Here is a 40613-nt window from a genome sequence, read left to right as displayed (position 1 = left end):
GCCCTTCCGCACGGTCGACACTGTAGATCATCGTCTACAAAGGACGGAAGTCCCTAGATCATTCTGTTAGGAGTTGTAAGCCGTCAGCTCCACCGCCACCTCATGGTGGGTGACGTGCTCGTCCCACCGGGTCAGCACCCGCTGCGCCGCCTCCTCGACCACCGCACGGTCGAACGCGGAGCCGGCGGTGCCGGTCACCACCGCCTGGATGCGCTCCAGGTCCGCCAGGGGCATACCGTAGTTGACCCGCGCGTAGTCGTCGAGGACCCGCCGGCATGCGGCCACGTCCGTGTCGACGCGCACGGTGCTGAGCAGCTCGCCGTGGAACTCCGCCGCGCCGTCCCACAGGGCCCGCCAGAGGGCAACCGTCTCGTCGAGCCGGGTGAAGCGGCGCTCCCACGGTACCTCCGACAGATCGTAGAAGGGCGCCTGCGCCGCCTGCACCGGCCGGCGCAGGAACGGCAGCAGCGCGGCCGTGCCGAGGGTCACCCGATCGGTCGCCGGGGCCAGCGCGGCGAGCATGGTCAGCGCCTCGATGCGCGGGCTGATGAGCGAGTCGTTGACCCACAGCGAGGCGAAGCCCGCCCGTTCCGCGGCGCGAGCGAAGCCGACGAGGTCGCGCGGGTCGCCGCCGGGGACCCACTGGGCGTTTCCGGTCGGCAGCAGTACACCGGAATCCATGGCGGAATGCTCGGCGAGGCCCGGCCGGGGCGGCAATTCCGCCGAGGGAATGCCGAGGGAACATGGACCCGTGGACTTCCCGACCGCCCTGCGCGAACGCCGGACCCGCCTGCGGCTCAGCCAGCTCGACCTCGCACTGCGCGCGGGGACGACACAGCGGCACGTGAGCTTCATCGAGTCGGGCCGGTCGGTGCCCGGGCGCAACATGGTGGTGCGGCTGGCCGAGTCCCTCGACCTGCCGCTGCGGGAGCGCAACGCGCTGCTGCTCGCGGCCGGGTATGCGCCGGCCTACCCGGAGTCCGGCCTCGGCGACGCGGCGCTCGCCCCGGTCCGCGAGGCGATCGGGCACATCCTGCGCGGGCACCTGCCGTATCCGGCGATCGTGGTGGACGGCGGCGGCGGGCTGGTCGCCGCCAACGATGCCTACGGGCTGGTCACCGAGGGCGCGGCGGCGGAGCTGGTCGGGCCGGGCCGCAACGTGTACCGCCTGGCGCTGCACCCGCACGGCCTGGCGCCGCGCATCCGCAACCTGGCCGAATGGGCCCGGCACATCGTGGCGCGGCTCGACCACCAGACGGAGCTGCGCGACGAGCTCGCCGCGTGCGTGCCGGAGCTCGGGCCCGACGACGCCCCGCTGGGCTTCGCCGTCCCGCTGCACCTGGCCTCGTCCCGCGGCGAGCTGCACCTGATGACCACGATCACGACGTTCGCCACGGCCGTCGACGTGACCCTCGCCGAGCTGAAACTGGAGGCGTTCCTGCCCGTCGACGCGCAGACGGCCGCGGCGCTCGCCGCCTACTCCGGGAACATGTAGTCGGTGCGGATCCGGCCGTCGGGGGCGAGCACGAGCAGGTCCTCCCCGCCGCCGTGGACCTCGCCGCCGACGAGCGCGTCCCAGCCGATCCGCACGACACCGTCGAGGCGGACCGCGCCGCCGCGGGCCCGGAAGGTGAACCCCTGGCCGACGATGAAGTGGTCGTAGCTGCCGGTGATCCGCCGCTCGATCGCGTCGTGGCCCTCGGCCCGCAGCGTCTGGTGCGCGAAGCCGAGCCGGTCGGCGGCCTCCCGGATCTCGACCGGCGGCTGCAGCACGTGCGTGGCATCGTCGGCCCAGAGCCGTTCGATCGCGTCCCGCCGCTTCGCGGGGTCGGGCTCGATCCACTGTGCGACGTATCGTTCGGCGAGTTCCTGCGGGTCGATGTCAGTCATGCGGGAATCCTCGGATCGCCCCGCCGGCCGGGCAATTCCCTGCACGGAATGCTGATACATTCACGGACGTGCTGCTGAGATCCGGCGGGCCGGACCGCTCCCTGTCGGCGCAACTGGCCGCCGTCGAGCGCAAGCTCGACCTGATCATCGCTCACCTCGGCATCGAGGTCCCCGAGCCACCCGCACCCGCAGGCGTCCTCGAGGAGCTGCAGGCGGGGCGGAAGATCCAGGCCATCAAGGTGTACCGGGAGGCGACCGGCGCCGGCCTGAACGAGGCCAAGGACGCCGTGGAGGCCCTGGCCGCCCGCTACGGCCTCGGCCGCTGACCCTCCGGCGGCTCCCGCCGGGCCCGCGCGGCTGGTGACCGGCTGGCGAAGGCCTGTGCACGATCATGTCGCGGCGGGTCGCGCCCGGGGCCGGGTTGACCAGGGTGATCCGGAAGTCGCCGCGGCGTCGCGGCATGACCGCGCTCACCCGGTGGTCGGGGCCGACCGTCAGGCCGGGTGAGCGCAGGTGCGACATCGAACGGGCTCTCGTCCACGCCGTCGCGGTATCGACCCCGGTCAACGCTCGAACTGGGTCTCCACGGTGGTGTCGACGGCGTCGCCGAGGCCGTAGACCCAGGCCCGGCCGACCGGGTCGCCGAGCTGCGCGCGCAGCCACAGCGCCGACCAGCGGGCCACGACCTCCACGCCGGTGGCCTGGTCGAGGGTCTGCGGGGACAGGTCGGGGCGGGCCCCGGCCGGGTTCTGGACGTCGGTGATGCCGTAGTGGTTGGCGCCGGCGACGCTCACGTACAGCTTGGGCGTGCCCGCCAGGACCGCGTACGTGCCGAGGCCGCTGGCCGGACTGGCGACGCCGTCGGCGCTGCCCTGCACGAGCGCGACCGGGATCGTGCTGGCCACCGGCGGGATGACCGACGTGCCGGGCGCGGCGTTGTTCGTGCCGTAGAACGCGGCCGCCTTGAGCTGGGCCGGCGCCGGGATCGGCACGTCGGTGAACGGGGGCGTGGACAGGCCGGTGGACAGCCCCAGCCCGGCGGCGCCGCCGAACGAGTGTCCGGTGAGCAGCAGCGTGCCGGTGTCGATCTGGCCGCGCAGCGGGGAGCCGGTGCGGGCGTTCTCGGCCGCGGCCCAGGCGACGGTCCAGGTCGCCTCGGCGCCGTCGGCGTAGAGGCCGGGCACGCCGAACAGGACGCGGGTGTGGTCGGGGACGACCACGACGAAGCCGTAGGAGGCGACCTTGCGCGCGAACCCGGCGTAGTTGGCCCGCCCGACGGCGGCACCCTGCAGGAGCAGCACGACCGGCCACGGCGCGTGCGGCGAGGAGGTGTGCGGGTGGTACACGTCCGCGGCGTCGCCGTTGACGCTGGTCGCGTAGGTGTCGACGGACGAGTAGGCGGCACTGGCCGGCGCGGGCCGGGCGAACGCCCCGGCGATGACCGCGCCACCGGCCGCGAGCAGCACGCCACGGCGGCTGAAACGACGTCCCATCCGAACTCCGTTTCGATAGACGAAACACTGTTCCCGCAGACGATACGGGATGGGTGGGTACCGCCGTCAATGCCTTCGGGGTGGCATGATCGTCGCCATGGGACTGTTCTCACGTCGGCCGCCGACTCCGGTCGAGCGCCTCATGAAGGCCGCCAAGCTGCCGACCGCGGGCGGTGAGCTGCCGCTCGACGAGATCGCGGCGGACGTCCTGCGCCGGCCGGGCAAGCAGGCGGCGGCGGTCCTGGCCGTGGTCGAGGAGCTGTGCGCCGACGAGCCGAAGGTCGCGATGTCCTTCCTCGAGGACCTGCAGAACATCGCCTCGCACGGCGCCGGCGAGCTGCTCACCGCCGAAGAGCTGCTGCCGCTGCGCGGGCCCCGCACGGTCGAGGCCTGGGAGACCGTGGACCGGTTCTGGGCCAAGGTCGTGGCCTGGTGCGACGAGACCGGGGTGACGCTGGAGTCCAGCGACTCACTGCGGCGCGTCGAGGATCCGCGGCTGCTCGCGATCCTTCGCGGGACCTACCGGAGCCTGCCGGACGGCCGCCGCGTGGGCCTCACCGACGTGCTGCACTTCGAGAAGGTCGTCGGCGAGGGGATGCCGGTCGTCGGGTTCCACCCTCAGGCGTGAGCCCGGGTGGTGCGCAGCCGGTCGGGCACGCACCACCACTGGTCCGGCCGGTCGGGGACCGGCGCGTCGAGGCCCGACGCCAGCACCCGGTCCAGGCGCAGCAGGAACGCCGCGATGCCGGCCGCGCCCTGCATCCAGGAGACGCCGGGCGGCAGCAGCGGCGGGTCCTGCCGGTGCTCGATGAACCGCCAGCGCGCCCCGTCGGCGTCGCGGATCGCCCGCTCGGCCAGGGCGTCGCCCATCAGCCGGGCGCCGTCGAGCAGCCATTTCTCGCCGGTGTCCTGGTAGGCGTCGAGCAGGACGTCGCCGACGCCCGCGGTGCCGCAGCACCGACCGTCGTTGTCCCAGAATCCGGGGCGCAGGCGGGCCGGCACACCCGACGCGAGGACCGTGCGCAGGCAGCGACGGCGCAGGTCGGCGACGTCCTGGCCGCCGGCCGTGGGCGCGCCGGCCCGGGCGAGCGCGGCGAACAGCTGCGAGGTGCCGGTGGGGCCGTGGCACCAGGTGTAGGTGACGGGCTCGACGTCGCGCGTGGAGTACGGAAGGGTGTGCGGCACGACGAACCCGCCGTCGGCCTGATCGGCCACGGTGAGCAGGTGCTCGGCGCCGCGGACGGCGGCCTCGACGAAGTCGGCCCGGTCCAGGGCGCGGCCGGCGACGGCGAGCGCGGAGGCGACGCCGGCGGTGCCGTGGGAGAAGTTGGGGTTGCTGGAGCGATACCCCGGCCACATCCGCCAGTCGAGCCCGCCCTCGGTCTCCTCGGCGGTCGCGAGCAGCGCCTCTCCCCCGCGCTCGGCGGTCTCGGCGGCTGCGGCGTCGCCGGCCCAGACGGCGGTCAGCACGATGCCGGCGGTACCCATGATGATGTCGGTGATCGCGCCCTCGTACCCGAGCCCGTCGATCGTGGTGTCCCACCCGCGGTCGGTGCGCAGCTCGGCGATGCGCCGCAGCGCGACGTCCTCCCGTCCGCTGTCGAGCAGCCGCAGCGCGGTGACGTCCCCGGCGAGCCCGTCATACAGCGACGCCTCGCGCCGGGTCGGTGCCTGCGTCGCGAGCCGCTCGGTGATCTGCTCCGCCAGCCGCCGCTCACCGCCGGTCAGCTCCCGGCTGAGCCCGACCTCGGCCAGCACCGGCGCGAGCCCGGCCAGCCCCGCGTACAGCGAGTCCCGGTCGCCCGGCGGCCCCTCGGCGCCGTCCTCCCGCAGCCAGGGCCCGTCGTCGTCGCCGATCCGCCCCCGCACCCAGCCCCAGGCGGCCTCGCCCAACTCGCGATACTCGGTCACCGGGGCACGTTACCCGCAAACCGGATGCGGTGTCGGCCCGCGGTCGGCCAGAATCGGCGGATGATCCAGAGGTTCAACCCGCCGGACGTCCACGAGCCGTCCGGCTACAGCCACGTGACGATCTCCTCGGCCGGCCGCCTGGCCCACCTGGCCGGCCAGTGCCCCCTCGACCTGGCGGGCACGGTGGTGGGTGCCGAGGGCGACTACGCCGCACAGACGGACCAGGTGGTCACCAACTGCCTGGCGGTGCTGGACGCGGCGGGCGCGGCCCCGTCGGACGTGGTCCGCTCGATCGTCTACGTGGTCAGCCCCGACAGCACGGTGCTGTCCGCGGTCTGGGACCAGCTGATGGCGTCGCCGCTGGCCCCGGCCTTCACGACGGCGAGCACCCTGCTGGGCGTGGCGTCGCTGGGGTACCGGGGCCAGCTGATCGAGATCGACCTGACGGCCGCCCTCCCGGACTGAGCGTCAGTCGCGGTCGTCCTCGCGGGCCGGGAGCTCGGCGTACAGGGTGAACTCGAACTCGGTCTGGGTCGCCTCCGGGGCGTCCTCCGCCGTGACGAGGTAGGACTCGACGCGGAAGCCCAGGTTGAGCACGTCGGCGGCGCGGATGTGCTCGACGAGCTCGTCCGCGCTCGACAGGTACACGGTGTAGAGGATCGACGGCTCGGCCTGCGGCTCCTGCGCCTCGGGCGTCGCTTCGGCAAGGTCAACGGTCATGAGCGGCGAGCCTACAGGGGCGGCCCGGTCAGGCCTGCGCCGCCGCGCGGATCGAGGTCGCCGCGTCTTTCGCGACGGGCGCCCAGGCGGTACCGAAGACGCTCCTCGACGCCGCGTCGGGCGTGGCGCGCCGGTGGACGACCTGGGTGAAGAACGCGAGCATCTTGTCCTCGCCGAAGCGGTCGGCGAGGTACCGCACGGTGAGGAAGGCGATGCCGTAGCGCGCGTTCGCGTCGGCCAGCGACGTGTCCAGCGGCGGCGGGCCCAGCGTCACCGTGCCGTCCCACTTGCCCGCGGCCACGTACGGGCGCACCGAGCGCAGGTCCGCGTCGAGCACCGAGCCGTCGGCGTCGGCGATGTACTCGGCGATACCCTCGGTCAGCCACCAGGTGTGGTACGGGGGCGACCCGCCGCCGAGGGTCACCACGTGCGCGAACTCGTGGGTGAGCAGGGTCGTGGCCCAGCCGTCCGAGGTGACGGTGCGGCGGTCGACGACCACGTCGCTGACGCCGGGGGCGAGCGGGATCGTGAACGCGGCCGCGTTCTCGGAGGCGCCGCCGTACCACTCCGCCCACTCCTCGTCACCGGCGATGTACACGTGGTATCGCTGGGGAGGCCCACCGAACGCGGCGGCGAACCGGTCGTCGGTCGCGGCCGCGGTCTCGGCCGCGCGCAGCACCCGGTCGATGATCTCCGGGTCGGCGACGGCGCTGGCCACGGTGACGCGGGCGCCGTCCCGCACGATGAGGGCCGTGCCGCCGTCCCACGGCCGGTCGGAGCCCTCGTAGGCGACGAGCTGCAGCCGCCCGTTCGGCACCGCCCACCGGGTCTCGACCCGCGCGTCGACCGGCGTGCAGTCGTCGCGGTCGAAGCAGTACGAGACGTCGACCGGGAGCTTCCAGATGTCGTCGACCCGCGACGGGATGCCGATGGTCGTCATCGTCCACTTGCGCACCCGCAGCGCGGTGAGCGCGCCGAACCGCGCAGTGGCCTGGGCCCGCAGCTCGCCCTGCGCGGCCGGGATCGACCGCAGGTAGCCGCCGCGGTCGCCGCGCAGGAGCGCCACCGACTGCCGCTCCAGGACCTCCTGGATGGCGTACAGCGGGTTCTCCCCCTCCGGCACCACCGGCCCGGCGGGAAGGCCGGCGGCGGCGTACCCCCGGTCGCCGGGCACCACCGCGACGAGCTGCGTGGCGAGCACGGCCACCGCGGTCACGACGGCGACGGACAGCGCCAGCACGACGGCGTGGCCGGCGCCGAACCGCCGCACGGGGGCACCTGACGGGTTCATGCCGCAGACCGTATGCGCGCCTTCGCCGGCCGCGGCCGCGCCGGAGCAGCCTTGGCATCATTCCGGGAGCTACCCGCGCCGAGCTCCGCGGGCACTGGATCACGGGGCCGCCTGGACCCGGACCTCGGCCACGTCCGACCCGCGGCGCACGCAGCGGCAGCGGTCAGGACGTGAGGGCGTTGAGCGCCGCGTCGACGTCGGCCTCGGTCGTGTAGGCGTGGAACGACGCCCGGACGCGGCCCGCGCGCACGGCGGCGCGGATGCCCGCGCGGGACAGGCGCTCCTCGGCGCCCGGCACGTCGACCGTGACGATCGCGCTGTCGCCCGGCGGCCGGTCCAGGCCGGCCAGGAAGCGGTTGGCCAACGCGACGTCGTGCGCGCCGATCGCGGCCACGCCCAGCTCCTCGACCAGCTCCAGGGCCGGGGCCGCGCCCACGTACGCCGGCCAGGACGGGGAGATGTCGAAGCGGCGGGCGTCGGCGGCCAGGCGCAGCGGCGGGCCGTAGTAGGAGGCGTGGACGTCCTCGCCCGCATACCAGCCGGCCGCGTATGGGGTCATCCGCTCCCGCAGCGACGGGGCCAGGTAGGCGAACGCGGCGCCGCGCGGGGCCATCAGCCACTTGTAGCCGCCGGTGACGACCACGTCGGCGAGCATGCCGTCGAACGGGAGCCAGCCGCAGGCCTGGGTCGCGTCGACGATGACCAGGGCGCCGTGGGCCCGGGCGGCGGCGACCACCCCGGCGTAGTCGGCGACGGCGCCGGTCGCGGACTGGACCAGGCTGAAGGCGACCGCGTCGACCGAGCGGTCCACCCGCTCGGCGAGCGCGGCGGCGGGCGCCGTGCGGACCTCGCCCGCGACCAGCCACGGGAACAGGTTCGAGGTGAACTCCTCCTCGGGGACCAGGAACCGGCGCCCGGCCAGGGCGACCGCGACCGGGGCGAGCACCTGCGACACCTGCGCCCCGACGCAGACGTCGGCCGGCGCGACGCCGATCAGCCGGGCGTAGGCGTCCCGCGCCCGCCCGGTCGACCCGTCCCAGCCCTCCCACGACGTGCGGCCGACCCGCCAGTCGGACAGCATCGCCTGCAGCGCCTCGAACGCACGGCGGGGCGGCAGCCCGTAACTCGCGGTGTTGAGCCAGCCCGGCGAGGCGTCCCACAGCGTCGCATCCACAGGGCAAACCCTAGCCACAGCGCCAGTCGATCGGGCGGTACCGCGAATCCTCGAACACGCCGCCCACGACGGTGCGGGCAGCGGCTGACGTGCGCGTCCCTGTTCGCCGTGCCCGCTACAGGCCGCGGTGCCGTGCCCAGCGGCGCGCGGCGTCGAAGACTTCCAGCTTCCAGGGCTTGGGGTCGGCCGTGCTGATCTCGTCCCAGAGCACGACGTTGCCGGCCACCAGCACGGACACGGCTTCGTCATCGGCCGCCGCGTAGGCAGGCAGCGCCCCGAACTGATGCACGTTGATCACCTCTCGGCTCTCAGTCGACGTTGGATCTAGCCTGGATCGCGCCGAGCGCGGCTTTTCGGACGAACACCGTGCGCTCGCAACCGCCTCACCAGTGATGTAGACGGTATGAGCTGGGCCGATCACTCCGGAACGATGTTTCTCGAAGTTGCCGCCGATCAGGTGTCGAGCGCCGCAATCGCGTCGGTGATGATCCGTCGGGCCGGATACCCAACGACGGCCATCAACGACAGTTCCGCAAACCAGCGAGCGTAAATGGTGACCTCGCGTGGCTGTGTGATCGTGAGCTGTGCTGACGGCGTCTCCACAATGACTCGCTCGTCGTCGTAGATCCAGAAGCCGGGGCTGGCCCACATCGTCCGGTCGATGTGGCGGGGAATGATGCCGAGGCTCACGTTTGGCCGCATGCGTTCCCACAGCGGTACAAAGGAGTCTTGAAAGCGGCGCAGGCCCGTGCGCTGAAGCCGTCTGAGCTCCACCCACATGCCCTCAACGGCGTGTCGAGTAGCGATGAGATCGGCCGCCTGGTCGTCGGCGCCGATGTGCCGACACCACACGCGGATGTCGTCGGCCGTTGGTGTCTGGCGGGCGTGCTCAATCTTGCTCACCTTCGAGCGCGGCCACCCCGCGCGCCTGGCGAGATCGATTGCCGATACGTCGGCGTCGACTCTGATCTCGCGCAAGCGCGCGGCGAGTGCGGCGCGTGCTTCGCCGATCGCGGGAGTCGGCTCGATGGACAAAGTGCAGGCTCAGGCGGGACGGTAGTTGCTGTGGTCGACCGCGCGAGCCCACGCCGTTTCGAACGAGTCGGCGCAGAAGGCGATCACGTCTGGGTCGTCGTTCGGCTGCACGCCGAGCCAGTCGCCGTCACCGCCGGACAGGTTGAACAGCAGGGCATCGTCGACAAGCCAGAAGTCATTTCCCGGCAGCCTGAGATCGGATGCTCGATCGCGTGGCAGCCATCGCACAACCTCGCCCGCGGCCAGGTTGGCAAGTTGGGTGACTTCGAACTCGTATCGAACATACTCCGTAATGGGCTCGGAGACGATGCGCAGCCGTCGGATGTCCGCTCCGTGCTCCACCAGAGGCGCAAGCAGCGCACGCCATTCCGCGTCGGCCTCGCCCCGGTCTGACATGCGGCCGGCCTTCCACGCGTCGAACCGGGCGGTGCGAGCGTAGGTGTCACGCATCTCCAGATGCAGCGCACGACGCTTGCCCGCCAGCAGCAGGTCAGCCAGTTGCGGCAACGCCATGACCACCGCTTACCTCCGGAAAGACGGGCATCAGCCGCTTGGGGATGCGAATCAGGGTCTCATGCGGCGGGATGTCGCCGACCTCGGCAAGTGTCGCGGGGTCATCGACTCGCCACCCTTGGACGACGTAGGTGTCCCCGTCCTCCCAGACAGTCGGCGATTGCCCGCCATCAGAAGCCGGGTCTTTTCCGAGGTAGCGCAGTCCCATGGTGCGCAACCCGTCCGACGATTGAGCAGCCGAAAGGTTGCGGCGGGGAGCACAATCGGCGTCATGAGTGCGCTCTCCGACCGGCTCGCCGCGGTCCTTGCCGAGCATGCGATGTCGGCCGCCGACCACCACGACCTCGACGGATACGGTCGGTCGGTCGAGGAGTCGGGCCACGGCGGCGTCTGGGGCTGGACCGTCGAGGCCAACTCCCGGTATGTGCGGGTCAGCGCCCAGGCCGGGCCGGTCGCGCGCACCCGGGCCGACGCGGTGGCCGCCGCCGAGCACCTCTACGGCCGGCTCAAGGCGGTGCTCCCGCCGGTCTCGCACGTCTCGGTCGGCGCCCGCAGCGTCTACGACCGGGTCAACCAGGCCGTCGTCGGCTGGGTCGGCGACGTGCGGATCCGGGCCGACCACCCCGCCGACCACCCCGAGGAGTAGCCGCCGCGCGGCCGGGTAGCCGGGAGGGCCATGGGGACCTTCTTCGGCCAGCCGCGCGTGCTCGGGAACCTCTTCGGCGTCGAGCTGTGGGAACGGTTCTCGTTCTACGGCATGCAGGGCATCCTGCTCATCTACCTCTACTACGAGGCGGCGCGCGGCGGGCTCGGCATCGACCGGGGGGTCGCCACCAGCATCGTCGGGGCCTACGGCGGCGCCGTCTACCTGTCGACGATCCTCGGCGCCTGGATCGCCGACCGGCTGTTCGGCCCGGAGCGGGTGCTGTTCGGCAGCGCGGTCGTGGTCATGGCGGGTCATGTGGCCTTGGCGGTACTGCAGGGACTCGCGGGCGTCGCCGCCGGACTGGTGCTCGTGGCGGTCGGCAGCGGCGGCGTCAAGGCGAACGCGACCTCCCTCGTCGGCACGCTGTACGCGCCGGACGACCCGCGCCGCGACGCGGGCTTCTCGCTGTTCTACCTCGGCGTCAACCTCGGGGCGCTGGCCGGCCCGCTGCTGACCGGACTGGCGCAACAGCGGCTCGGGTTCCACTACGGCTTCGCGCTCGCGGCGGCCGGGATGGCCGTCGGGCTCACGCAGTACGCGTTCGGGCGGCGGCGGCTGGGCGGCGCGGCCCGTGCGGTACCGAATCCCCTGCCGCGGAAAGCGTGGCCGCTCGCCGCCGGGATCGCCGTCGCCGCTGCCCTGCTGCTCGCCGTCGGCGCCGTCGTCGTGCCGGCCGGGCGGCTGGCCACCGCCGTCGTCGTGCTCAGCGCCGCCGCCGCGGTCGGCTACTTCACGCTGCTGCTGGTGAGCGGGCGGGTCACGGCCGAGGAGCGGCGGCGGGTGGCCGGGTTCGTGCCGCTGTTCCTGGCCAGCGCGGTGTTCTGGTCGCTGTACCAGCAGCAGTTCACGGTCGTCACGATCTACTCCGACCAGCGGCTCGACCGGCACGTCCTCGGCTGGGAGATACCGGTCTCCTGGGTCCAGGCGATCAATCCGGTGTTCGTGATCATCCTCTCCGGCGTCTTCGCGGCGCTGTGGACCCGGCTCGGCGACCGGCAGCCGTCGACGCCGGTGAAGTTCGCCGCCGGGACGGCGACCATGGGCGTGGCGTTCCTGCTGTTCCTGCCGTTGGCCGGCGGCGGGCCGAACAGCGCGCCGCTGCTCGCCCTGGCGGGCATCCTGCTCGTGTTCACCGTCGCCGAGCTGCTGCTGTCGCCGGTCGGGCTGTCCCTGGCCACGAAGGTCGCCCCGGCCGCGTTCCGCACCCAGACGGTGGCGCTGTTCTTCCTGTCGGTGGCCCTGGGCACGGCCATGGCCGGGGTGCTCGCCGGCTTCTACGACCCTTCTCGCGAGCGGCCGTACTTCGGCGCGCTCGGCCTGGTCGCGATCCTCTTCGCCGCGGTCCTCGCGCTGCTCACCCCGCCGATCCGCCGGCTCCTGGGCACCGTGCGGTAAGAGTAGTGACCATGTCCATGGAAGAGCTCGCGTCGCGCAAGGCCCGCACCCGCGACGACGCCCGGCCCGGCGCGGTCGCGAAACGGCACGCGGCCGGCGGGCGCACCGCCCGGGAGAACCTCGCCGACCTGGTCGACGAGGGCAGCTTCGTGGAGTACGGCGCCCTCGCGGTGGCGGCCCAGGAGCAGCGGCGCGACCTCGCCGAGCTCATCGCCCGGACCCCGGCCGACGGGATCGTCGCCGGCACCGCCCGCGTCGGCGGCCTCCCGTGCGCGGTGCTCGCCTACGACGCCACGGTGCTGGCCGGCACCCAGGGGATGCGCGGGCACCAGAAGACCGACCGGCTGCTGCAGCTGGTCGAGCGGCTGCGCGTCCCGGTCGTCTTCTTCGCCGAGGGTGGCGGCGGCCGGCCGGGCGACACCGACGTACCGGTGGCGTCGGCCCTCGACGTGCGCACGTTCGCGCTCTGGGCCCGGCTCTCCGGAGTGGTACCGCGGATCGCCGTCGTCGCCGGCCGCTGCTTCGCCGGCAACGCGGTGATCGCCGGCGCGGCCGACCTCATCGTCGCCACGGCCACGGCCAACCTGGGCATGGCCGGCCCCGCCATGATCGCCGGCGGCGGCCTGGGCCGCTTCGAGCCCGAGGAGATCGGCCCGATCGACGTGCAGACCCGCAACGGCGTGGTCGACGTGGCCGTCGCCGACGAGGCCGAGGCGGTCGCGGTGACGAAGCGCCTGCTCGGCTTCTTCGCCGGTCCGGTCCCGCCGGGTCCGGCGGCCGACCAGGCGGTGCTGCGCGGGATGGTGCCGGAGCGGGAGCGCACCGCATACGACGTGCGGCCGATCGTCACCACCCTGGCCGACCCCGGCTCGGTCGTCTTCCTGCGGGAACGCTTCGCACCGGAGCTGGTGACCGCGCTGGCCCGGCTCGACGGCCGCACGGTCGGCTTCGTCGCCAACCACACCCGGCACGCGGCCGGCGCCATCACCAGCGACGCCGCCGACAAGGGCGCCCGGTTCCTGCAGCTGTGCGACGCCTACGGCTTCCCGGTCGTCTCGCTCGTCGACACCCCGGGCATGATGGTCGGCCCGGAGGCGGAGCGCACCGCGCTCGTCCGGCACACCTCCCGGCTGCTCGTGGCCGGTGCCCGCCTGCGGGTGCCGCTGGTCGGCGTGGTGCTGCGCCGCGGCTACGGCCTCGGCGCGCAGGCCATGCTCGGCGGCAGCACCAAGGAGCCGGTCCTGACCGTCGCCTGGCCGGCCGCCCACCTGGGCCCGATGGGCCTGGAGGGCGCGGTCCGCCTCGGCATGCGGCACGAGCTGGCCGCGATCGAGGACCCGGACGAGCGCGAGCGCACGGTCCGCCGCCTCACCGAGGAGTACCGCGAACGCGTCGAGTCCCTCAACGCCGCCCGCCTGTTCGAGATCGACGACGTGATCGACCCGGCGGACACCCGCGCGATCATCGCCGCCACCCTGTCCGCGTGCCCGCCGGTCGCGCCGTCCCCGGACCGGTTCGTCGACACCTGGTGAACCGGATGTTTGACGTCGCTCGCCGACGGGCAATGGGCGGCAGTTGATCGCGGCCGTGCCACCCCCGGCGGGCCGTTCCTCCGCATCGGGGAGTCTGCGTGTCCCACATCGTCCGTTCCGACAGCGTCCTGGCCCGCACGGCCGCCGAGCTGCTCTCCCGGCACCGCTGGTCCCCGGAGGGGGACGCGACCTGCCCGGCGTGCGACCGGCCGGCCCCGTGCCCGGCCGCCCGCCACGCCGACCTGGTGCTGGCCGCCGCGCCCGGCCTCACCGAGCCGGCCCCGCTGCCGGAACGCCGCCCGGCCCTCCTGGCCGCCTGACCGTCGTCGCGCTCGTAACCGCGCACCCGGATGTGTACGCGGGACCGCGACGGCCGGGAACTCAGTGTCCTGCACGTGGAGGACAAACGCGGCGTGTAGCGTCTCGGTCGCTGACGGCATAGGTTCGAGCGATGTCACCCGCGAGCTACCGATGTCGATGCGCCGGTTGATGGCCGGGCGGGATGCTCGGCTGTACCTCGGGGGGCAGGTCTGTTCGCTGCTCGGGGACTCCGCGCTCTGGCTGGCGATGGGGGTGTGGGTCAAGGAGCTCACCGGCAGCAGCGGCGCGGCCGGCCTGGTGTTCTTCTTCTTCACCGCGCCCATGCTGCTCGCGCCCCTCGCCGGGCTGCTCGTCGACCGGGTGCGCAAGCGGCCGCTGCTCGTCCTCGCCAACCTTGCCACCGCGGGCGCCGTGCTGCTGCTGTTGTTCGTCGACGGGGCCGACGACGTCTGGATCGTCTACCTCGTCATGAGCCTGCACGGGCTTGCCTACGCCGTGCTCGGTGCGGCGCAGTCCGCGTTGCTGAGCCAGATCGTGCCCGTCGAGCAGCTCGCCGACGCGAACGGGTTCCTGCGCACCGCGCAGGAGACGCTGCGGCTCGTCGGGCCGCTCGCCGGGTCGGGGCTGTTCGTCCTGCTCGGCGGGCACTTCGTCGCGGTGCTGGACGCGGTGACGTTCGCGGTACCGGTGCTGTGTCTGATGAAACTCCGGCTGCGCGAGCCGCGGCCCAAACCGTGGCAGCACCACTGGTCCGCCGAGATGCTCGCCGGGATCCGGTTCGTCCGCCGCACCGCCGCGCTGCGGCAGGTGGTCACGGCGGCCGCCCTCGCCCTGTCCGTCTTCGGCTTCACCGAGACCACCGTGTTCGCCGTCGTCGGCCAGGGCCTGGACCGGCAGCCGGCGTTCGTCGGCGTCCTCGTCGCCGTGCAGGGTGCCGGCGCGCTGCTCGGCGGGCCGAGCGCGGCGCCGCTGATCAGGCGGCTGGGCGAGCACCGGGTCATCGGGCTCGGGCTGGCCACCGCCGCCGTCGGGGCACTGCTGCAGACCCCGCCGTCGCTGCCGTTCGTGCTGAGCGGCGTCGGGCTGTTCGGGGTGAGCCTGCCGTGGATCGTGGTCGGGTTCACCACCCTGCTGCAGCGGCTCACGCCGGGCGACCTGCAGGGGCGGGTGTACGCGGCGGCGAGCACGATGATCACCCTGCCGCAGACGATCTCGATCGCGGTCGGGGCGGGGCTCGTCACCACGCTCGGATACCGGGTCCTGCTCGCCACGGCCGCCGTGGTCACCGCGCTGGCGGCCGGCTATCTCCTCAGGGCCTCAGCGGATCGCGAGCGGGTTGATCGGCGAGCCCACGCCGCCGACGAGGGGTAGCGGCAGCGTCACGAACATGAACTCCCACACGCCGTCGGCGGCGCACGCGTCGGCGAGCTCGTCGAGGCAGAGCAGCTCGGCCAGCAGCAGCCCGAGGTCGCGCAGCGCGGCCAGGTGCAGCGGGATGCGCCACGAGCCGGCGGTCGCGTCGAGCGCCTCGACGGCCGAGTTGTCGGCGCCGACCAGGCTCACGTCGTGACGGGCCAGCCAGGGCACGCACGACACGTCGAGGCCGGCCTGCGGCGAGGTGCCGAGGCTGCCGGCCACGCCGTCCCAGGAGCCGAGCACGCCGGTGCGCACGAGCAGCACGTCGCCCGGGCCGACCGCGGTACCGGTGGCGCGCAGCACGGCATCGAGGAGCGCCGGGCCGATGACCGTGCCGGGCGGCACCACGGGCACGCCGAGGTGGCGGGCGACGTCGACGAGCACCCCCCGGCCGACGATGCCGTCGATGAGGTGGTGGATGCCGAGCCGTCGGGCGCCGCCGGCCGCGGTGACGAGGCCGGACCAGTAGCCGTTGTAGAGGGTGTCGCGGTCGGCGACGTGCGCCAGCCCGTCGAGCTGGGTGTAGGTCTGGGTACCCATGATGAGCAGGTCGTCGGAGTACGCCGGATGCGCGGTGGTGGGCGCGACGACCCCGTCGGCGGTGGTGGCTGTGCGCACGACCATCGCGCGCGGGACGGCTCCGGTGGGCGGGCCGCCGATGGGGAGTCCCAGGGGGTACCGCCGGCCCGTGCGCACGGTGGCGGCGGCGGCCCGGACGGTGTCGTCGGTGACGAGGTTGGCGGTGCCCTTCTGGTCGTCGGCGCCCCAGCGGCCCCAGTTGTTGGCGCGCCGGGGACGGGCGCCGGCGACCTTGCCGTGCCGGTCGACGGTGTACGACGGCGGGTGCCACGGCGCCACCGGCGGCTCGGGCACGTCCTGCGGGTTCACGGAGCCTCCTCCAGCACGCGGATCGGTTGCCCGGCCAGGAACGCCGCGACGTCCTCGACGAGCTGCGGGAAGTACTGCGCGTAGGACTCCCGCGTGACGTAGCCGACGTGCGGCGAGAGCAGCACGTTCGGCGCCGTGCGCAGCGGGTCGTCGAGGGGCAGCGGCTCGGCGTCGAAGACGTCGAGCGCCGCACCCGCCAGCCGCCCGGCCCGCAGCGCCGCCACCAGCGCGCCGGTGTCCACGATCGGGCCGCGGGAGGTGTTCACCAGCAGCGCCGAGGCCTTCACCAGAGCGAGTTCGGCGGCGCCGACGTAGTGGCGGGTCGACGGGGCCAGCTTGATGTGGACGCTGAGCACGTCGGCGCCGGCGAAGAACGCCGCCTTGTCCGGCGCGTCGACCCCGGGTGGAACGGCCGCCAGGTGCCGGCTCCACGCGGTGACCCGCATCCCGAGGGCGTGCGCCATCGGGATCAGGCCGCGGCCGATGTTGCCGAGGCCGACGATGCCGAGCGTCTTGCCGTGCAGCGTGGTGCCGAGGACGGACTGCCAGCCGCCGGCGCGCACGAGCGCGTCGTGGTGCGGGACCTGCCTCGCCAGCGCGAGCATGAGCGCCCAGGCGTGTTCGATGGTGGCGGTCGCGCCGGCCATGCCGGTCGTGCCGCTGACGGTGATCCCGCACTCGGCCGCCGCCCGCAGGTCGATGGCCGCGTTCGCCATGCCGGTCGTCGCGATGAGGCGCAGCCGCGGCAACGCGCGCAACACCTCGCCGGGCAACGCTGTGCGTTCGCGCATGGCGACGATCGCGTCGAACGGTTGCAGTGCGCGGACGACGTCCTCCGGACCGCCGAGATGCTCACGGAAGACGGTGCGTCGCACCGGCAGCGCCGACCAGTCGGCGAACTCCCCGGAGACGCCCTGGTAGTCGTCGAGAACGGCTAGTCGGAAGGGGCCCACTGCCGCCTGCCGCTGCCGTCGACCACGATCCGCCCGGGGCGCAGGCCCGGGAAGTGCGCGCCGACGACCGGGGTGCCGTCCCGGATGAACTCGTCAACCAGCCGCACCTGGGTGTCGCGCGCCTGCCGCTCGTCGACGTCGACCACGCGGGCCCAGGCGTCGTCGAGCAGCTGCACCGGGTGGTGCACGACGTCGCCGATGAGCACCGTCCGCTCGCCGCCCGAGCTGAGCACCACGGTCGTGCAGCCCGGGGTGTGCCCGGCGGCCACGACGGCGTCGACGCCGGGCGCGAGGGTCTCGTCGCCGCTCCAGGTGGTGAACCGGTCCGCGATCGGCGCCAGGGTGGCCGCGGCGACCTCGCGGTAGCGGGCGTCCTCGGTGCCGCTGGTTTCCACGAAGTACCGCCAGTCGGCCGCATGGCACCGGTAGACCGCGCGCGGGAAGGTGGCCACGCCGTCGACCGCCGACCAGCCGATGTGGTCCATGTGCAGGTGCGTCAGCACGACGTCGGTCACGTCGTGCGGCGCGACACCGGCGCGGGCCAGGTTGTCCATGAGCCGGGTGCCGCTGACCGACGCCGGCGCCTGCGGCCCGTAGCCCGCGTCGACCAGGATCACCCGGTCGCCGGTGCGGATGAGGAACGTCCCGACGGGCATCTCCAGGCGGCCGTCGGGCAGGCACAGGTCCCGGTGCTCGGCCCAGTCCTCGTCGCGCCCGCCCTTGCCGAGCTCCTCGGGCCGCTTGCCGCCGGCGAGGTACAGCTCGGCCGGCCGGACGTGCCCGATGCCGTCGGGCACGCCGAGGACGTCGAGGTCACCGACCCTCATACGCACCGCTCTCGGGGAAGACCTGGCGGTAGGTCTGCACGTGCGCGGCGATCGAGTCGCCGAGCCGCTCGCGCAGCGGGGTCCGCTTTCCCGCTGCCCTGAATTCGGCGGTACCGACGACGTCGAGCGACTCCAGCTCGTACACGGCGAGATAGGGGAAGTCGGCCTGGGCCGGGTGCACGCCGAACCCGGCGTCGTCGGCGACCGCGTGGAACCGGCGCGCGCCGAGCACGCCCGGCACCGCGAGCATCGCCGGCAGGTGCTCCTCGTCGTACCAGCGGGTGAAGTCGTCCTCGACGGCCGCGTCGGCCCGCATGAGCACGTGGAAGATCGCCGGCCCGACGGGGTGCTTCGGCTCGCGCTCGACCGGCCGGATCTGCTCGAACACGGTCCGGCTGAGGTCGAGGCCCATGGCCACCTCGAGGGTCCACGGGCTGGGGTCGGTGGACAGGCGGTTGTACTCGTCGCTGCTCAGCGGCCCGTCGCCGGCCAGCTGGTACAGCGTGAGGAAGTTGAACTCGCTGGGCGACGAGTAGGCGTTCCCGATGCGGGCGAAGCGGCGCCCGCCGAGGATGCCCGGCACGTCGACCATGTCGCCCAGGTGCTCCTGGTCGTACCATGCCTCGAAGCCGGGGACGCGGTCGTCGGGGACGGTCCAGCGCAGGTGCAGCAGGACGTCGCCGATGGCTTGCTCGGTCACGTCACTCTCCTGTCTTCGCGTGTTGGTCCGACCAGCTGCGCATCGCGTGCAGCGGCCGGTGGGCGGTCGTGCCGGCGTCGACGACGATGGACTGGCCGGTGATGCAGCGGGACTCGTCCCCGGCCAGCCACGCGACGACGGCGGCGATGTCGGCGGGACCGGCGGCCCAGGGCAGCAGCCGCTCGGCGGCGAACTCGTCGAGGTGGTGCCCGCTGAGCGCGGCGAGCGCGGTACCGGTGAGGATGAGGCCCGGCGTGACGGCGTTGCAGCGGATGCCGTCGCGGCCGTACATGGTGGCCACGTAGCGGGTCAGCGCGAGCACCGCGGCCTTCGACGAGCCGTAGGCGGCGCGCACGTCGTCGCCGACGAGCGCCGAGACGGAGGCGACGTTGACGATCGCGCCGCCGCCCCGCGCCCGCATGGCCGGCACGGCGTGCTTGCAGGCGAGGTACGTGCCGCCGGCGTTGACGGCCATCGTCCGCTCCCACACGTCCAGGTCGAGAGCGACCAGGTCGCCGTCGCGGCGGTGCAGCTCGGGCTGGAGCGCGGCGGCGTTGTTCACGAGGATGTCGAGGCCGCCGAACGCGTCGACGGCGGCGGCCACCATCGCCGCCACCGACGCCTCGTCGCTGACGTCGGCGGTGACGGCGACGGCGATCGTCTCGCCGGCGCCGCCGCCGGTCGCGGCGGTGCTGCCGGCCGCGGTCGCGGCGGTGCTGCCGGCGGTCGCGGCGGTGACTTCGGCGGTGATCTCGGCCGCGGTCGCGGCGGCCCGCGGGCCGTCGATGTCCGCGATCACCACGCGCGCACCGTCGCGGGCCAGCCGGGCCGCGCAGGCCCGGCCCGCGCCGCCGGCGGCCCCGGTGACGACGGCGACGCGGCCGGCGAACCGGCCGGCCGGCAGCTCAGACACCGATGCCCGTCTTCCGCTGGCCGAGGTACGAGGCGAGCAGCGTGTCCCGGTCGTGCAGCTCGTCGACCGCGGCCTGCATGACGATCGCGCCGCCGTTGAGCACGGCCGCCCGCTGGCAGACCCGCACCGCCACGTGGACGTTCTGCTCGATGACGAGCAGCGCGACCCGCGAGCGGACGGCGACGAGCGCCTCCGCGACCGCCTCGACGACGACCGGGGCCAGGCCCAGCGACGGCTCGTCGATGAGCATCATCCGCGGCGCGGCGACCAGGCCCCGGCCGATGGCGGTCATCTGCTGCTCGCCGCCGGAGAGCGCGAAGCCCAGCCGTCTGCGCAGCGGCACCAGGGCCGGGAACAGGTCGTACACGTCGTCGAGGCTGAACCCGCCGGTGCGGCCCTGCCGCGCGGTCATCCCGAGCTGCAGGTTCTCGTGCACCGTGAGGTCGACGAAGACCCGCCGGCCCTCGGGCACGTGGATGAGGCCGCGTCTGGCGACCTGCTCGGCGGCGAGGCCGCTCAGGTCCTCGCCGTCGAAGCGCACGGCGCCGGTGGCCGCGGTCAGCCGGCTGAGCGCCCGCAGCGTCGAGGTCTTGCCGGCGCCGTTCGGGCCGAGCAGGGCGACCGCCTCGCCGGCGCCGACGGTCAGCGACACCCCGCGCACCGCGTGGGTCGTGCCGTAGCGGACGTGGAGCTCTTGCACCTCAAGCATTGCCGGCCACCCCCAGGTAGGCGTTGATGACCTGCTGGTGCCGCCAGACCTCGTCCGGCGGGCCCTGCGCGATCACCTTGCCGAGCTCCAGCACGACCAGCCGGTCGCAGAGCGAGTCCAAGAAGTCGATCTTGTGGTCGACGACGACCACGGCGAGTCCCGCGTCGCGCGTTTCGCGCAGCAGCTGCGCGAGCTGCGCGGTCTCGGCGTCGTTGAGCCCCGCGCTCGGCTCGTCGAGCAGCAGCACCTTCGGCTCGGCCGCCAGCGCCCGCGCGAGTTCGAGCAGCCGGCGCTGTCCGTAGCTGAGCGTTTTCGACGACGTGTGCGCGAACTCGGCCAGCCCGACCGTCGTCATCGCGCGGAGCGCGGCCTCCTCGCGGCGGCGCTCCCGGCGGTGCATCGCCGGCCGGGCCGCCACCGCGCCGACCAGCCCGACCAGGCGCCCGTCGGGGCTGGACAGCAGCACGTTCTCCAGGCACGACAGCTCGTCGAAGATCTGCGGCGCCTGGAAGACCCGGGCGATGCCGGCCGCGCGGGTGGCGGCGGGCCGGCTCAGCCGGACCCGCTGCCCGTCGACGGTCAGCGCGCCGCGGGCCGTCACGACCCCGCAGACCGCGTTGAGCAGCGTGGTCTTGCCGCTGCCGTTCGGGCCGACCAGGCCCAGCATCTCCTTCGCGCCGACCTCCAGGTCGACGCCCGCGACGGCGCGCACGCCGCCGAAGTCGACCGTGATCCGCTCAGCCCGCAGCATTGGTGCTCCTCCCCCGCGCGAGACGGGCCAGCAGCCGGCGGACGCTCTCGGCGATCCCGTTGGGCAGCGCCAGGACGACGGCCAGCAGCAGCACGCCGTACACGATGCTGCCGAAGCGCTCGATGTCGGACAGCAGCTTGGGCAGCGCGACGAACACCGCCGAGCCGATGATCGGCCCCCACAGCGAGTCGGACCCGCCGAGCAGCAGGATCAGGAACAGCCCGATCGTCAGGTCGATGCCGAACGAGTCGGAGCCCATCACCCCCTGCCAGTGACCGATCATCGCGCCGGACAGCCCGCCGAGCGCCGAGCCGAGCATGAACAGCACGATGTGCACCCGGTTGGCCCGCACGCCGGCCAGGTGGGCGACGGTGAAGTTGTCGCGGGCCGCGATCGCCTCGCGGCGCATCGGCGAGCGCTCGATGAGCGCCCCGACCGCCAGGCACGCGGCCAGCACGCCGAGGAACAGCCAGAACACCTCGCCGTCGCGCCGGAAGACGTAGCCGAACAGCTCCGGCGCGCCGATGCCGACGGTCTGGCCGTTGGGGCCGGTGAAGCCGTCGGCCCGGGCGAACACGATCGTGCCGACCTGGGTCACGGCGAACGTGGCGATGGCGAAGTAGAAGTGCTGCGCCTTGCGCACGAGCGTGCCGACGATGCCGGCGGCCACGGCGGTGGTCGCCATCGCCACGCCGATGCCGGCGATGAACGGGTAGCCCTCCCTGGTCACCCACGCCGACAGGTAGCCGCCGAACGCCATCATGAACGTCTGGCAGAACGCGAACCGGCCGGCGAGGCCGAAGATCCAGTAGAAGCCGAGGGCGGCGACCGAGTACATCAGCCAGAGGTTCACGAGGAACTGGTTGGCTCGGGAGGTACCGCCGATGGCCGGCCCCACCAGCGCCACCACGACCACGAAGGCCGCGATGGCGAGCAGGTGGCGACGGCGGTCGTGGGGCTGCGGCCGCAGGAACCGCAGCGGTGACCGGGGCGCCGGCTCGGCGGCCGGCGGGGCGGGGTCGATCTGCACGGTGCTCACAGCCGGCTCCTGGTGACGTTGACGAGACCCTGCGGGCGGAACACGATGACCAGGAACAGCACGATCGGCGCGAGCATCGTGGAGTACGACGGGAACAGGTACCCGCCGACCAACTGCTCGATGAGCCCGATCGCGAGCGATCCGAGCACGACGCCGGTGAGGCTGCCGAAGCCGCCGAGCACCGCCGCCGCGAAGGCCGTGATCATCAGGCCGAAGCCGAGGTTGAGGTCGACCGCGCCGAGCGGGGCGACCATCAGCCCGGCCAGCCCGGCCAGCACCGACGAGATGACGAACGCGGCCATGCCGATGGCCTTGGTCCGCACGCCCTGGAGGCGGGCGGTGTCGGGGTCGGTCGCCAGGGCCCGGACCTGGCGGCCGAACGACGTGCGGCCGAACAGCAGCAGCAGCGCGACCACCGCCACCGCCGCGACCGCGACGATGAGCAGCCGCTGGTGGGCGATCGACGCCCCCGCGATCCGCAGCGCCCCGTCGCCGGCCGGGCTGGGCAGGGTCTTCGGGGTCGAGCCCTGCCACACGGCGATGAGGCCGCGGATCACGGTCGCCGCGGCGAGGGTCGCGATGACCACCACGATGAGCGGCTTCTTGCGCAGCGGCGCGAACGCGGTCCGCTCGATGAGCAGGCCGACGCCCGCCATCACCAGCAGCGCCAGAAGGTAGCCGGGCAGCACCGGCAGGCCCAGGTCGGTGGTGGCCCACACGCCCAGGTAGGCGCCGAGCGTGATGAGGTCGCCGTGGGCGAAGTTGACCACGCCGGTGGCGTTGTGCAGCACCAGGAAACCGAGCGCGGCGATCGCCAGGACGGCTCCCGAGGCGATTCCGCTCGCGGTCAGCGCGATGACGTTGTCCACAATGGCCTGCCTTCCCGCAGTACCGCTAGCTCGTGGCGGCCGGCAGTTCTTCGAAGGTGTACCGCTTGATTTCCTTGGACGAGCCGTCCGCCGCGTACTGGACGACGGCCATGTCGCGGTTCATCATGTGGGCGGCGTCGGCCTTGTAGTTGCCGGCGCAGATGACGTTGCCGGACACGTTGACCTCGCTCATCGCCTTCTTGATCGCGGCGGGGTCGGTGCCGCCGGCCTTCTCGATGGCGGCCTTGGCGATCCAGACGGCGTCGTAGGAGCCGGCGGCGAGGCTCGTCGCCACCTCGTTGAACTTCGTCTTGTACTTCTCGCCGAAGGCCTTGACCTTGGCGTCGGTGGAGCTGGCCGGGTCGCAGGGGACGACCGCGTGCAGGTTCTTCAGGGGCTCACCGGTCAGCAGCTTGTTGTTCACGGCGAGCGTCGCCGAGCTGCTGGAGAAGACCGGCACGTCGATGCCGTTCTGCAGGAACTGCTTCATCTCGATGGCGAGCGGGTTGGGGAAGGTGAAGCTGATGACCGCGTCGGCGCCCTTCATGGCCAGCACGTGCTGGGTCAGGTCGGTCGCGGTCGCGTCGTAGGTGCGGCTGGCGAAGGGCGTGAGACCCTTCTCCTGCAGCAGGGCGGTCTGGCTCTTGATGTTCGTCGTGCCGTACGCCTCGTTGGTGCCCATCAGGCCGACCTTCGTCGCCTTGAGGTCCTCGAGGATGTACCGGACGGCGGCCTGGTTCTTGAACTCGTCGTAGGGCTGCACGTACCACGCCCACTCGCTCGCGCCCGCGCTGCCGAAGCGCAGCGCCGTGCTGGCGCTCGCGGTGGCGATGAGCGGGATGCCGCTGCGGTCGATCTGTCCCTTGGCGGAGATCAGCGCCGTCGCGGACGGGAAGCCGATGAGCATGTCGGGGTCCTTGTCGACCGCCTCCAGGAACTGGGAGGTGGCCTTCTGCGGGTTGAGCGGGTCGATCGCGACCCGGTCGAGCACCACCTTGCGGCCCATGATGCCGCCGGCGGCGTTGATGTCCTCGACCGCGAGGGCCGCGCCGTCGTGGTAGTCGTTGATGGCGGCGGCGCTCTCCCCCTTGATCTCCCAGAGCCCCACCAGTTTGATCGTTTGTTCGGTTCCCCCGCCTTCGTCACCCGAGTCGCCGCAAGCGCCGGCGAGAAGGAGTGGAAGGCTGAGAATCGCCGCTAACAATGGCCTTTTGCGCATTGGAATCACCTCGGCGGAGGAAGATGATCACCTCGCTCGCCAGCGGGGTGTGAGCCGTATCATCAACCAAGCGTTTGCTCGGTGTCAACGAGATCAGCCAGTTCTCCGCGTGATCCGTGCCAGCTCGACCAAACGTTCGCCCAAACGTTCCAGTGACGCACGGTCGCAGCGGTGCTGCGGGACGGCGATCACCACGACCGCCGCCGAGCCGTCGGGCGCCACCGGCAGGTGGGTCGCGACCGCCCACAGCGGGCTGGCCGGGTGGGTCTGGGTCGCGTAGCCGCGGCGCACGTAGTCGGCCCGGCGGGGGAACCACGCCCGCGCCGCCTCCTCCCCGAGCAGCTCGACGACCTCGGCGTCGGCCATCCCCGCCAGCAGCGCCTCGCCGGCCGCCGTCTCCAGGTCGACGGTCGTGCTGGTGCCGACCGGGAAGGTGACCTTCAGCGGCTGGGTGCTCTCGACCGCGTCGACGACGAGCAGCCGGTCACCGTCGCGGACCGAGAGCAGCACGGTCTCGCCACTCTCGGCGCTGAGCTGCCGCAGCAGCTGGTGGGCCTGCTCGCGGGCGGCCGCCTCGGCGGCGAACGCGCTGCCGACCGACAGCGCCCGCCCGGTGACCACCCAGCGCACGGCCGGCGGCTCGCCGAACGGCCGGATCCAGCCCTCCTCACCCAGCGTGATCAGGGCGCGGTGCACCACGCTCTTGTGCAGGCCCATGAGCCGGGCCACCTCGCTCGCACCGACCGGCTGGTGCCGCGAGACGAGCTCGAGGACGCGCAGCCCGGTCGCCAGCGACTGGACTCCCTTGACAGCCATGAAAACCGACGCCTACCGTTCCGGGCACAACAGAGAGACGGCGTCTCTCTAGGAGAGACAACTTAGCCCTCTTGAGGTGAGGTCGTCAATGACCCTGACCGCCGCCGCCACCGCCGAGGACTACGACGTCACGTCGGACTGGCATGTCAGCAACCCCTACCCCTTCCTGCGGCGCCTGCGACAGTCGCGGCCGCTCTTCTACAGCGACAACCTCGGCGCCTGGGTGCTCACGCGCTACGACGACGTGCGCGCCGCCCTCGCCGACAACGAACGCTTCTCGTCGGACGGCATCCTCACCGCGGCCCACCGCCTCGAGGACGACGTCCGCGAGATGCTCGGCTCCCAGGAGGCGTTCCTGGGCCGGTTCGTCGCCAACGTCGACCCGCCGACGCACACCCGGCTGCGCCAGGCGGTGGCGAAGGCGTTCACGCCCCGCGCGGTCGCCAAGCTCGGCGACCGGTACCGCGAGCTGATGCACGAGTCGGTCGACCTGGTCGTCGCCGACGGCCGGGCCGACCTCGTCGCCCACTTCGCGACGTTCGCCCCGGCCCGGCTGATGGGCATCTTCATCGGCCTGCCCCGCGAGGACGAGCCGCAGGTCCACGCCTGGGTGCACGCCTGGTTCCAGCTGTTCCTCGCCCGGCACGACCCGGCGATCTCGCGGACGCTCGCGAAGAGCTTCCTCGACTACCTCGCGTACGTGAACGGGCTGATCACCGACCGCATCGCCGAGCCGCGCGACGACTTCGCCAGCCTCATGGGCCGGCTCGTCGACGGCACCCCGCAGGGCCTGGACCGCCTCGACGTGGTCGAGCAGATCAGCGCCCTGCTGCTCGGCGGCAACGACACCGTGCCCAACGGCGTCGGCAGCTCGATCTACCGGCTGCTCGACGGCGGCCACTGGCCGCAGGTCGCCGCCGACGCCCGGCGCATCCCCGGCGCCGTCGAGGAGGCGCTGCGCTACGACGGCGCGGCGACCGGCATCTTCCGCCGGGCGGCCCGCGACATCGAGCTGCACGGCGCGACGATCCCGGCCGGGTCGTTCGTCTTCGTCAGCCAGGACTCCGCCGGGCACGACGAGACGGTGTTCGCCGACCCGGAGACGTTCGACCCCGCACGCGCGAACGCCGGCCAGCACATGGCGTTCGGCCACGGCATCCACCACTGCGTCGGCGCGGCCCTCACCCGGCTGGAGATGAGCATCTCGATCGAGGTGCTGTCCAGCCGGCTGCCGAGCCTGCGCATCGCGCCCGGCCAGGAGGTGCGCCACCGGCGCAGCGTGACCGGCCGGGGCCTGGAGCGGCTGATGGTGGAGTGGGATGAGCGGGATTGAGGTGGACCGGGCCCGGTGCGATCTCTACGGCACCTGCGCGGAGACCGCCCCCGACCTGTTCCGCCTCGACGACACGGACGACGAGCTGGTCGTCCTGACGCCGGTGGTGCCGCCGGAGCGGCTCGACGCCGCCCGCCGCGCGGTCGAGGCCTGCCCGAAGACGGCGCTGCGGCTGGTGCCGGCATGAGGTTCGCCGTCGCCCCGCCGTACGACAACGGCGCCCCGGCCGATCCGCGGTTCATGACCGAACTGGCCGAGACCGCGGACCGGCTCGGGTTCGACTCGCTGTACCTGTCCGAGCACATCGTGGTCGTGTCGGACTACGAACGGCTGCACCACTACACACCGGACGGCGACATCGGGCTGCCGGACGACACCCCGTTCCCGGATCCGCTCGCCGTGCTCGGCCACGTCGCGGCGTGCACCGAGCGCCTCCGGCTGGCCACCAGCGTGCTGATCCTTCCGGAGCATCATCCGGTACAGCTGGCCAAGCGGCTCGCCACGATGGACGTGCTGTCCGGCGGCCGCCTGCGCATCGGGGTCGGCGTCGGCTGGATGCGCGAGGAGATGGCGGCGCTCGGCGTCGACTACGCCTCGCGCGGACGGCGCACCGACGAGGCGATCCGGGTGCTGCGGGCCTTGTGGAGCAGCGACCCGAGCGACTTCGCCGGCGAGTTCTTCGCCTTCCGCGGCGCGCGCTGCTTCCCCAAGCCGGTCCAGCCCGGCGGGGTGCCGATCCACGTCGGGGGGCACAGCGAGGCGGCGGCCCGGCGAGCCGGGCGGCTGGGCGACGGGTTCCACCCGCTCGGCGTCGACCTCGCCCTGTTGCCGGAGCTCACCGGCGTGGTACGCCACCACGCTACGTTGGCTGGGCGGGACCCGGATGCGATCGAGGTCACGTTGACCGTGTCGCTGACGGCGACCGACCCTTCGTTCGTCCGGCGCGCCACGGTTGCCGGCGTCGATCGCCTTGTGCTGTCGTGCCGCTCCCTGCGACTGCCGCAGATCCGGGCCGAGATGGAGAGGATCGCGATCGAGCATGGACTCTGACGCGGTGCGCCGGTTGGCGCTTGTGTATGCCCGCGGCTGCGACCGCCGGGATGCCGACGGCGTCGCCGCCCTGTTCACCCAGGACGGGCGGCTCGCCCGGGAGCCCGACCTGGACGTGCGCGGCCGGGCCGCGATCGCCGAGCGGATCGCGGCCCTGTCCCGATACCGGGTGACCACCCACTTCGTCGGCAACCACCTCGTCGACGGCGACCGCGGCGAGGTCTACTGCATGGCCTACCACCTCTACGACGACCGCGTGTTCGTGATGTCGATCCGCTATCAGGACCGGTATGCCGAGACCGGCGAGGGCTGGCGGTTCGCCGAGCGGGTCCTGATCGTCGACTGGACCGAGGACCGGCCGCTCGGTCACGCCCCGGCGTAGACCGTCCGGACGGCCTCGGCCAGGACCGCGCCGAGGCGGCGCAGCTCGGGCTCGCCGCCCCGGCTCTGCGGCACACCGATCACCACCGCCGCGGGCAGCGCGCCCGGCTCGCGGGGCAGCGCGACCGCGGCGGCCCACAGCGGCACCTCGCCGGACATCTGGACCGCGAAGCCGTCGCTTCGCGCCTGCTCCACGCGCGCGTCCGGCTCGGCGTCGTCCTCCCGAGCCAGGATGGCCGCGCCGCCCGCCGTGCCGGGGCCGAACGGGCCCGTGTAGCCGATCGGGAACGTCACCCGCAGCACGTGCGTGCTGGCGATCTCGTCCACCACGATGAGGCTGCCGCCGTCGGCCACGGCCAGCCACACCGTCTCCCCCGTCGCGGCGTGCACCTCGCGCAGCACCCGCCGGGCCCGGGCCCGCAGGTCCTCGCCCGCCGCGAACCGGCCGCCCACCGCCAGCGCCCGCCCGGTCAGGGTCCAGCCGCCCTGACCGGCCGCGTCGGGCCGGATCCAGCCGTCCGCGTGCAGCGTGGCGACGATGCGCTGCACCGCGCTCTTGTCGAGGTCGAGCTCGCGCGCGAGCGCGCCCAGGCTGGCCGGCTGGTGCAGCGACACCTGCTCCAGCACCGCCAGGGCACGGCTGACCACGTCGATCGTCTTGACAGCCACGAGCGGCCCTCTCTACCGTCGGTCCCATTGGTTCTTCGATACCCTATATCACTGAGTGATACCCACGGAAGGACCCCGCCATGGCCCGAATCCGACCCGCGGCCGGCCACGCCGTCATCGACCCGGCCACCGCCACCCAGCGCGAGCAGATCGAGCAGGTCCATGCCTCGATCCTCGCCCACCGCCCGAAGATCGCCGCCGCCGTCAACGACGCCTACCGTCAGGCGCTCGCCGACGAGGGCACCCTCCCGCCCCGGCTGGTCGAGCTGATCCGCATCCGGCTCGCGTTCCACAACCAGTGCCGCAGCTGCATGGCCGTGCGGTACCAGTCGGGCATCGACGCCGGCGTCGACGAGGACCTCGTCTGCTCGCTCGCCCGGCCCGCCGAGGCGCCCGACCTGACCCCGGCCGAGCGGGCCGCGCTGCGCTTCGCCGACCTGCTGGCGACCGACCACCTGCGCATCGACGAGCGCGTCTACGACGAGCTGCGCGAGCACTTCGACGAGGGCGAGATCGTCGAGCTCGGCCTGCGCTGCGCCCGCACCATCGGCTTCGGCCGGCTCAACGCCACCTGGATGAACGTCGAGCACCTGCCGGAGCGGTTCAAGGACACCCAGGGCATCCTGACCCCCTGGGGCGGCGAGGCCATCGCGTGGTGACCGCGACCGCGCTGGTCCTGACCGACTACGGCCGGCTCGAACGCCGCGAGTTCCCCGAGCCCGCGCTGGGCGACGACGACGCGCTGCTGCGGGTCGAGGCCTGCGGCATGTGCGGCAGCGACCACGAGGTCTTCACGGGCCGGATGCGCTGGCCGCTCGGCTTCGTCCCGGGCCACGAGACGGTCGGCGTCATCGAGCGCATCGGCCCGGCCGCGGCCCGCCGGTGGGGCGTGGCCGAGGGCGACCGGGTCGCGGTGAGCAACCGCCGCGCCTGTCGCACGTGCGCGCGCTGCACGGCCGGCGACCTGGCCAACTGCGTCCGCTTCGGGCCGATGACCTCGTACGGGATGGTGCCCACGTCGGTGCCGCCGAGCCTGTGGGGCGGCTACGCCACCCACCACTACCTGGCCCCGGAGTCCGTCGTCCACCGCGTGCCGCCGTCGCTCGACCCGGTGTCGGCGACCCTGTTCAACCCGCTCGCGGGCGCGGTGACGTGGGCCGTCGAGGTGCCGGCCCTGCGGCCGGGCGAGGTGGTGGCGATCCTCGGCCCGGGCATCCGCGGCATCTGCGCGGCCGCCGCGGCGAAGGCGGCCGGCGCCGCGTTCGTCCTCGTGACCGGCGCCGGCGAGCACGACACCGAGCGCCTGGCCACGGCCCGCTCGATGGGTGCCGACCTGACGGTGGACGTGACCCGCGACGACCCCGTCGAGGCCCTGCGCTCGGCCGCGGGCCGCCTGGCCGACGTGGTCGTCGACATCACCGCCCACGCTCCCGCCGCCTTCGGCCAGGCGATGGAGCTGGCCGCGCTGCGGGCGCGCGTGGTCTACGCCGGCAGCCGCGGCGACGACGCGACGGCGGTCTGCCGCCCCGACCTCATCACGACCCGCGAGCTGCGCCTGACCGGCGTCCGCGGCGTCTCGACGTCCGCCCCGGCGCAGGCCCTGCGCCTGCTGGGCGAGCACCGTTTCCCGTACGAGCGCATCGCCCGCACGGTGGCCGGCTTCGACACGGTCCCCGACCTCCTGCTGACCATGTCGGGCGACGCCGGCCGCCGCCCGCCCCTGCACGCCGTCTTCTCCCCGCTGGAGGGCTTGTCGTGACCGACGTTCATGAGATCGAGCAACTCCTGTACCGCTACGCGATCGCCATCGACACCCGGAACTGGGATCTGCTCGACTCCTGCTTCACGCCCGACGCGGCCATCGTGATGAGCGTGGCGGGCCGATACCCGACTCCCGCCCACTACCGCGACAAGGCCAAGGTGGTGCTGGCCGGACTGGACGCGACCCACCACGTCTTCAGCGCGGTCACGGTCCAGGTGGACGGCGACCGCGCGACCGCGCACAGCTACTACCAGGCCCAGCACTGCCGCAACGCCCTGGCTCCGCGCTCGCTGTTCCTGATCGGCGGCTGGGTCGACGACGAGCTGACCCGGGTGGACGGCCGCTGGCTGATCAGCTCCAGGCGGGGCACGGCGGTCTGGTTCGACGGCAACCCCGCCGTCCTCGACATGGACGTGCAGCCGGGCGCCAATCCGGCGCTGCTCGCCTGACGTCGGCGGCGGCGGACCCTACGACCGGGGCCGTACCAGCGCGATCGTGCCCAGCACCACCGCCGATCCGCCGAGCGCCAGCAGCATCGGGGTGAACGGCGGCACGGCGGCGGGATCGACCGCAGGCAGGTAGCGGCCGATCGCGAACCACGCCACCGCGGCCGCCGCCGTCCCGGCGACGAGGGCGACGGCCACGAGCGACAGCGTCGCGACCGGCTCCACGCGCCGGGTCACCCGCGCCGGGACGCCCTGGCGGCGCAGCGCGACCAGGTCGGCCCAGCCGGCCGTGCCGGCACCGAGCGCGGTCACCAGGAGGGCCGCCGCGCCCAGCACCACGGCCGCGATCCCCGCCAGCAGCGCGTAGCGCATGCCCAGCGCGCCGCCGGAGCGGCCCAGCAGCGCGCGCTCGCCGGCCAGGGTCCGCTCGCCGGTGACGGTGAGGCCCGCCGCGACGAGCGCGTCCACGACGGACTGCGGGGTGCCCGGCGCGAGCCAGACCTCGGCGTGCTCGGCCAGGCCCGAGTCGACGGCGAGCCGGTCGGCGTACTCCAGGTCGATCAGTGCGCCGTGCGTGCCCAGGCGGGGCAGGGCACGCGCGGTGGCCACCGGCGCCACCGGGTCGAAGATGTCCGGCGGCACCGGGGGCGGCGCAGGGCCCGTCGACACCACCGGGATCCGGTCGGGCACGCCGGCCGGGCGCAGCAGGCCGGCGTCGGCGCGGCCGGTGGCCCGCAGCGCGAAGGTGACGCCGTCGGGGGCCGCGGTGACCGTCCCGTCCTGGGGCGCGCGCCAGTCGCGGGCCGGCGGGGCGTGCAGGGTCAGGGTGACCGCCTGGCCGGCGGTCGCGGGCAGGCGGACCTGGAGGACGGCGAGGCGGCAGCCGGCGGCACAGGCGGCGGCCGCGGCGTACACGCGGCGGCCGGGCTGGAGCGCGCCGAGGCGCACCTCGATGCCCGGCGCGCCGTCGAGCGGCGCCAGGCGGGCGGTGAGGTCCGGGCTCAGGCCGTCGAGACGGACGGCGGTGATGTCGAACGCCACGGTGTCGCCGCGCACGGTGGCGGGCGGCGCGGCGGGGCTCGGGTGGAGCGCGCGGGCCAGGTCGGGCAGGGAGACCTCGGCGTACGACGGATGCCACACGGCCACCGCGGGCAAGCGGGGCGCGTCCACCGCGAGGAGGTCGTCCGTGAGCGGCACGACCGCCATCGCGTGCCGGGCCTGCGAATCCGCGCCCCGGGTGGCGGCGAGCAGCCGCTGGCGGGTCACGGGTGCGAGGCTCAGCACCCGGCTCGCGCCGACCGCGGCGTCCGCCCGCGCGTCCTGGGTCACCGCGGCGACCGCAACGCCCGTCGTCGCGAAGCCCAGCAGCGCCACCGCGACCACGAGCACGGTCAGCAGGCGGCGGCCGGACGGCTGGCGGGCCAGGCGCAGGGCGGCGAGCGCGGCCACCGGGCGGCCCCGGTGCAGGGCGGACGCCGCGACGCCGGCGGCGACCACGGGCATGGCCCGCGCGGCGAGCAGCGCCACGGCCAGCATGAGCAGCGCCGGGGCGAGGGGCGCCACGCCGTAGACGCTGTCGCCGGACGTGTGGAAGTGCGCCACGGCCACGGCGGCGAGCAGCCAGACCATGACGTCGAAGGTCGCCGAGCGCCACCGGGCGCCCCGCCGGTCCACGCGCCGCAGCAGGTCGCTCAGCGGCGCCGAGATCGCCCGGACGGCCACCACCGCGCCGGCGAGCACCGCGGCGGCGGCGAGCGCGGTCCCGTACGCCAGCGCCGCCGGAACCCCGGCCCCGGCGATCAGGCTGCCGGTCAGGCCGCCCGCCAGGACGGGGACGGCGGGCTCGGCGGCCGCCAGCCACCAGCGGCCGGTCCGGCGGGCGCCGCGCAGCGCGACGATGCCGTGCTCGAAGCGGCCGGCCCGGGCGCCGGTCGCGACGGCGAACACGAGCACGGCGCAGCCGAGCAGGGCCACGGGCACCGCCGCGAACGGCACCGGCTCCCGGGCCGCCGCGCGGGCCGCGTCGATGCGGTCGAGCAGCGCGCCGAGGCCGATCTCGGCCCGGCCGCTGCCGATCTCGCCGCCGGTGCCGGCCTCGGCCTGCGCGAGCCAGGCCCGCAGCCGCGGCAGGGTCGCGGCCCGGATCGCGCCGGGCTGCGGGAACGCGTCGAACGTCTGCAGCTCCGACGGGCGTTCGAAGCCGTCGAGCGTGCGCCGATCGACGTACACGACACCGTCGGAGGTGCCGCGGCCCCAGTAGGGCGAGGCGACCGGGCGCACGATGCCGACGACGGTCAGGTAGCCGGGCAGGCCCGCCGGGACGAACGTGCTCGTGCCCGGCTTGTAGGAGGACGCGGCCAGCGCCAGCGGATCGCCGAGCCGGACGCCGGCCCGCCGCGCGGTCTCCTCGGTGAGCACGGCGTCGCCCAGGCCCATGAGGCACCGGCCCGACACGAGCGTCACGTGTTCGCAGACGTCGTCGCGGTACGTCACCTGCCGGGTCCCGTCCAGGAACACCTCGGGCCGCTCGGCCGGCTGCGCCACGAACGACGCCGAGAAGACCCGGGTGTAGCCGGGCGCGTCGAGCAGCCGGGCGCCATCGCGCTCGAAGCCCTCGTCGATCGTCCCGGCGTTGTTCGACTCGACCGTGGCCGCGGCGAGCATCGTGCGCTCCTCCGAGCGGGCGGCAGCCACCTCGGCGGCGACGATGCCCTCCTCGGTCCGGGCCAGGTACACCGGCGCGAGCGCGACCCCGGCGCAGGCCAGGCCCGCGAGCAGGAACAGCCCGACGGCCTGGCGCCAGCGGGCCCGCAGCATCGCGAGGGTGAGCACGATCATCGCCGTCCCCCGATCCGTCCCGAGCCCAGTGCGGCCAGGCCGAAGCAGAACGCCGCGGCGGCGATCGCGGTCAGCAGCGCGAGTGCGGACACCGGCGGCTCGTCGACGACCCACGCGTCGGCGAACGGCCGCACCGGCGCGCGCAACAACCAGCGGGCCGCCGCCGCGGCGGTGAGCCCGATCGCCAGGGCGAGGAGTCCGGGTGCGAGCGCGGACCACAGCGTCGCGGCCCGCAGCAACCGGGCCGGGACACCCTGGCGGCGCAGGGCCTCGATCTCGGCCCGCCGGTCGCGGCGCTGCACCGCCGCCACGACGGTCAGCGCGGCGCTCGCCAGCAGCACGGCCAGCGCGGCGGCGAGCAGGTGGAAGCGCAGGGCGGCGGCGGGGCCGAGGCGCGCCTGGCGGTCGCGGGCGGCCGCGACCGAGTCGCCGCCGATGACGGTCAGGCCGGCCGCGGCGAGCCGGTCCAGCACGCCGGGCGGTGCGCCGGCGGCCAGCCACACCTGGGAGACGTCGCCGGGGCGGGCCGGCTCGGCGAGCCCGGCGGTGAGCCGGTCGGCGTACTCCAGGTCGGTCAGGATCACCCCGCCGGACCGGGCCGGCAGCCCGTCCGCGGTCGAGGCCCGGACGGGCACCCCCACGCCGGCCACCGCCAGCTCGGCGAGGCCGCTCTGGTCGGGCTCGCGCAGGGCGCCGGCCGTGGCCAGGACCGGCAGGGGCACCGGGGCGTCGACGGCGTAGATGCGCCGGTCGGCCGGTCCGTGGCGGGCCGGCGCGACGGCGGCCAGCCGCATCCGGCCCTCGCCGCGCAGCCGCTGCACGCCCATGGCCGCGTCGCCGACGGCCGTTCGCCACCGCGCCGGATCGGCGAACCCGGCCCCGTCGATCGCGACCCGGCCGTCGGCGCGCAGCTCCACGAGGTCGAGGACCGCGCCCGGGTCGGCGCTCAGGTCCAGCGCGACGAGCCGGCAGCCGGCCCGGCAGGCGGGGGCCTGCGCGTGATATTCCCGGTCCGCCCCGATCGCCCCGAAGTCCGCGTGCACCTTCTCCCCGGTGCCGGCCACGGCCAGCGTCAGGCTCAGCGCCACCGGCCCGCCGCCGGACGCCCGCAGCGTGAGCGCCGTGCCGGTGACCGCGATCGGCGCCGGGGCGGGCGGATGCAGCCGGTCGGCCGCCGGGCCCGGGTCGACCGCCGCGACGGCCCGCAGCCGGCGCGAGTCGACGGCGAGGAGCCGGGGGCCGGGGCCGGACGCGCCCGACACGACGACGGCCATCGCGTGGCGGCCCTCCGGGTCGGCGGCGCGGACGGCGGCCAGGAGCCGCTCCCGTGGGACCGGCGCGACGGTGAGCACCCGGTCGGCGCCGATCTCGGCCTGGGCCCGGTGCAGGCGGGCGGCGTCGGCCCGGGCCCAGTCCTGCGCGGCGACCCCGCAGACGCAGGCGGCCGCCGCGAGCACCGGCACGATGCGGTACGCCGACGCGCGCCGCGCCAGGAACAGCGCGGTGAGCCCGCCGGTCAGCCGGCCCCGGGCCAGGGCCGCCCGCCCCGCGGCGACGGCCGGCGGGAGCAGCAGCCGGGTCAGCAGCACGGCCCCGGCCGTGGCGAACAGCACGGGGGTGAGCAGCTCCAGGCCGTACCCCCGCACGGGCGTGTCGCCGGTGACCGCGGACTGGTATCCGCCCGCGCCCGCGACGGCGATGACGGTCACGTCCAGCGCGGCGGCGGCGAGCGCGGCCCGGCGCGGCGGCGCGGACCGCAGCAGCCGGTGCACCGGCACCCGGGTCAGCCGCCAGTCGGCGGCGACGATGAGCACGAGCGCGCCCAGCAGCACGAGGGCGGCCGCTGCCCGCAGTTCCGGCGGCAGCAGCCCGGCCACGGCGACGGCCCCCGCGACGGCGGGCAGCGCGCTCTGCCCGGAGGTGGCGATGACGACCCGCCAGCGCCGGGCCCCGCGCAGCGCGATCCGGGCGGCGTCGCCGCGCCGGGCCTCGGCCGCATACCAGGCGGCGACCCCGATCGCGAGCCACCCGACCGCGACGAACTGGACGGCGGCGACCGTGATGCCGTGCTCCACCGCGTACCGCTGGGCGGCCACGGCCTTGATCAGCGTCTCGGCGCCCGAGGTGACCTCGAGCGACTCGCGCTTGAGCCGCGCGACGGCGGTGGCCACCGCGTTGCCGTCGGCGCGGGCGAACTGCGCGACCGGCAGCAGCAGGTCGTCCGTCGCGTACACCTGCACCCCCGGCGCCGCGATCGTGTCGAGGGTGGTGAGGCCGATGTCGGCCGGCAGCCCGCTCCACCACCAGCCGAGCGGGTCCCGTGGCTCGAACGTGGCGACCACGGTCAGCGCGAGCGGCTCCCGGCCGACGACGTTGTGGTGCAGCAGCCGCGTGCCGACGGCCGCGCCGAGCCGCCGGGCCAGCGCCGCCGGCAGCGCGACCTCCCCGACCCCGGCCGGGCATGCCCCGGTGAGGACCAGGTTGGCGCAGGCCTCGTCGCGATACCGCAGCTCGGCCACGATCCGGGCCCCGTCGCCGAGGGCGAGCGTCCCCGGCAGCTGCACCCCGGCCACCGCGCGCTCCACCTGGATGCCGGCCGTGGACTCGGTCGTAGCGCGGAAGCGGTCGAGGGCCTGGACCGGGTCGGCGCCCAGGGCGATGCCACCGCGCACGCCGACCGTCCGCTGCGCCGGCGGGGCGGCCGCGACGAGCGCCGCCGTCGCGGCCGCCGTGTCCCGGCTCGCGAACCAGCCGGCCCCGCCGAGCCCCCCGGCGGTGATCGCGACCAGCAGCGCCATCACGATCGCGGGACCCCGGCGGGCACGAACAGCGCTCCAGACGACGGCCAGCACGCCGTGACCCTAGCGGAGCCGCGACCGCCCGTGGGATCGCTCCCACGAAGTGGATCGCTCCCGAGGGTCAGGGGGTGGCGAGGCGGCGCAGCGCGGACTTGTCGACCTTGCCGTTCGCGGTCAGCGGCAGCGATTCGACGACGTGGACGTGGCGGGGGACCTTGTAGTTCGACATCTTCTCGCGGGACCACGCGATCAGCTCGGCCGGCGTCAGCGCCGCCCCCGGCAGCGGGACCACGAAGGCGCAGCCCGCCTCGCCCGACGAAGGGTCCGGCACGCCGACGACCGCGGCCGCCGCGATGCCCGGGTGGCGGCCGAGCAGGTTCTCGATCTCCGCGGGGTAGGCGTTGAAGCCGCCGACGATGAACATCTCCTTCTTGCGATCGACGATGCGCACGTTGCCACGCTCGTCCAGCACGCCGATGTCGCCGGTGTGGAGCCAGCCCTCGGCGTCGACGGCCGCACGGGTCAGGTCCGGGGCCTTCCAGTACCCCTGCATCACCCCGTATCCGCGGACCAGCACCTCGCCCGGGGTGCCCGCCGGCACCGCCGCGCCGGTGTCGTCGACCACCGCGATCTCCTGGCCCGGGACCGCGCGGCCGGCCGTCGAGGCCACCACCTCGTCCGGGTCGTCGGGGCGGGTCATCGAGACGACCGAGCCCTCGATCAGTCCGTACGCGTTGACGATGCGCTCGATGCCGAGCACCGAGCGCATGCGGTGGATCAGCTCGGTCGGCACGGCCGCGGCGCCGACCACCGCCGAGCGCAGGCTCGTGATGTCGCGGTCCGGGAGGTCCGGGCGGGAGAGCAGGCGGTCGAACAGCGCCGGCGGGCCGGCCAGGAGCGTCAGACGCTCGCGCTCGACCAGCTCCAGCGCGGTGTCGGGGTCGAACAGCGCGATCGGGTGGATCTGCGCGCCGCGGATGATGCAGGCCAGCAGGCCGGCGTTGATGCCGAAGCCGTGCGCGAACGGGCTGACGACCGGGTAGCGGTCGCCCTCCCGCAGGCCGACGAGCTCGCTCCAGTCCCAGTAGGCGCGCATGATCTGCGGGCCGGCCAGCACGACACCCTTCGGCTCGCCCGTGGTGCCGGAGGTGGCCAGGATCTCGATCGGGTCCTCCGGCCGGACCTCCAGCGCCCGGCGCCGCACCTCCTCGACCGGGACGGAGACCTCGGCGACGCCGGCCAGGCCGGCGGAGCTCAGCAGCAGGACGTCGCGGAGTGACGGCAGCCGCTCGAAGGGGCGATCGGGGGCGGCCGGACCGTACTCGGCCGCCAGCAGGTCGACGTAGTCGACGCCGAGGAAGCCGTCCGCGGCGACCAGCAGCCTGGCCCCCGTGCGGTCGAGCAGTTGGCCGGCCTCGATCGCCTTGGCTCGAGTCGAGACCGGCACGATCACGGCGCCGGTGTGCCAGATGCCCAGGGCGGCCACCACCCAGCGCCAGGTGTTCGGCGCCCACACCGCCACCCGGTCGCCGCGCGAGACGCCCAGGCCGATGAGCCCGGCGGCGAAGGCCTCCGCCGAGGCCAGCAGCTCGGCGGTGGTCAGGCGGACGTCGCCGTCGACGACGGCCACCGCCGACGGCGCCTGCTCGGCGCGGTCCAGCAGCATGCGGGGCAGGGTCTCCCACTCCGGCATCGGCGGGAGCGCGTCAGCGGCCATGGCGGTCCGAGCCGAGGTGGTGGCCGCGGCGGTCGTCGATCACCGGCGGCGCGCTGGTCTCTGACACTTCGGGCAACACCTCGACCTGGATCGTCACCGGTGTCACGGCCGCGAGAGCCTGGCGGACGCGCCCGTGCCACATGGGGTTCTTCAGCAGCGACGGCCGCGCGAACGCGACCTTCAGCGTAGCGATGTCGAGCGTACCGTCCCGGCGGATCTCCAGCGTCCATCGCGCGATGCCGTCGATCTTCGACAACACCGCCCGAAGCCGGGGCAGCGACAGCCACCGGCCGCGGATGAGGACGTGGTCGCCGACCGTGTGCGTGGGCGCCGGGATGCCGGATGAACCGTCCAGGTCGACCACCTCGCCGGTGCGGATCGTCGCCCCGCCGAGCGTGGAGTGCCACCCCGGCGTCAGGACCAGCTCGGCCGACTTGCCCGGCGCTGCCGCCAGTACCGCATCCTCCGAAAGCTCGGCGAGCGCCAGGAGCCCGTCGCGGACCGGCACGAGCGGGTTGCGCTCGTCGGTGGCGTCGCGCCAGGCGAGCGCGGCGCCGAAGACCGGGTCGACGTAGACGCCGATCACCCGCGCGCCGAACTCGGCGGCGAGGTGGCGGCAGGTGCGCTGGTCGGTGATCTCACCGACCAGGACCAGCGTCCGCAGCCCCAGGTCGAGCGGGTCGACCAGGAACTCCATGTGCAGCCGGGCCAGCAGGTCGGCCGCGCCGGTCGGGGTGATGACGAGCGTGGTGGCGCCGACGGCCTCCAGTGCGGCCAGCAGGCGCATCCGCCCGCGCGGGCCGACGGAAGCGGTCGCACCCGCGAGCCCCGTCAGTGCCTCGGTCAGCAGCCCGCCGGCGAGATCACCGTCGCTGTTGAGCGCCACGACGACCCGGTCCTCGGCGGTGATGCCGGCCGCGGCGAACGTCTCCCTGCTCAGCTCGACGGTCGCGGCAAGGTCCGCGGGCGACAGCGGCACGGCGACATCGGCGGCCGGCGAGAGGCGCAGGAAGCCGGTCCCGGCGGGAACGGTGTCCCGAGACAGCCAGGTCACAGCTCCGCCACCTCCTTCGCGAACAGCGAGATGGACGACAGGACGTGCTCGTTGGCGAGGCCGCCGACCTGGAATTGCAGGATGAGGTCGGTGATGCCGGCCGCCTCGAGGCGTTCGAGGGCCTTGCGCGAGCCGGCCACGTCGTCGAGGACGATCATGTGGTGCTCGCGGAGGGTCTCGATCGCCTCCTCCGGCGCCTGGCCGGCCGCCAGCTGACCCAGCACCCGGTAGGTCGCGTGCCGCGCGTCCATGTAGTCCGACGGGGTCACCAGGTTGACCTGGCGGCGGATGTACCACAGCACGGCGTCGGCCGCGTTGGCGTACGCCTGCTCGCGGGTCGGCGCGACGTGCCACGGGATCATCAGCGCGACCCGCCGGGTGGCCGGGTCGTGGCCGTGCTTGGCCAGCTCGGCCTTGTACGCGGCGATGTCCTCGGCGACCGCGTCGAGCCCCTTGAGCATCGTCATGCCGAGCAGGTGGTAGCCGCCCTGGGCGGCCGACAGGTACCCCTCCAGGCTCGTGGAGGCGACCCAGATCGGCGGGTGCGGCTTCTGCACCGGTCGCGGGTACACGCCCACGTCCGGCACCAGCCAGTGCTCGCTCTCGGCGTGGACGGGCTCACCGTCGGCCTCGAAGATCCGCGTCACGATGTCGAGGTTGGTCTCCCACAGCTGGCGCGACTGCTCGAACGGCATGCCGAACGCCTGGTACTCCAGCGGTGAGGCGCCGCGCCCGGTGCCGAACTCGACCCGGCCGCGGCTGAGGATGTCGAGGGTCGCGACCCGCTCGGCGGTGCGGATCGGGTGGGAGAAGGGCAGCAGGACCACGCCGAGGCCGAGCCGGAGCCGTTCGGTCTGCCGGGACAGCGCCGCCAGCACCAGGTCGGGTGCGGCGGAGTGGGAGAAGCCCCGGGTGAAGTGGTGCTCGACCATCCAGAGGGCCTCGTAGCCGAGGCGGTCGGCGAGGACACCTTGTTCAAGGAGGTTCTCGAAGGCCTGCTGCTCCACTTCGCTGGTGCGCCCCCGGACCTCGAGCTCATAGCCCAGACCCACGCGCAGGGATGTCATCGCCGCCTCCTGGCATTGCTCGTCGCTCTTATGAACAAGCGTTTGGTTGGTACGGTAACAGTGGTGCGCGTGGCTGCCAATATCCAGCTGGCGCACTTGGTCGTTTGTTCAAGCGTCAGAGACGCTCGGCGGTGCCGTCCGCGGCCAGCCGGACGCCGTAGGCCGCCGCGGCCGCCGCGGCCGTGACCCGGCCGTCCGCCACGTCCAGCGCGACCGCGACGACGTCGCGCTCCCGCGGGTCGCCCAGTCCGCCGCCGCCGGTGGTCTCGACGATGAACGCCTCGCCGGCCCGGAACACGACGTTGTTGTTCTTCGCCGGCAGCCGCTCGACCCGCCCGTCGGCCGCGCGGCGGTAGAAGCCGCCCAGGCGGCCCGGTCCCCCGCCGGAGCGGCCGGGCGGAGCGCTGCCGAGCCGGT

The 40613-nt window shown here is 74.1% G+C and carries 45 protein-coding genes; 16 read left to right on the top strand and 29 right to left on the bottom strand.

The genetic code is table 11. From position 1 onward, the window contains the following. Positions 1-66 precede the first annotated feature (66 nt). Positions 67-681, bottom strand: coding sequence for an LLM class flavin-dependent oxidoreductase (locus IEZ31_RS47115; RefSeq protein WP_190256651.1), 615 nt, complete (start codon positions 679-681; stop codon positions 67-69). 70 nt (positions 682-751) lie between these two features. On the opposite strand from IEZ31_RS47115, the gene IEZ31_RS47110 reads away from it, so the two are divergent. Beyond that, positions 752-1495 (top strand): helix-turn-helix domain-containing protein, encoded by a 744-nt coding sequence (locus tag IEZ31_RS47110; protein WP_190256650.1) that lies wholly within the window; start codon positions 752-754, stop codon positions 1493-1495. On the opposite strand, the gene IEZ31_RS47105 is transcribed toward IEZ31_RS47110, so the two are convergent. Then, the gene (locus tag IEZ31_RS47105) at positions 1477-1890 is read right to left on the bottom strand and encodes a hypothetical protein (RefSeq protein WP_190256649.1); all 414 of its coding nucleotides are present in this window, start codon (positions 1888-1890) and stop codon (positions 1477-1479) included. The two genes, IEZ31_RS47110 and IEZ31_RS47105, sit on opposite strands and share 19 nt — an antisense overlap. A gap of 68 nt (positions 1891-1958) precedes the next feature. On the opposite strand from IEZ31_RS47105, the gene IEZ31_RS59905 reads away from it, so the two are divergent. Continuing rightward, the gene (locus tag IEZ31_RS59905) at positions 1959-2216 is read left to right on the top strand and encodes a ribosomal protein L7/L12 (protein WP_190256648.1); all 258 of its coding nucleotides are present in this window, start codon (positions 1959-1961) and stop codon (positions 2214-2216) included. 237 nt (positions 2217-2453) lie between these two features. Here IEZ31_RS59905 and IEZ31_RS47095 read toward each other — a convergent pair whose 3' ends face one another. After that, on the bottom strand, positions 2454-3383 hold the full coding sequence (locus IEZ31_RS47095) for an alpha/beta hydrolase family protein (RefSeq protein ID WP_190256647.1): 930 nt from the start codon (positions 3381-3383) through the stop codon (positions 2454-2456). A gap of 97 nt (positions 3384-3480) precedes the next feature. On the opposite strand from IEZ31_RS47095, the gene IEZ31_RS47090 reads away from it, so the two are divergent. Further along, complete coding sequence (locus IEZ31_RS47090; protein WP_190256646.1) at positions 3481-4011, top strand: hypothetical protein; 531 nt, start codon at positions 3481-3483, stop codon at positions 4009-4011. Here the strand turns inward: IEZ31_RS47090 and IEZ31_RS47085 are convergent. Then, positions 4002-5294, bottom strand: a complete 1293-nt coding sequence (locus IEZ31_RS47085; RefSeq protein WP_229836947.1) for a lanthionine synthetase LanC family protein — start codon at positions 5292-5294, stop codon at positions 4002-4004. The two genes, IEZ31_RS47090 and IEZ31_RS47085, sit on opposite strands and share 10 nt — an antisense overlap. Before the next feature lie 60 nt (positions 5295-5354). Between IEZ31_RS47085 and IEZ31_RS47080 the strand changes: the two genes are divergently transcribed. Further along, a complete protein-coding gene (locus IEZ31_RS47080) occupies positions 5355-5759 on the top strand; it encodes a RidA family protein (protein WP_190256645.1) in 405 nt (134 codons plus the stop codon). A gap of 3 nt (positions 5760-5762) precedes the next feature. Here IEZ31_RS47080 and IEZ31_RS47075 read toward each other — a convergent pair whose 3' ends face one another. The 7 genes from IEZ31_RS47075 to IEZ31_RS47045 form a co-directional block, all read right to left on the bottom strand. Further along, positions 5763-6014, bottom strand: a complete 252-nt coding sequence (locus tag IEZ31_RS47075; RefSeq protein WP_190256644.1) for a hypothetical protein — start codon at positions 6012-6014, stop codon at positions 5763-5765. A gap of 28 nt (positions 6015-6042) precedes the next feature. Further along, positions 6043-7305, bottom strand: a complete 1263-nt coding sequence (locus IEZ31_RS47070; protein WP_190256643.1) for a gluzincin family metallopeptidase — start codon at positions 7303-7305, stop codon at positions 6043-6045. A 163-nt stretch (positions 7306-7468) separates the two neighbouring features. Then, entirely contained in the window at positions 7469-8479 is a 1011-nt protein-coding gene (locus IEZ31_RS47065; RefSeq protein ID WP_229836944.1) for an aminotransferase class V-fold PLP-dependent enzyme, read from the bottom strand. 115 nt (positions 8480-8594) lie between these two features. After that, positions 8595-8768, bottom strand: coding sequence for a hypothetical protein (locus IEZ31_RS47060; RefSeq protein WP_190256642.1), 174 nt, complete (start codon positions 8766-8768; stop codon positions 8595-8597). A 164-nt stretch (positions 8769-8932) separates the two neighbouring features. Continuing rightward, on the bottom strand, positions 8933-9514 hold the full coding sequence (locus IEZ31_RS47055; RefSeq protein ID WP_190256641.1) for a Scr1 family TA system antitoxin-like transcriptional regulator: 582 nt from the start codon (positions 9512-9514) through the stop codon (positions 8933-8935). A gap of 9 nt (positions 9515-9523) precedes the next feature. After that, on the bottom strand, positions 9524-10027 hold the full coding sequence (locus IEZ31_RS47050) for a DUF6879 family protein (RefSeq protein ID WP_190256640.1): 504 nt from the start codon (positions 10025-10027) through the stop codon (positions 9524-9526). After that, the gene (locus IEZ31_RS47045; protein WP_190256639.1) at positions 10005-10235 is read right to left on the bottom strand and encodes a hypothetical protein; all 231 of its coding nucleotides are present in this window, start codon (positions 10233-10235) and stop codon (positions 10005-10007) included. Before IEZ31_RS47045 ends, IEZ31_RS47050 begins: the two co-directional genes overlap by 23 nt. Before the next feature lie 63 nt (positions 10236-10298). Here IEZ31_RS47045 and IEZ31_RS47040 point away from each other — a divergent pair, with 63 nt between their 5' ends. The 5 genes from IEZ31_RS47040 (at position 10299) to IEZ31_RS47020 (ending at position 15352) form a co-directional block, all read left to right on the top strand. Beyond that, positions 10299-10673, top strand: a complete 375-nt coding sequence (locus IEZ31_RS47040) for a hypothetical protein (protein WP_190256638.1) — start codon at positions 10299-10301, stop codon at positions 10671-10673. Positions 10674-10703: 30 nt separating this feature from the next. Further along, positions 10704-12128, top strand: a complete 1425-nt coding sequence (locus tag IEZ31_RS47035) for a peptide MFS transporter (RefSeq protein WP_190256637.1) — start codon at positions 10704-10706, stop codon at positions 12126-12128. An 11-nt stretch (positions 12129-12139) separates the two neighbouring features. Then, a complete protein-coding gene (locus tag IEZ31_RS47030) occupies positions 12140-13660 on the top strand; it encodes an acyl-CoA carboxylase subunit beta (RefSeq protein WP_190256636.1) in 1521 nt (506 codons plus the stop codon). 98 nt (positions 13661-13758) lie between these two features. Further along, positions 13759-13980, top strand: coding sequence for a hypothetical protein (locus IEZ31_RS47025; RefSeq protein WP_190256635.1), 222 nt, complete (start codon positions 13759-13761; stop codon positions 13978-13980). A gap of 151 nt (positions 13981-14131) precedes the next feature. Beyond that, positions 14132-15352: an MFS transporter gene (locus IEZ31_RS47020; RefSeq protein WP_190256634.1), complete on the top strand. Its 1221-nt coding sequence runs from the start codon at positions 14132-14134 to the stop codon at positions 15350-15352. Here IEZ31_RS47020 and IEZ31_RS47015 read toward each other — a convergent pair. From IEZ31_RS47015 to IEZ31_RS46965, 11 genes are all read right to left on the bottom strand, one after another. Continuing rightward, on the bottom strand, positions 15299-16285 hold the full coding sequence (locus IEZ31_RS47015; protein ID WP_190256633.1) for a cyclase family protein: 987 nt from the start codon (positions 16283-16285) through the stop codon (positions 15299-15301). The genes IEZ31_RS47020 and IEZ31_RS47015 overlap by 54 nt on opposite strands. Next, the gene (locus tag IEZ31_RS47010; RefSeq protein WP_190256632.1) at positions 16282-17238 is read right to left on the bottom strand and encodes a D-2-hydroxyacid dehydrogenase family protein; all 957 of its coding nucleotides are present in this window, start codon (positions 17236-17238) and stop codon (positions 16282-16284) included. The genes IEZ31_RS47015 and IEZ31_RS47010 overlap by 4 nt, the downstream gene beginning before the upstream one ends. After that, a complete protein-coding gene (locus IEZ31_RS47005) occupies positions 17220-18065 on the bottom strand; it encodes an MBL fold metallo-hydrolase (RefSeq protein ID WP_190256631.1) in 846 nt (281 codons plus the stop codon). Before IEZ31_RS47005 ends, IEZ31_RS47010 begins: the two co-directional genes overlap by 19 nt. Next, positions 18052-18765 carry an EthD domain-containing protein gene (locus IEZ31_RS47000; RefSeq protein WP_190256630.1) on the bottom strand — a complete coding sequence of 238 codons (714 nt, stop codon included), beginning with the start codon at positions 18763-18765 and terminating at the stop codon, positions 18052-18054. The genes IEZ31_RS47005 and IEZ31_RS47000 overlap by 14 nt, the downstream gene beginning before the upstream one ends. A gap of 1 nt (position 18766) precedes the next feature. Next, positions 18767-19678 carry an SDR family NAD(P)-dependent oxidoreductase gene (locus tag IEZ31_RS46995; protein WP_190256629.1) on the bottom strand — a complete coding sequence of 304 codons (912 nt, stop codon included), beginning with the start codon at positions 19676-19678 and terminating at the stop codon, positions 18767-18769. Next, positions 19671-20387: an ABC transporter ATP-binding protein gene (locus IEZ31_RS46990; RefSeq protein ID WP_190256628.1), complete on the bottom strand. Its 717-nt coding sequence runs from the start codon at positions 20385-20387 to the stop codon at positions 19671-19673. The genes IEZ31_RS46995 and IEZ31_RS46990 overlap by 8 nt, the downstream gene beginning before the upstream one ends. Next, a complete protein-coding gene (locus IEZ31_RS46985) occupies positions 20380-21138 on the bottom strand; it encodes an ABC transporter ATP-binding protein (RefSeq protein WP_190256627.1) in 759 nt (252 codons plus the stop codon). Before IEZ31_RS46985 ends, IEZ31_RS46990 begins: the two co-directional genes overlap by 8 nt. Beyond that, a complete protein-coding gene (locus tag IEZ31_RS46980) occupies positions 21125-22177 on the bottom strand; it encodes a branched-chain amino acid ABC transporter permease (RefSeq protein WP_190256626.1) in 1053 nt (350 codons plus the stop codon). The genes IEZ31_RS46985 and IEZ31_RS46980 overlap by 14 nt, the downstream gene beginning before the upstream one ends. Beyond that, positions 22174-23046, bottom strand: coding sequence for a branched-chain amino acid ABC transporter permease (locus IEZ31_RS46975; protein ID WP_190256625.1), 873 nt, complete (start codon positions 23044-23046; stop codon positions 22174-22176). The genes IEZ31_RS46980 and IEZ31_RS46975 overlap by 4 nt, the downstream gene beginning before the upstream one ends. 25 nt (positions 23047-23071) lie before the next feature. After that, positions 23072-24154 (bottom strand): ABC transporter substrate-binding protein, encoded by a 1083-nt coding sequence (locus IEZ31_RS46970; RefSeq protein WP_190256624.1) that lies wholly within the window; start codon positions 24152-24154, stop codon positions 23072-23074. Between the two features lie 204 nt (positions 24155-24358). After that, complete coding sequence (locus tag IEZ31_RS46965) at positions 24359-25081, bottom strand: IclR family transcriptional regulator (RefSeq protein ID WP_190256623.1); 723 nt, start codon at positions 25079-25081, stop codon at positions 24359-24361. Positions 25082-25169: 88 nt separating this feature from the next. Here IEZ31_RS46965 and IEZ31_RS46960 point away from each other — a divergent pair, with 88 nt between their 5' ends. The 4 genes from IEZ31_RS46960 to IEZ31_RS46945 are packed head-to-tail and all read left to right on the top strand — an operon-like array spanning position 25170 to position 27846. Then, positions 25170-26414, top strand: a complete 1245-nt coding sequence (locus tag IEZ31_RS46960) for a cytochrome P450 (RefSeq protein ID WP_190256622.1) — start codon at positions 25170-25172, stop codon at positions 26412-26414. Then, positions 26401-26601, top strand: coding sequence for a ferredoxin (locus IEZ31_RS46955; protein ID WP_190256621.1), 201 nt, complete (start codon positions 26401-26403; stop codon positions 26599-26601). The genes IEZ31_RS46960 and IEZ31_RS46955 overlap by 14 nt, the downstream gene beginning before the upstream one ends. After that, the gene (locus tag IEZ31_RS46950) at positions 26598-27464 is read left to right on the top strand and encodes an LLM class F420-dependent oxidoreductase (protein WP_190256620.1); all 867 of its coding nucleotides are present in this window, start codon (positions 26598-26600) and stop codon (positions 27462-27464) included. Before IEZ31_RS46955 ends, IEZ31_RS46950 begins: the two co-directional genes overlap by 4 nt. After that, entirely contained in the window at positions 27454-27846 is a 393-nt protein-coding gene (locus IEZ31_RS46945) for a nuclear transport factor 2 family protein (protein WP_190256619.1), read from the top strand. Before IEZ31_RS46950 ends, IEZ31_RS46945 begins: the two co-directional genes overlap by 11 nt. On the opposite strand, the gene IEZ31_RS46940 is transcribed toward IEZ31_RS46945, so the two are convergent. Continuing rightward, entirely contained in the window at positions 27831-28514 is a 684-nt protein-coding gene (locus IEZ31_RS46940; protein ID WP_190256618.1) for an IclR family transcriptional regulator, read from the bottom strand. The two genes, IEZ31_RS46945 and IEZ31_RS46940, sit on opposite strands and share 16 nt — an antisense overlap. Before the next feature lie 80 nt (positions 28515-28594). Between IEZ31_RS46940 and IEZ31_RS46935 the strand changes: the two genes are divergently transcribed. Genes IEZ31_RS46935 through IEZ31_RS46925 form a run of 3 tightly spaced genes read left to right on the top strand, consistent with a single transcriptional unit; the run spans position 28595 to position 30725 of the window. Continuing rightward, a complete protein-coding gene (locus IEZ31_RS46935) occupies positions 28595-29173 on the top strand; it encodes a carboxymuconolactone decarboxylase family protein (RefSeq protein WP_190256617.1) in 579 nt (192 codons plus the stop codon). Continuing rightward, positions 29170-30273, top strand: coding sequence for a zinc-dependent alcohol dehydrogenase (locus tag IEZ31_RS46930; protein WP_190256616.1), 1104 nt, complete (start codon positions 29170-29172; stop codon positions 30271-30273). Before IEZ31_RS46935 ends, IEZ31_RS46930 begins: the two co-directional genes overlap by 4 nt. Next, positions 30270-30725: a nuclear transport factor 2 family protein gene (locus tag IEZ31_RS46925; RefSeq protein ID WP_190256615.1), complete on the top strand. Its 456-nt coding sequence runs from the start codon at positions 30270-30272 to the stop codon at positions 30723-30725. Before IEZ31_RS46930 ends, IEZ31_RS46925 begins: the two co-directional genes overlap by 4 nt. 18 nt (positions 30726-30743) lie before the next feature. Here the strand turns inward: IEZ31_RS46925 and IEZ31_RS46920 are convergent, their stop codons facing one another. The 6 genes from IEZ31_RS46920 to IEZ31_RS57710 all read right to left on the bottom strand — a co-directional run. Beyond that, the gene (locus IEZ31_RS46920) at positions 30744-33560 is read right to left on the bottom strand and encodes a hypothetical protein (RefSeq protein ID WP_190256614.1); all 2817 of its coding nucleotides are present in this window, start codon (positions 33558-33560) and stop codon (positions 30744-30746) included. Further along, positions 33557-36412 (bottom strand): FtsX-like permease family protein, encoded by a 2856-nt coding sequence (locus IEZ31_RS46915; RefSeq protein ID WP_190256613.1) that lies wholly within the window; start codon positions 36410-36412, stop codon positions 33557-33559. Before IEZ31_RS46915 ends, IEZ31_RS46920 begins: the two co-directional genes overlap by 4 nt. A gap of 67 nt (positions 36413-36479) precedes the next feature. Further along, entirely contained in the window at positions 36480-38075 is a 1596-nt protein-coding gene (locus tag IEZ31_RS46910) for an AMP-binding protein (RefSeq protein ID WP_190256612.1), read from the bottom strand. Next, complete coding sequence (locus IEZ31_RS46905) at positions 38065-39129, bottom strand: phenylacetate--CoA ligase family protein (protein ID WP_190256611.1); 1065 nt, start codon at positions 39127-39129, stop codon at positions 38065-38067. Before IEZ31_RS46905 ends, IEZ31_RS46910 begins: the two co-directional genes overlap by 11 nt. Next, positions 39126-40196 carry an LLM class flavin-dependent oxidoreductase gene (locus IEZ31_RS46900; RefSeq protein ID WP_190256610.1) on the bottom strand — a complete coding sequence of 357 codons (1071 nt, stop codon included), beginning with the start codon at positions 40194-40196 and terminating at the stop codon, positions 39126-39128. The genes IEZ31_RS46905 and IEZ31_RS46900 overlap by 4 nt, the downstream gene beginning before the upstream one ends. Positions 40197-40311: 115 nt before the next feature. Beyond that, positions 40312-40613 (bottom strand): hydantoinase B/oxoprolinase family protein (locus tag IEZ31_RS57710; RefSeq protein ID WP_229836939.1); only part of this gene is annotated, 302 nt, incomplete at its 5' end.

Source organism: Dactylosporangium sucinum (genome assembly GCF_014647515.1).
GTDB lineage: Bacteria > Actinomycetota > Actinomycetes > Mycobacteriales > Micromonosporaceae > Dactylosporangium > Dactylosporangium sucinum.
Note: the sequence above shows the minus strand (reverse complement) of the source record. Positions and strands in the feature narration are given on the sequence as shown.

Coding starts and splice junctions, on each gene's coding strand:
- IEZ31_RS47035 (WP_190256637.1), top strand. CDS start 10,704: ATGGGGACCTTCTTCGGCCAGCCGCGCGTGCTCGGGAACCTCTTCGGC.
- IEZ31_RS46950 (WP_190256620.1), top strand. CDS start 26,598: ATGAGGTTCGCCGTCGCCCCGCCGTACGACAACGGCGCCCCGGCCGAT.
- IEZ31_RS46965 (WP_190256623.1), bottom strand. CDS start 25,081: ATGGCTGTCAAGGGAGTCCAGTCGCTGGCGACCGGGCTGCGCGTCCTC.
- IEZ31_RS46900 (WP_190256610.1), bottom strand. CDS start 40,196: ATGACATCCCTGCGCGTGGGTCTGGGCTATGAGCTCGAGGTCCGGGGG.
- IEZ31_RS47045 (WP_190256639.1), bottom strand. CDS start 10,235: ATGGGACTGCGCTACCTCGGAAAAGACCCGGCTTCTGATGGCGGGCAA.
- IEZ31_RS47080 (WP_190256645.1), top strand. CDS start 5,355: ATGATCCAGAGGTTCAACCCGCCGGACGTCCACGAGCCGTCCGGCTAC.
- IEZ31_RS47095 (WP_190256647.1), bottom strand. CDS start 3,383: ATGGGACGTCGTTTCAGCCGCCGTGGCGTGCTGCTCGCGGCCGGTGGC.
- IEZ31_RS46910 (WP_190256612.1), bottom strand. CDS start 38,075: ATGGCCGCTGACGCGCTCCCGCCGATGCCGGAGTGGGAGACCCTGCCC.
- IEZ31_RS46955 (WP_190256621.1), top strand. CDS start 26,401: ATGAGCGGGATTGAGGTGGACCGGGCCCGGTGCGATCTCTACGGCACC.
- IEZ31_RS47070 (WP_190256643.1), bottom strand. CDS start 7,305: ATGAACCCGTCAGGTGCCCCCGTGCGGCGGTTCGGCGCCGGCCACGCC.
- IEZ31_RS46935 (WP_190256617.1), top strand. CDS start 28,595: ATGGCCCGAATCCGACCCGCGGCCGGCCACGCCGTCATCGACCCGGCC.
- IEZ31_RS47005 (WP_190256631.1), bottom strand. CDS start 18,065: ATGAGGGTCGGTGACCTCGACGTCCTCGGCGTGCCCGACGGCATCGGG.
- IEZ31_RS47020 (WP_190256634.1), top strand. CDS start 14,132: ATGTCGATGCGCCGGTTGATGGCCGGGCGGGATGCTCGGCTGTACCTC.
- IEZ31_RS46985 (WP_190256627.1), bottom strand. CDS start 21,138: ATGCTGCGGGCTGAGCGGATCACGGTCGACTTCGGCGGCGTGCGCGCC.
- IEZ31_RS47090 (WP_190256646.1), top strand. CDS start 3,481: ATGGGACTGTTCTCACGTCGGCCGCCGACTCCGGTCGAGCGCCTCATG.
- IEZ31_RS47030 (WP_190256636.1), top strand. CDS start 12,140: ATGTCCATGGAAGAGCTCGCGTCGCGCAAGGCCCGCACCCGCGACGAC.
- IEZ31_RS46920 (WP_190256614.1), bottom strand. CDS start 33,560: ATGATCGTGCTCACCCTCGCGATGCTGCGGGCCCGCTGGCGCCAGGCC.
- IEZ31_RS46990 (WP_190256628.1), bottom strand. CDS start 20,387: ATGCTTGAGGTGCAAGAGCTCCACGTCCGCTACGGCACGACCCACGCG.
- IEZ31_RS47105 (WP_190256649.1), bottom strand. CDS start 1,890: ATGACTGACATCGACCCGCAGGAACTCGCCGAACGATACGTCGCACAG.
- IEZ31_RS46945 (WP_190256619.1), top strand. CDS start 27,454: ATGGACTCTGACGCGGTGCGCCGGTTGGCGCTTGTGTATGCCCGCGGC.
- IEZ31_RS47050 (WP_190256640.1), bottom strand. CDS start 10,027: ATGGCGTTGCCGCAACTGGCTGACCTGCTGCTGGCGGGCAAGCGTCGT.
- IEZ31_RS47040 (WP_190256638.1), top strand. CDS start 10,299: ATGAGTGCGCTCTCCGACCGGCTCGCCGCGGTCCTTGCCGAGCATGCG.
- IEZ31_RS46960 (WP_190256622.1), top strand. CDS start 25,170: ATGACCCTGACCGCCGCCGCCACCGCCGAGGACTACGACGTCACGTCG.
- IEZ31_RS47115 (WP_190256651.1), bottom strand. CDS start 681: ATGGATTCCGGTGTACTGCTGCCGACCGGAAACGCCCAGTGGGTCCCC.
- IEZ31_RS47075 (WP_190256644.1), bottom strand. CDS start 6,014: ATGACCGTTGACCTTGCCGAAGCGACGCCCGAGGCGCAGGAGCCGCAG.